Origin of the sequence: Amycolatopsis minnesotensis (assembly GCF_039529815.1) — a bacterium.
In the GTDB taxonomy this organism is placed as follows: Bacteria; Actinomycetota; Actinomycetes; order Mycobacteriales; family Pseudonocardiaceae; genus Amycolatopsis; species Amycolatopsis minnesotensis.
The window spans coordinates 170389-228059 of sequence record NZ_BAAANN010000011.1; the positions used below are offsets into that span (position 1 = coordinate 170389).

Genomic DNA, 57671 nt, shown 5'->3' on the forward strand with positions numbered 1-57671 from the left:
TCGTGCACCCGGCCTCGCACGACTCGGGTGCGGGCGAGGGCGCGGCACTCGCCGCCGGGCACCGGCTCGGCGGCACACCACTGGCCGGAACCCGGTTGCGCGGCGCGGATCTCGGCCCCGGTCTCGGTGACGACCGGCAGATCGCGGCCAAGCTCAAAGCGTGGAAGGCACTGGTCGAGGTCGTGCCCGCGACCGGGTCCGGTGGCGACGATGCGATCGACACGGCCGCCCGGCTGCTCGCCGACGGCGCGGTGCTGGGCTGGGCTCGTGGCCGGTCGGAATTCGGCCCGCGGGCGCTGGGAAACCGCAGCATCGTCGCCGACCCGAGACCGAAGGAAAACCAGGCCAGGATCAACGCGATGGTCAAGAAGCGGGAGAGCTTCCGGCCGTTCGCGCCGGTGGTCACCCCCACCGCGGCCGGGACCTACTTCGAGATCCCGGACACCGGGGCCAACTACGACTTCATGTCCTTCGTGCTCCGGGTGCGGGAGGAACGCCGGGCGGAACTCGGTGCGGTCACCCATGTCGACGGGACCGCGCGGGTGCAGGTCGTCGATCCCGAGGTGAACGAGCCGTTCCACCGGCTGGTGACCAGGTTCGGCGAGCTGACCGGAACGCCGGTGCTGCTCAACACCTCCTTCAACAACCATGCCGAGCCCATCGTGCAGTCCACTGAGGACGTGCTCACCGCGTTCCTGACCACCGAGCTGGACTACCTGGTGCTCGAGAACGTGGTGCTCCGGCGGCGGCCGGACTTCCTGGCCGCGCTGGACACCTTGATCCCGCGGTTCCGCGCGGTGACGCGGCTGGAGCGCCGGGTGGGCTTCCGCTCCTCCGGCGAGCGGAGGACCTGGCACGAGATCGCGCTGGACTACTCGACCGGCCCGCGCGCGTCCGTGTCGCCGGAGCTGTACGCCCTGCTGGAGAAGACCGATGGCGCGAGCTCCTTCGCCGAGCTGGGCGGCGCGCTGTCCGATGCGGTGCGGCAGGAGATCTTCGCGTTGTGGGCGGAGCGGTACTTCACGTTGAGCCCGGCCTGACCGGGCCGGACCTGCGACGCGCTGCACCTGCTGTTCCCGGAGGCCGAGGTGCGCTGCGCGGAGGACGGCGATCTGGCGGCGATCACCGAAGCGCGGGCGAGTGGCTTCGCCGATCCGCTGCCCTGGCTGGTAGAGCCGGTGTCGGTGAGCGTGGATCTCCTTGCCCGGCTGGGTAGTCCGCCCCCTGCCGTCCGCCCCGCGCTACCGGCCGCTGAGCCGATCAGTCCCGCACCAGTCCCAGCAGCGCACTGGCGGCCAGCCGGTAGCCCGCCGCGCCGAGACCGGCGATCATCCCGTCGGCCAGCGGGGCCAGCACCGATTCGTGCCGGAACCGTTCCCTGGCCCAGAGATTGGACAGGTGCACCTCGACCCAGGGCCGCGGGTAGCCGGCGAGCGCGTCCCGCAGGCTCCAGCCGGCGATCATCAGCGCGCCCGGGTTGATGATCGCCCCGGCCGTGTCGTAGCTGTCCTGGATGAGCCGCACCAGTTCGCCCTCGCCGTCGTGCTGGTGCGCGCGGACCTTCCAGCCGCGGCCGGCCACCTCGTCCGCGACCGCCCGCTCGATGTCGGCCAGCGTGTCGGTGCCGTACACCTCCGGCTCGCGGCGTCCGAGGATGCCGAGATTGGGGCCGTTCACCAGGAGCAAATCAGGCACTGGGCACCTCACCTCGCGAGAGCGGACCGAACCGATCGGTGTGTTCCGATTATGGCGCTCATTCGCGCACACGGGTCGCCGACGACGGCGGTTGTCGGTGAATGAGGGGAATCGGGGGAAGGCGTAGGGGGTTGGGTCGCGTGCACCGCGTCGGTAGCGTTCCGGGGCGACCGGTTTCCGTCGGTGACACCGGTGCGGCCGGGCGCTGTTCCGGGCCGAATTCACTTCCAAACAACCGAAGTGAGCGTGAAACAGATGAATCTTCCCCGGCGACAGGAACTGGTTTTCCCGGCCTGGCCGCAGTTCGACGCGGCGGAACGGGCCGGTCTGGCCAGGGCGCTGGAACAGGGCCAGTGGTGGCGGATGACCGGCGGCGAGGTGACCGAGTTCGAGCGGGAGTTCGCCGGGCACCACGGCGCCGCGCACGCGCTCGCGGTCACCACCGGCACGCACGCGCTGGAGCTGGTGCTGGAAGTGCTCGGGGTCCGTCCCGGCACGGAGGTCATCGTGCCCGCCTTCACCTTCATCTCCTCCTCGCAGGCGGCGCAGCGCCTCGGCGCGGTCGCGGTACCGGTCGACGTCGATCCGGAAACCTACTGCGTCGACGTGCACGCGGCCGAGGCCGCGATCACCCCGCGTACCAAGGCGATCATGCCGGTGCACATGGGTGGTCAGGTGGCTGACATGGACGCGCTGGCGAAGCTGTCCGCGGACTCGGGGGTGCCGCTGCTGCAGGACGCCGCGCACGCGCACGGCGCGCGGTGGCAGGGCAGGAGCGTCGGCGCACTCGGCTCGATCGCCACGTTCAGCTTCCAGAACGGCAAGCTGATGACCGCGGGTGAAGGCGGCGCGGTGACGTTCCCGGACGACGAGTTCTACGAGGAGGCGTTCATCCGGCACAGCTGCGGCAGGCCACGCACGGACCGCGGTTACTTCCACGCCACCTCGGGTTCCAACTTCCGGATGAACGAGTTCTCCGCCGCCGTCCTGCGCGCCCAGCTCGCCCGGCTGGAGGAACAGATCAGCGTGCGGGAAGAGCGCTGGCCGGTGCTGGCGGCGCTGCTGGGTGAGCTGCCCGGCGTGGTGCCACAGGGCCGTGACGGGCGCTGCGACCGGCATCCGCACTACATGGCGATGTTCCAGATCCCCGGCATCGGCGAGCGGCGCCGTGCCGAGGTGGTCGACGCGCTGATCGCCCGCGGGGTCCCGGCCTTCGTCGGTTTCCGCGCGCTCTACCGGACGGACGCCTTCTGGGAGACCGCCGCGCCGGACACCACGGCCGACGCGCTGGCCCGCGCCTGTCCCCGTGCCGAGGCGCTGAGCCAGGACTGCGTCTGGCTGCACCACCGGCTGCTGCTCGGCACCGAACCCCAGATGCACCAGGTCGCCGAGACGGTGGCCGAGGTGCTGGCCGGCTCATGACCGTCCGGATCGCACTGGCCGGGCTCGGCTGGGCCGCGAGATCGATCTGGCTGCCACGCCTGCGCGCGCACCCGGGGTTCACCCTGGCGGCGGTGGTGGATCCGAGCGGCCCGGCCAGGCGGCAGTTCGCCGCCGGACGCGGTGGCGCGCCCGGGGTTCCTGTTCTGTCCGATGTGGACGAACTGGATCCGGCCGATGTGGACCTGGTCGTCGTCGCCGTGCCGAACCACCTGCACTGCACGGTCGCCTGCGGGCTGCTGGCCCGGGGTTTCACCGTGTTCGTGGAGAAGCCGGTGTGTTTGAGCTCGGCCGAAGCGGACCGCCTCGCCGCCGCGGAGAGCGCCGGCCGCGGACTGCTGCTCGGCGGCAGCGCGGCACGGTACCGGGCCGACGTGCTGGCCTGGCACGACCTGGCCGGGTCGCTCGGCCGGATCCGGCACGTGGCGGTGTCCTGGGTGCGGGCCAGCGGCATACCGGGCGACGGTTGGTTCACCCGGCGGGACCTCGCCGGCGGCGGTGCGCTCGTCGACCTCGGCTGGCACCTGCTGGACGTCGTCCCGCCGCTGCTGGGCACCCCGCCGTTCGACCAGGTCGTCGGTGCGGTCTCCGCGGACTTCCTCGGTGACGGCGGCAGCCGGGCGGCATGGCGCCACGACATGGCGGACGCGCCCGCCCTGCCCGGTGACGTCGAGGACACCGTGCGCGCCTTCCTGCTCACCGGTGACGGGGTGTCCCTCTCGCTCCGGGCGAGCTGGGCATCGCACGAACCCTGTGATGTCACCACGATCGAGGTCGAAGGCAGCACCGGCACGGCGAGCCTGTCGTGCACGTTCGGCTTCAGCCCGCATCGCCGCCCCGGCTCAGCCCTGTTCCTCCACCGCCACGGACGGCGGACCGCGGTGCCGGTGCGCGAAGAGGCGATCGGCGCCGAGTACGACCGGCAGCTCGACCACCTGCCCGCCGCGCTGGCCGACCCGGCGAGCCGCGGCCGGACCGCGGCCGAGGCCCGCTGGACGATCGGTGCTGTCGAACGGGTTTACGCGTCGGCGCATGCCGCGGCGGTACAGGCACGGCCGGTGCTGCCGGCGCACCGGTGAACCTTCGAGTCAGGCTGGGAGCCAGGCCATGGAAAGCGAACTGACCGCCACTTCGGTGTTCCGGCGCGGCCGCAGCGGGCCCGTGCGCGGGGTGATCTTCGACCTCGACGGGGTGCTGGTGGACAGTTTCGAGGTGATGCGCGCGGCCTTCACCCTCGCCTACGCCGAGGTCGTCGGCACCGGGCCCGCGCCGTTCGAGGAGTACAACCGCCACCTCGGCCGGTACTTCCCGGACATCATGCGGATCATGGGGCTGCCGCTAAAGATGGAGGAGCCCTTCGTCCGGGAGAGCTACCGGCTCGCCGACCGGGTGCGGATCTTCGACGGGGTCCCGGAACTGCTTGCCGCGCTACGGAAGCGGGGAATCGGCCTGACCGTCGCCACCGGCAAGAGCGGGCCGCGCGCGCGGTCACTGCTCGACCGGCTCGGCCTGCTGGGGATGTTCGAGCGGGTGATCGGCTCGGACGAGGTCGCGCATCCCAAGCCCGCGCCGGACATCGTGCTGCGCGCGCTGGACGAGCTCGGCCTCGGCGCGGCGGAAGCGGTGATGGTGGGCGACGCCGTGACCGACCTGGCCAGCGCCTCGGCCGCGGGCGTGACCGCGCTTGCCGCACTGTGGGGTGAATCGGACGAGGACGAGCTCTTGCGTGCGGAACCGGACGGCGTCCTGCGACAGCCGCCGGAGCTGCTGGCCTGGTGCCCTGCCGTCGTCTGAGAGAACACCAGGCCGGTTCAGGAAACCGGCATGGCCGGGAGCGCTTCGGCGACAAGGTCTTCGGGCACCGCCGGAACCAGCGCCGCGCCGTCCAGCACGAAGGTCAGTCCGATGGGCAGCCCGTACCCGGCGGCCACTTCCTCGTGCTCGGCCACTCCGGCCTGCCCGGTCCCGCTCAGCCGATGCCGCATCCCGGCGCCGATCTCCACCGGGTGGGGACCGGTCGCCGAGGCGCACGTCCACCCGGCGTGCGCCGGTTCAGGCCGTGCCGATGTCCTCGTTCGCCTTTCCGGCCATGGCCGGGACTTTCGGGTCGGTTCCGCAGGCGACGACCGGCTCGGGCGCCGCCAGGATGGCGCTCCGCAGCACCCGCGCCGCGCCCGCGGTGACCGGCGGCGGGACGCCGATCCGGTTGTGGGTCAGCCAGGAATGCTGGAACAGCAGGTAGTTGGCCGGGGCGTTGTCCGCCGGGCGGCGGTCCACCGCGGTGTGCCGCAGCACGCCGGCGTAGTGCTCCCACGGCCCGGCCGCCGGGCCGAGGTGCAGCGCCGCCGCCGTCCGCATGCTCGCCTCGGCCCGCGCGTCGGTGCGCGCCGCCAGTTCGACCCGCCCGCGCGGGGACAGCCCCGTGATGCCGTGCCGCCAGCACAGGAAGAGGAAGTCCGGCCTGCTGAGCGGGTCCACGAGATCCAGCAACCGCCCCAGGAGCAGCAACGCGAGCGGGAGCTGTTCGTCCCCGGTGCCCCGGCCCGTGCGACCGGCCAGCGCCAGCGCGAAATCGCTGGACGCGGTGCCCACCTGCTCGGCCAGCGCGGCTCCCCGGATTCCCGGCCAGCTCACCGGAACGGGCTCGTCACCGGACACGCGGAGTCCGTGGTGACCGGCCCGCGTCCGGAGAATGCCGTCCAGTTCGGCGTGGACCCCCGCCGTGGTGCGGAACCAGATGCCGACCGCCGGGTTTCCGCGCTCGGCAAGGTGGCGGAAGGACCAGGTGCCTGCCGGATCGGCGCGCCGCAGCAGCCAGCGGAATTCCCTGACCACGCCGAGCGCCGCGCCGGGCGAGGCGGGCCCGGCCAGGCGGCGGAAGGACCTGGATCGGGGCGTCACCGGATACCCGCTGCGGTCCAAATTGTCCTTCCTTTGTACCGGGATTTGCGAAATTGCGGACGGGTGAATTCTAATCGGCGCCGGATTTCGCCGCGGCGTCACTTTCACCGATACGGCCATCGCCGGGTAACTCCGAGCGGGAATGCCCGGCCGATGCCTGTTCGCGAACGGGGATAGGGGGATTTGAGGGGGGTCCGGCCGGTTCCCGGTGCGTGACGCTGTGGTTCCCGGGCTGCTGCCGGACGGCCGCGGCCGCGGTTCCGGTGTGCCAGTGCCGTGGGCCGGGAACCGCTGCCAGAGAAATGTGGTGACATGCTTCGCACTGACCTGATCCGGCCGATATCCGAGCTGCTGATCGCCCATGCCGGCTCGCGTGGCGACCAGGTCGCGTATCGCGATGGCAGGCGAAGCGTGACCTACGCCGGGCTGGCGCGGCGGACCCGGCGGCTGGCCGGGCATCTGGGCGGTTTGCGGCTCCAGCCGGGTGACCGCGCGGTGATCCTGCTCGGCAACCGGGTGGAAACGGTCGAGAGCTACCTCGCCCTGGTCAGGGCCGGTGCGATCGGGGTGCCGGTCAATCCCTTGGCCACCGACGCGGAACTGGCCTTCTTCCTCGACGACAGCGGGGCCAGGGTGGTGCTCACCGACCAGGCGCACGCTGAGCGGCTGCGGCGGCTCCGGCCACGGCTCGACATCGTGTGCACCGACGACGGCGCCGGCGAACTCGCGGGCTTCGAGTCGTACGAGGCCTTCGCCGGCACCGAACCCGCCACACCCGCGTACGACGGGCTGGAGCTGGACGATCTCGCCTGGATGCTCTACACCTCCGGCACGACCGGCACCCCGAAGGGCGTGCTCTCCACGCAGCGAAACTGCCTGTGGTCGGTGGCGGCCTGTTACGTGCCCGTCCCCGGGCTGTCGGCCGCGGACCGGGTGCTGTGGCCGCTGCCGCTGTTCCACAGCCTGTCGCATATCGCGTGCGTGCTGGCCGTGACCGCGGTCGGTGCGAGTGCCCGGATAGTCGACGGGTACTCACCGCAGGACGTGCTGGCCGCGTTGCGCGAGGACCGTTCGACCTTCCTGGCCGGGGTTCCGACGATGTACCACCATTTGGTGCGCGCCGCACGGGAGAAGGGGTTCCGGGCACCGGACCTGCGGATGGGCCTGGTCGGCGGCGCCAGCACCACCGCCGCGCTGCGGTCCGCCTTCGAAGACCTCTTCGCCGTGCCGCTGCTCGACGCGTACGGCAGTACCGAAACCTGCGGCTCCATCACGGTCAACTGGCCGACGGGCGGGCGGGTCGAGGGGTCGTGCGGACTGCCGGTTCCCGGACTCGGCCTGCGGCTGGTGGACCCCGTCAGCGGCCGTGACACCGGCCCCGGCGACGAGGGCGAGGTGTGGGTGAGCGGGCCGAGCGTGATGGCCGGCTACCACAACCAGCCCGAGGCGACCGCCGAAGCGGTGCGGGACGGCTGGTACCGCACCGGCGACCTGGCCCGGCGTGACGAGGCGGGGTATCTGACCATCACCGGCCGGATCAAGGACCTGATCATCCGGGGTGGCGAGAACATCCACCCGATCGAGGTCGAGGACGCCATGCGGGGCGTGCCGGGCGTCGTCGACGTCGCCGTGGCCGGTCGGCCGCACGAGACCCTGGGGGAGGTGCCGGTCGCCTTCGTGGTGGCGGGGGAGCACGGCGTCGATCCGGGGCAGGTGCTCGCCGCCTGCCGCGAGCGCCTGTCGTACTTCAAGGTGCCCGAGGAGATCTACCAGATCGACCGGGTACCGCGGACCGCCTCCGGCAAGGTCACCCGGCACGTGCTGCTGGAGCTGCCGGCGAGGTTGCGGGCGTGCGGTGGCGCGCACTACGACTCGCTGTTCCGCACCGACTGGGTGCCCGCGGCCAGCGCCGGCGGGCATCCGATGCCGGTGGCGGCGCCGGGGAACTGGGCGGTGGTGGGCCCGGACGCCTTCGGGCTGGCGGAGGGACTGCGGGCGATCGGTGCGGAGCCGCGCGGCTACCCCGATCTCGCCACCCTCGGCGAGGCGGTCGCGGCGGGCGCGCCGGTCCCGGAGGTGACGCTGCTCGCCGCCCCGGACGGCGCCGGTGCCGTGCCGCGAGGGGAGGACATCGCCCGCGAGGTGGCCGGACTGTCCGCCGCACTGGCCGCATGGGCCGGTGATCCACTGCTGGTGGCTGGCCGCCTCGTCGTGCTGACCGCGGGCGCGGTGGAAACCGGCGCGGAGCACGACGGCCCGAACCAGGCGCAGGCACCGTGGTGGGGCGTGGTGCGGTGCGCCCAGGACGGTCATCCGGGCCGGTTCGTGGTGCTGGACCTCGAAAACGGCACTCCGGCGGCGATGCTGCCCCCGATCTTGGCGACCGGGGAGCCCCAGCTCGCGGTGCGGTCCGGGGTGGCGCTGCTGCCGAGGCTGAACCAGGTGCCGGTGCCCGCGCCGGGCGGCCCCGCCCCGGTCGACCCCCGCCGGACGGTCGTGGTCACCGGCGCGGACGGTGCCGCGGGTGCCGAGCTCGCCCGGCACCTGGTCGCCGCGCACGGGGTCCGGACCCTGCTGCTGATCGGCCGGTCGCCTGCCACGGAGCTGCGGTCCGAGCTGGCCGGGCGAGCCGCCAAGGTGGTGTCGGCCGTCGGCGACCCCGCCGACCGTGACGCGCTGTCCGCCGCGCTGGACAAGGCTCCGGGGCCGCTCGGTTCGGTGGTGCACGTCGCCGATCCGGCGCACGGGCTGGGCCCCTCGGTCGACGCGGCGTGGAACCTGCACGAGCTGACCCTGAAGTCCGGGCTGGCGGAGTTCGTGTTGTGCGCCAACGCTTTCGGTGTGCTGGGCGGGCGAGGCCGCACCGCCGAGGCAGTCGTGGCGACCTGTTTCGACGCGCTCGCCCGGCATCGCAGGGCCGCCGGGCTGCCCGGGCGCTCGCTGGCCTGGGGACCACGGGAGACGGACTCCGGCGCCGTGGTGCCACCCGGTGTCGGCAGGCTTTCCGCGCGGCACCGCCTGGCCATGTTCGACGCCGCGCTCGGCACGGCGGAATCCGCGCTGCTCGCCGTCCGGCTGGACCCGGCGGCCACCCCGGACACCGGGCACGTCCCGGCGCCGTTGCGCGGCCTGATCGATCTGGTGGGACCGGCCGGGGTACCCGACGGCGCCGACACCCGCGCCTTGCGGCGGCGGCTGCTCGCACTGACCGAGCGGGAGCAGGAGCGGGTACTGCTCGACCTGGTGCGGACCGAGGCGGCGGCGGTGCGGCGGTTCCTGGCGGTGCGGGCCGACGGGCGGGAGCACACCTTCCACGAGCTGGGCTTCACCTCGCGCACCGCGGTCGAGCTGAGGAACCGGCTCACCGCGGCCACCGGCCTCGCCCTGCCCGCGACGATGGCCTTCGACCATCCGACCCCGACCGCCGTGGCGCGCCGGCTCCGCGCGGACCTGCTCGGCACCCGGGCCACCCCGGCCGCGGTCGCGTCCGGGGAGCGCGACGAGCCGGTGGCGATCGTGGCCATGTCCTGCCGGCTGCCCGGCGGAGTCTCGTCCCCGGAAGAGCTGTGGCGGCTGGTGGACGAGGAGGTGGACGCGGTCTCGGGCTTCCCGGCCGATCGAGGCTGGGACCTCGATCGCCTCTTCGACCCCGATCCCGGGCATCCCGGCACCTGTTACGTGCGGGAGGGCGGATTCCTGGCGGACGCGGCGGGATTCGACGCGGCGCTCTTCGGGATCAGCCCCCGCGAGGCACTGGCGATGGACCCTCAGCAACGGGTGCTGCTCGAGGTGGCGTGGGAGCTGTTCGAGCGCGCGGGCATCGATCCGAGAGCGCTGTCCGGTAGCGACACCGGCGTGTTCACCGGGCTGATGAGCCACGACTACGGGGTCAGCCCGGAACTCGCGCCGAGCGGGACCGAGGGGTACCTCGGCACCGGCAGCGCGGGAGGCGTGGCGTCCGGCCGGGTGGCCTACACCTTCGGCCTGGAGGGACCGGCGATCACCGTGGACACCGCGTGCTCGTCGTCACTGGTGGCGATTCACCTGGCTGCCCGGTCACTGCGGCAGGGCGAGTGCTCGCTCGCGCTGGCGGGCGGCGTCACCGTGATGGCCACACCGGAGAGCTTCCTCGAGTTCTCGCGGCAGCGCGCGCTGGCGCCGGACGGCCGGTGCAAGTCGTTCGCGGCGGCGGCCGACGGCACGGCCTGGTCCGAAGGAGCCGGGCTGGTCCTGCTGGAACGGCTCTCCGACGCGAAGCGCAACGAGCACCGGGTGCTGGCCGTGGTGCGGGGCTCCGCGATCAACTCCGACGGCGCGTCGAACGGCCTGACCGCGCCGAGCGGTTCGGCGCAGCAGCGCGTGATCCGGCAGGCGCTGGCGAACGCCGGTCTGTCCACCGCGGACGTGGACGCGGTGGAGGCGCACGGTACCGGCACCCGGCTGGGGGATCCGATCGAGGCGCGGGCACTGCTGGCCACCTACGGGCAGGATCGTCCCGCGGACCGGCCGCTGCGGCTGGGCTCGCTGAAGTCGAACATCGGGCACGCCCAGGGCGCGGCGGGCGTGGCCGGGGTGCTCAAGATGGTGCAGGCCATCCGGCACGGGGTGCTGCCCAGCACACTGCACGTGGACGCGCCGACGTCCGAAGTGGACTGGACGGAGGGCGCGGTCGAGCTGGTGACCGAGCGGGCAGACTGGCCTGCCGCCGGACGGCCGCGGCGGGCGGGCGTGTCTTCCTTCGGGGTCAGCGGCACCAACGCCCACCTCGTTCTCGAACAGGCACCGGACCAGGACCCGGATGCGCCCGGTGACCCCGCTCCGGCCGCGGTGCCGTTGCTCGTCTCCGCGCACGGCGGCACCGCGCTCGGGGCACAGGCGCGGCGCCTCGCCGGATTCCTGGACAGCTCGCCGGAGACCGGGCTGGGCGACCTTGCCTGGTCCTTGCTGGCGGACCGGGCGGAACTCGGCCACCGCGCGGTGGTGGTGGCCGCGGACGAGAACCGGGCGCTGTCCGGCCTGCGCGCACTGGGTTCCGGCGGGCCTGCCGTCGGCCTCGTCACCGGTGTGTCCGATGTGGACGGCAGGACGGTGTTCGTCTTTCCGGGACAGGGTGCGCAGTGGGCGGGGATGGGGGCGCGGCTGCTCGGCGAGTCCGCGGTGTTCGCGGAGTCGATGAACCGGTGCGCCGCCGCGTTGGAGTCCTTTGTGGACTTCTCGGTGCTTGATGTGCTGCGGGACGCCGAAGGTGATCTGCCGGACCGGGTGGACGTGGTGCAGCCGGTGTCCTTCGCGGTGCTGGTGTCGCTGGCCGAGCTGTGGCGGTCCTTCGGGGTGGTGCCGGACGCGGTGGTGGGGCATTCGCAGGGCGAGATCGCGGCGGCCTGCGTTTCCGGTGCGTTGTCCTTGGCCGGCGCCGCACGGGTGGTGGCGTTGCGCAGCAAGGCGATCGCACGGTCGCTGGCCGGTGGCGGGGGGATGCTGTCGATCCCGCTCCCGGTGGCGGAAGTGGAGCGGCGCGTCTCCGGGACCGGGCTGGCGGTGGCGGCGGTGAACGGACCGGAAGCCGTGGTGGTTTCCGGTGCTTCCGGCTCGGTGGGCGCCTTGCACGACAGGCTGGTCGCCGAAGGTGTCCAGGCGAAGAAGATCGCGGTCGACTACGCGTCGCATTCGGCGCAGGTGGAGGCCGTCCGGGAAGAACTGCTGGCCGAGCTGGCCGATGTTCGCCCGGGGCAGGCGGAGGTGCCGTTCCTGTCCACGGTGACCGGGGAGTGGCTGGCGGGTACCGAACTCGGCGCCGAGTACTGGTACCGCAACCTACGCCATCGGGTGCGCTTCGAAGGGGCCATCGCACGGCTGTCCGCGGAAGGTCACCGGGTTTTCGTCGAGGTGAGCCCGCACCCGGTACTGGCCACCGCGATCCAGGACGCCGGTCACCGCGAACCGGCGGTGGTCACCGGTAGCCTGCGGCGCGGCGACGGCGGGCTCGACCGGTTCCTGCTTTCCCTGGCCGAACTGCACGTGCGTGGCGTGCCGGTGGACTGGCGGCCCGCACTCGGCACCCGGACGACCAGGGTGGACCTGCCGACGTATCCGTTCCAGCGGCAGCGTTTCTGGCTTGAACCGCGCAGGAAGACGGGTGAGGTGGCCGCGGCAGGGCTGACCGCGGCGGACCATCCGCTGCTGGGCGCCGTGCTCGGGCTGGCCGAAGCGGACGACGTGGTGTTCACCGCACAGGTCTCGTTGGCGGAGCACCCGTGGCTGGCCGATCACGCGGTGTCGGGCGCGGTGGTCTTTCCCGGTACCGGCTGGGTGGAGCTGGCGATCCGGGCCGGTGACGAGGTCGGCTGCCCGGTACTGGACGAGCTGATCATCGAAACCCCGCTGGTGCTTCCCGCGCGCGGCTCGGTGCGGCTCCAGGTGCGCACCGGCCCCCCGGACGCGAACGGGAACCGTCCGATCCGGATGTACGCCCGCACCGGCTCGGCCGCCTCCTGGACCCGGCACGTGTCCGGGCTGCTCACCGCGACCGTGCCCGACGCGGGCGGCTTCCCGGACTGGCCGCCGCCGGGGGCACGGCCGATCGAGGTGGCCGGGTTCTACGACCGGCAGGCGGAGGCGGGATACGAGTACGGCCCGGTCTTCCGCGGCCTGCGCCGGGGGTGGGCCCGCGGCCGCGAGATCTTCGCCGAGGTTGCCTTGCCGGGGGAGCACGAGCAGGTCACCGGGTACGGCATCCATCCCGCGCTGCTCGACGCCGCGCTCCACGCGACCACGCTCGGCCAGGGGCGGACCGCGGTGGCGGGCGAGGTGCTGCTGCCGTTCGCCTGGTACCGGGTTTCCCTGCACGCGACCGGCGCTTCGGCGCTGCGGGTGCACGTCCTGCCCGACGGCGCGGACGGCACCACCGTCCGCGTCACCGACCACAATGGACACCCGGTGGCGGCCATCGGTTCGCTGCGGCTGCGCCCGTCGGCGACCGCTCAGCTGGCCGGAGCCGGTGACGTGGTGCGGGATTCGCTGTTCCGGGTCGGCTGGGCCGGGTCGCCGGTGCGCGGCGTCCAGCCCGCCGCGGACGTGCTGACCGTGGACGTGCCGAGGGACTCCGGTGATGTCAGGGCGGTCACCGGGCGGGTGCTGGCGGCCTTGCAGGCGGCCGGCGACGGCACCCGGATCGCGGTGGTTACGCACGGCGCGGCCGGACCCGGCCGGGTGGACCTGCCCGGTGCCGCGGTCTGGGGGCTGGTCCGGTCCGCCCAGTCGGAGGACCCCGGCCGGATCTTCCTGGTCGACGTGGACGAGGAGCCCGGGTCGCTGGCGGCGGTACCCGCGGTGGTGGCTTCCGGCGAACCGCAGGCGATGGTGCGGGTGGGCACGGTGGCGGTGCCCCGGCTCGTCCGCGAAACCGGCGGGGAACGGTTGCGGCCGCCCGCCGGAATCCCGGCCTGGCACCTGGTGACCACCGGCGAGCACACCACGTCCGGACTCGCCTTGGCGCCTTGCCCCGACGTCCTCGACCCGGTGCCCGCCGGGCAGGTGCGAATCGGGATCCGGGCGGCCGGGGTCAGCTTCCGGGACGTGATGGTGGCCCTCGGCATGGCGCCCGGCCAGTCCGGGCTCGGTGGCGAAGCCGCCGGCGTGGTGCTGGAGACCGGGCCCGGGGTGACCGGCCTGGCCGCGGGCGACCGGGTGCTGGGCACCTTCGACCGGTCGTTCGGCGCGTTCGGCCCGGTCGCGGTCACCGACCGGCGGCTGCTGACCGCGATCCCGGCAGGCTGGTCCTTCGAGCGGGCCGCGGCCGTGCCGGTCGCCTTCCTCACCGCCTGGTACGGCCTGCGCGACCTGGCCGGGCTGGCCGACGGGGAAACGGTGCTGGTGCACGCCGCGACCGGCGGGGTCGGCATGGCCGCGGTCCGGCTGGCCGGGCTGCTCGGTGCCGAGGTGTTCGCCACCGCCTCCCCCGCCAAGTGGGATGCGCTGCGTGCTCTCGGTCTGGACGACGACCACATCGCCTCGTCCCGGACGCTGGAGTTCGCGGACCGCTTCCCGCGCCGGGTGGACGTCGTGCTGAATTCGCTGACGGGCGAGTTCGTGGACGCGTCGTTGCGGCTGCTGTCCGCCGGTGGCCGGTTTCTCGAGCTGGGCAAGACCGATGTCCGCGAGCCGGGCGAGGTGCTCGAACGGTTTCCCGGGGTCTCCTACCGGGTTTACGACCTCCGGGACGCGGGCCCGGACCGCACCCAGGTGATGCTGACCGAATTGGCGGGACTGTTCGCGCGCGGTGAGCTGGAGCCGCTGCCGGTGACCGGCTGGGACGTCCGCCGGGCGCCGGAGGCGTTCGCTCAGCTCGCGAAGGCGGGGCACGTCGGCAAGGTCGTGCTGACCATGCCGCCGGTGCTCGATCCCGGCGGCACTGTGCTGATCAACGGCGGGGGCCTGCTGGGCGGCCTGGTCGCCCGGCACCTGGTCGCCCGGCACGGCATCCGCCGTCTCGTCGTCACCAGCCGCCGTGGACCGGACGGTGCCGGTGCGGCCGAGCTGGTGACGGAACTGGCCGAGGCGGGTGCCCTGGTCGAGTTCGCCCGCTGCGACGTGGCCGATCGAGCGGCGCTCGCCGCCGTGCTGGCCGCCGTCCCCCCGGAGCATCCGCTCACCGCCGTCGTGCACACGGCGGGCGCGCTCGACGACGCGATGGTCCCGGCGCTCGGGCCTGACCGGCTGGACACCGTCTTCCGGCCGAAGGTCGACGGCGCCTGGCACCTGCACGAGCTGACCCGGCACCTCGACCTGGCCGCGTTCGTGCTGTTCTCCTCCGCGGCCGGAGTCCTCGGAAACCCGGGGCAGGGCAACTACTCGGCGGCGAACGCCTTCCTGGACGCGCTGGCCCGCCACCGCCGCGACGAAGGGCTGCCCGCGGTTTCCCTGGCGTGGGGCCTGTGGGCGGATGCCAGCGGCCTGACCGCTCATCTCGGCCCGGCCGATCACGAGCGGGGCAAGCGCGACGGGATGACCGGGTTGTCCGCCGAAGAGGGCATGCGGTTGTTCGACGAGGGTCTTCGCGGGCTGGAGCCCGTACTCGTGCCCGCCAAGCTCGACGTGGCCGCGCTGCGGGCGTCGACCGGTGAGGTACCGCCGCTGCTGCGGACCCTGGCCGGTGCCACCCGCCCGGTGGTGCCGAGCGGGCCCGGTTCGCCGGATGCCCTGTCCGGCCTCGCCCCGGCGGAACAGCAGCGGCTGCTGCTGGAACTGGTCCGCGCCAACGCGGCCACCGTGCTCGGCCACGACGACGCGGGGCAGGTCGGCGAGGAACAGGTGTTCAAGGACGCGGGCTTCGACTCGTTGACCGCCGTCGAACTGCGGAACCGGCTGGTCACCGCGACCGGCGTCCGGCTACCCGCGACCGCGGTGTTCGAGCATCCGACACCGCGTGCGCTGGCCCGGCACCTGTGCGCCGAACTCACCGGCGCGCCGGTCACCGCGGAGCCCGGCATCCCGGCCGCCGGCGGCCGGCCGGACGAGCCGATCGCGATCGTGGGCATGGGCTGCCGGTTCCCGGGCGGCGTGACCTCACCCGAGGAGCTGTGGGAGCTGGTCGCCGGGGGAGTCGACGCCCTCACCGGCTTTCCGGCCGACCGCGGCTGGGACCTGGCGAACCTGTTCGACCCTGACCCCGACCGGGCGGGCCGGTGCTACGTCCGGCACGGCGGGTTCCTGGACGACGTCGCGGGGTTCGACGCCGAGTTCTTCGGGATCAGCCCGCGCGAGGCGCTGGGCATGGATCCTCAGCAGCGGCTGCTGCTGGAGGTCGCCTGGGAGGTGTTCGAGCGGGCCGGGATCGCCCCCGATTCCTTGCGGGGCAGCGACACCGGCGTGTTCACCGGGGTGATCAGCCACGGCTACGCGGCACTTCCCCGGCAGGCCGGCGCGGATGTCGAAGGCTACCGGGTCACCGGTGCCTCCGGCAGCGTGATCTCCGGGCGGGTGGCCTACGTGTTCGGCCTGGAGGGGCCGGCGATGACGGTGGACACGGCCTGTTCCTCTTCACTGGTCGGCGTGCACCTCGGCGTGCAATCGCTGCGCCGGGGGGAATGCTCGCTGGCACTGGCCGGTGGCGTGACGGTCCTGAGCACACCCGGCCTCTTCGTCGACTTCAGCCGTCAGCGCGGGCTGGCCGCGGACGGCCGGTGCAAGGCGTTCGCCGAGGGCGCGGACGGTACCGGTTTCGGCGAGGGGCTGGGAATGGTCCTGCTGGAACGGTTGTCCGACGCCGAACGCCACGGCCACCGGATCTGGGGCCTGGTAAGGGGTTCGGCGGTCAACTCCGACGGTGCTTCCAACGGGCTGACGGCGCCGAACGGCCTTTCACAGCAGCGGGTGATCCAGCGCGCGCTCGCCGACGCCGGTCTGTCCACAGTGGAGGTGGACGCGGTGGAGGCGCACGGCACCGGTACGCGGCTGGGTGATCCGATCGAGGCGCGGGCCCTGCTGGCCACCTACGGTCAGGGCCGTCCGGCGGATCGGCCGCTGTGGCTGGGCTCGGTGAAGTCGAACATCGGGCACACCCAGGCCGCCGCGGGGATCGCCGGGCTGATCAAGATGGTGCTGGCGATGCGGAACGGGAGCCTGCCGCGGACCCTGCACGTCGGCGAGCCGACCGCAGAGGTGGACTGGTCGCCCGGCACGGTCCGGCTCCTGACCGCCGAGCAGCCGTGGCCCGAGACGCGGCGCCCCCGGCGTGCCGGGGTGTCGTCGTTCGGGGTGAGCGGCACCAACGCCCACGTGGTGCTCGAACAGGCCCCGGCCGTCGAGATGACCGAGGCGCCAGGCGAAGAAGCGGATGGGGTACTGCCGTTGCCCCTCTCGGCGCGGACCCGTGCGGCCCTGCGGGCGCAGGCGGGCCGGTTGCTGTCCCTTGTGGACGGTGCGTCGGTGGCGGAGGTGGCCGGCGCACTCGTGCGCGACCGGATGGCGCTGGAGCACCGGGCGGTGCTGCTGCCCGCCTGCCACCGGGACATGGTGGACGGCCTGGCTTCGCTGAGCCGGGGCGAACCCGGCGCGGTGATCGCCGAGGGCACGCCGGTGGCGGGCCGGAGGGCGTTCCTGTTCACCGGCCAGGGCAGCCAGCGGCCCGGGATGGGCCGTCGGCTCTACGACCGGTTCCCGGTCTTCCGGCACGCCTTCGACGAGGTATGCGAGTTCCTGGACCGGGAACTGGACGGGCGGGCCGGAGCCGGGGTGCGGGACGTGGTGTTCGCGGAGCAGCCGACGAGCTTGCTCGACGACACGGTTTTCGCGCAGGCCGGGTTGTTCGCGCTGCAGACCGCGCTGTGCCGGTTGCTCGCCGCCGCCGGAGTGGCGCCCGAACTGGTCGCCGGGCATTCCGTCGGCGAGGTGGCGGCCGCGCACGTCGCGGGCGCGCTGTCGCTGGAGGACGCGGCCGCGCTGGTGGCCGCGCGCGGCAGGCTGATGCAGGCGCTGCCACGGGCGGGGGCGATGGTGGCGATCCAGGCCACCGAGGAGGAACTGCTCGACGGCCTGCCGGGCGAGGTGGGCATCGCGGCGGTGAACGGCCCGGAAGCGGTGGTGATCTCCGGTGCGGCGGAGGCCGTCGAAGCCATCGCGGGCCGGTTCGCTGAGCGTGGCCGCCGGACCAAACGGCTCCGCGCCAGCCACGCCTTCCACTCGCCGGTGATGGACGGCATGCTCGCCGAGTTCCGCACCGTGCTGAGCGGGCTGCGCTTCCAGCCGCCGTCGGTGCCGATGGTGTCCACCCTGACCGGGGCGCCGGTGCCACCGGAACGACTGTGCACCCCGGAGTACTGGCTGGATCAGGCGCGGCGCGGCGTCCGGTTCCGCGACGCCGTGGACGCGCTGTCCGGCCAGGGGGTGACCACGTTCGTCGAGGTGGGCCCGGACGGGACGCTCACCGCGATGGCCGAGGAGTGCTTGACCGCCGATCCCGGCGCGATCGCCTGCGTGCCGTCGCTGCGCCGTGGCCAGGACGAGGTCACCGCCTTCGTCACCGCGCTGGCGGCGGTGCACGTCCGCGGCACCGGTGTGGACTGGGCACCCCTGCTCGACGGCATCGGTTCCCGGCACTTCGAGCTGCCCACCTACGCGTTCCAGCACCGGCGCTACTGGCTCGACGCGGAGCCGGACGAGCCGTCGGCGCTGCTGTCCCTTGACCATCCGCTGCTCGCGGCCGAGGTGGACCTGGCAGGCACCGAGTACGCCGTGTTCACGGGCCGGATCTCGGTGCGGGCCCAGCCCTGGCTGGCGGGGCACCGGCTGCTGGGCACCGTGGTCGTGCCCGGTACCGCGTTGCTGGAGCTGGTGCTCCAAGCCGGCCGGGCGACCGGATACGACCAGGTCGAGGAACTGGTCAACGAGATCCCGCTGGTCCTGCCGGACGAGTCGGCGGTCCGGCTCCAGGTGACCGTCGACCGGCCCGACGAGCACGACCGGCGGGCGGTGACCGTGCACTCCCGAAGCGAGCGAGCGAGCCGGGACGCGGCCTGGACACGGCACGTGACCGGCAGGCTGGCCGCCGGGACCCGGCCTGCCCGCTTCGGCTTCGAGGACTGGCCGCCGATCGGCGCGGAGGCGCTGCCGGTGGACGGCTACTACGCCGAGCTGGCCGAAGCCGGGTACGAATACGGCCCGGCTTTCCAAGGATTGCGAGCGGCCTGGCGGCGGGACGGTGAGCTGTTCGTCGAAGTGGTTCTGCCGGAAGAAGAGCAGCGCGGGGCACGCGACTACGCCGTGCACCCCGCGCTGTTGGACTCCGTCCTCCAGGCGATCACGCTCGGGGAGCTGGAAGACCGCCCGGACACCGGGATCGGGCTGCCGTTCGCCTGGCACGGCGTCCGGAAGTGGCGCTCCGGCGCCACTTCCCTGCGTGGACGGCTGGTGGCGGGCGAGCACGGCGGGGTGTCGGTCCGGCTCGCCGACGCCACCGGCGCGCCGGTGGCCGAGATCGAATCGCTGGTGTCCCGCCCGGTTTCGGCGGCACAGCTGGCCGGCGGTGATGCGGACGCCGGAGCCCTGTTCGACGTGCAATGGCAGGAGGTACCGGTCCCGGAAGGCGGCGAAACCGGTGCGGTGACCGGTTATGACCCGTCCGCCCCGGCGCCTGCCGAGGACGTCCCCGCCGCGGTGGTGCTGGAAGCCGGTACCGGCGGCCCGCGTGCGGTGGTGTCGCGGGTGTTGGCGGCGGTGCGGTCGTTCGTCGGTGATCCGGTGTGGGATTCCGCTCGTCTGGTGGTGGTGACCAGGGGTGGGGTCGGTCCGGGTGGTGGTTCGGCGGTGGGGTCGGCGGTGTGGGGTTTGGTGCGTTCGGCGCAGGTGGAGGAGCCGGGCCGGATCGTGCTGGTGGACACCGACGACGACGAGCGGTCCTCGGCCGCGCTGCCGGGTGTGGTGGCCGGGGCCGGGCCGCAGATCGCGATGCGCGCTGGGACGGCTCTGGTGCCGCGGTTGGACTACGCCGCCGAGCCGGGACCGCCGCCCGCGCTGGATCCGGCGGGCACGGTGCTGATCACCGGTGGTACCGGCGTGTTGGGTGGGATCGTGGCGCGGCACGTGGTGGCGGTGCACGGGGTGCGGCGGTTGGTGCTGGTGAGCAGGCGGGGGCCTGCCGCCGAGGGGGTATCCGAATTGGTGGGGGCGTTGACCGCGGCGGGGGCGTCGGTGGAGGTCGTGGCCGCGGATGTGGCCGATCGGGTCGCGCTGGCGGAGGTGCTGGCGGGGATTCCGGTGGCGCATCCGCTGACCGGGGTGGTGCACCTGGCGGGGGTGCTGGATGACGGGGTGCTGTCCGCGTTGACCCCGGAGCGGCTCGACGAGGTGTTCCGGCCGAAGGTGGACGGCGCGGTCAACCTGCACGAGCTGACCCACGACCTGGCGAAGTTCGTGACCTTTTCGTCGCTGGCCGGGGTGCTGGGCAGTGCGGGGCAGGCCAATTACGCGGCGGCGAACGGGTTCCTGGACGGTCTCGCGCGGGAACGCCACGCGCAGGGGCTGCCCGCGACCTCCCTCGCCTGGGGGCCCTGGGCGGCCGGAATGGCCGCCGTGCCAGGACGGGACGCCGATGCCCCCGACGCCCTGACCCCGGCCGCGGCGATGGCCTTGTTCGACGCCGCCCTTGCCGGTGACCTGCCGGTGGCGGTGCCGATGCGACCTTCGGCAGGCGGTGCGGTACCGGCGCTGCTCCGGCCGCGGCAGGCCGCGCGGGGCCCGGCCGTCGAGGGAAGGCCGCTGGTTGAACGGCTTCGCGCGCTGCCAGGGCACGAACGGCGGCGAGCGCTGCTCGATCTGGTCCGTGCCGAGGCCGGTGCGGTACTCGGTCACTCCACAGTGGACTCGATCGGTCCGGCACAGGCCTTCCGCGACTCGGGGTTCGATTCGCTCACCGCGGTGGAGCTGCGCAACCGCCTGGTCAGGTCGGCGGGTGTGCGGTTGCCCGCGACGGTGGCCTTCGACCACCCGACCCCGGAGATCCTGGCCGGACGGCTGCACGACGAGCTGTTCCCCAGTGCGCGGGCCGAGTCCGAAGTGGACGAGGACGAGGTCCGCAGGGCACTGGCGACCGTTTCGCTGGACCGGCTCAGGAACGCGGGCGTACTGGACGTGCTGCTCGGGTTGTCCCGGTCCGGCGACGAGGTGCCGGAGCCGCGTCAGGACGGCGAAGCGGACTCCCTCGACCAGATGGCGGCCGACGCTCTGGTCCGGCGGGCGCTGACCGGTACCGAGCACTGAACCCGACCGGCCGCCACCGGATCCCCGAGCGCGAAGGAACGAACGTGACGACCTCCCGCGAACAACTCGTCGAAGCCCTTCGGGCGTCGTTGAAGGAGAACGACCGGTTGCGCCGGGCCGGCGGCAGGGCCGAGCCGATCGCGATCGTCGGGATGGCCTGCCGCTTTCCGGGCGGGGTGCGGTCACCGGAGGACCTCTGGGCGCTGGTCGACGGCGAGGTGGACGCGATCGGCGGGTTCCCGGCCGACCGCGGCTGGGACCTGGCGAACCTGTTCGACCCCGACCCGGACCGCACGGGCAGGTCCTACGTGCGCGACGGCGCGTTCCTGCACGACATGGCGGACTTCGACGCGGACTTCTTCGGCATCAGCCCGCGCGAAGCGCTGGCCATGGACCCGCAGCAGCGGTTGCTCCTGGAGGTGTGCTGGGAGCTGTTCGAACGCGCCGGAATCGACCCCGCCTCGATGAAGGGCAGTGACACCGGTGTCTTCGGCGGTGTGATCAACCACGATCACGGCACCCGGCTCCGGCCCATCCCGGTGGAGCTCGAAGGCTACCTGGGCACCGGGAACTCGGGCAGCGCGGCGATCGGCAGGGTGGCCTACACCTTCGGCCTGGAAGGGCCCGCGATCACCGTCGACACCGCGTGCTCGTCTTCGCTGGTGGCGGTTCACCTCGCGGTACAGGCACTCCGGCGCGGTGAGTGCTCGATGGCGGTGGCGGGCGGGGTGACGGTGATGGCCACGCCGGACACCTTCATCGAGTTCTCCCGGCAGCGCGCGCTGGCCCCGGACGGCCGGTGCAAGGCGTTCTCGGCGGACGCGGACGGCACGGCTTGGGGCGAGGGCATCGGCTTGGTGCTGCTGGAGCCGGTGACGGCCGCCCGTCGTCACGGGCATCGGGTGCTCGCGCTGGTGCGCGGTTCGGCGGTCAACCAGGACGGCGCCTCGAACGGGCTGACCGCGCCGAACGGCCCGGCCCAGCAGCGGGTGATCCGCCGGGCGCTCGCCGACGCCGGTCTGTCCACATCGGACGTGGACGCGGTGGAGGCGCACGGAACCGGGACCAGGCTGGGCGACCCGATCGAGGCGCAGGCCCTGCTGGCCACCTACGGCCGGGACCGTCCGCACGGGCGGCCGCTGTGGCTGGGCTCGGTCAAGTCGAACATCGGGCACACCCAGGGCGCGGCCGGGGTCGCCGGGGTGCTCAAGATGGTGCTGGCCATGCGGCACGGGCTGTTGCCCAGGTCCTTGCACACCGAGCGGCCGACCCCGGAGGTGGACTGGGGCACCGGCGCGGTGGAGCTGCTGACCGAGCGGCGTGCGTGGCCGGAGACCGGGCGTCCGCGGCGGGTGGGGTTGTCGGCGTTCGGGGCCAGTGGCACCAACGCTCATGTGCTCCTCGAACAGGCGCCGGCGGACGCGACCGCGGGCGCCGAAACGGTTCCCGCGGTGCTGCCACTGCTGGTGTCCGGCCGTGGCGCCGCGGGACTTCGCGCGCAGGCTTGCCGGATCCGGGCTTTCGCCGAGTCGCGAGTGGACCTGGAGCCCGGCGCCCTTGCCCGGTCGCTGCTGACCGGACGTGCCCAGCTGGACCACCGCGGCGTGGTGGTCGGCCGCCCGGCGGAGCTGGTACCCGGGCTCGCGGCGCTGGGCGCCGGTGAACCGGCGCGCGGCGTGGTGTCGGGAGCGGCTGACGTCGAAGGCCGCCTGGTTTTCGTTTTCCCCGGCCAGGGCTCGCACTGGCCAGGCATGGCGCGGGAGCTGTGGGAGACCTCCCCGGTGTTCGGCCGCCGCATCGCCGAATGCGCCGAGGTGCTGCGGGAGCTGGCGGGCTGGTCGCTGTGGGACGCCCTCGGCGACCCCGCCGCGCTGGAGCGGGTCGATGTGGTGCAGCCGGTGTCCTTCGCCGTGATGGTGTCGCTGGCCGAGCTGTGGCGTTCGGCGGGGGTGCTGCCGGAGGCGGTCGTCGGGCATTCCCAAGGCGAGCTCGCGGCGGCGTGCGTGGTGGAGGCGCTGCCGCTGGCCGAGGCGGCGCGGATCGTCGTGCTGCGGTCACGGGTGATCGCCGGGGAACTGTCCGGGAAGGGCGCCATGCTCTCCGTGGTGGCCGGGCGGGAACAGGTCGGGGAGATGCTCTCGGAATACGAAGGGGAACTGTGCGTCGCGGCGGTCAACGGGCCGGCGTCGGTGACCGTTTCCGGTGGCACGGCCTCGATGAGTGCGTTCGAGCGACGGCTTTCCGCCGCGGGAATGCTGCGCTGGCGGCTGCCGGGGGTGGATTTCGCGGGCCATTCGCCCCAGGTCGAAGGCATTCGCGAAGAACTGCGCACCGCGCTGGCCTCGGTCCGGCCGAAGCGCTCGGAGGTGCCGTTCTTCTCCACGGTGACCGGTGGCTGGGTGGACACCACCGAACTGGACGGCGGGTACTGGTACCGCAACCTGCGTGCGCCGGTGCGGTTCGAGACCGCGGTGGAGGGGCTGCTCGCGAGCGGTCACCGCGCGTTCGTGGAGGTGAGTCCCCATCCGGTGCTGACCACCAGCGTGCAGGAGATCGCCGGGCACCGTGACCCGGCGCCCGCCACGGTGGTCACCGGTACCTTGCGTCGCGACGACGGCGGCCTCGACCGCTTTCTGCTTTCCGCCGCCGAACTGCACGTCCGGGGCGCACCGGTGGACTGGACGCCGCTGACCGGCGGCGGAAGGCACCTCGATCTGCCCACCTACGCCTTCCAGCGGGAGCGCTACTGGCTCGAGGCGCGGGCGACGCCCGGCGGCGTGGAGTCGGCTGGGCTGACCGCGGTCGGGCATCCGCTGCTCGGCGCGGCCGCCGCCTTGCCCGGCGGTGTGGTGCTCAGCGGCAGGCTGTCCCTGGCCGCCCAACCCTGGCTGGCCGATCACCTCGTGTTCGGCACGGTGGTGTTCCCCGGTGTCGCGCTGGTGGAGCTGGTGGTGCGCGCCGGTGACGAGGTGGGCTGCCCGGTCCTGGAGGAACTGGTGATCGAGGCGCCGCTGGTGGTGGGGGAGCGGGATGCGGTGCGGCTCCGCCTGCAGGTGGGCGATCCGGAACACGGTGGGCGCCGTCAGGTGCGTGTCTTCTCCCGCGCGGATGCGGGCGAGTGGATCCGCCACGCCAGCGGCTTTCTGGGCCCGGCCGTCGAGGAGCTTCCCTTCGAACTGGCGGACTGGCCCCCGCCGGGCGCCACGCCGGTCGACCTCAGTGGTGTGTATGACGATTTCGCTTCGGCGGGATTGGCCTACGGCCCGGAGTTCCGGCGGTTGCGGAGGTTGTGGCGGCGCGGCGACGAGGTGTTCGGCGAAGTCGTGCTGACCGGCGAGCAGCGGCGACGGGGTGAGGGGTTCACCGTGCATCCGGCGTTGCTGGAGTGTGCCTTGCACGCCAGCAGTTTCGCCGGGCAGAGCGTGATGGAAAGGGACGGCGCGGTCGGGCTCCCGTTCTCCTGGAACAACGTGACCTTCCACGCCTCGGGTCCCTCGATGGTCCGGGTTCGCGCCGTGTCGGCCGGGACCTCGGTGGTGTCCCTTCAGCTGGCGGATCAGGACGGACGGCCCGTCGCCACGGTCGGCGAGCTGGTGTTCCGGCCGATCTCGGCCGAGCGCCTGGCCGGTCCCGGCCGCCACGGTGGCGCCCTGTTCGGCGTGCGGTGGCGCGAGTCGCCCGTCCGCGCGGAACCGGATCCCCGGACCTGGGCGGTGGTCGGCCCCGGGGTACCCGACCTGCAAGGGGTGCCGGTTCGCCGGGCGACCGATCTCCCCGCACTGTCTACATCGGACGGACCGGGGACGCTGGTGCTGTCCGTCGAGGACGGTGATGTGCGTGCGGTCCTGTCGCGGGTGCTGGCGGCGGTGCGGTCGTTCGTCGGTGATCCGGTGTGGGATTCCGCTCGTCTGGTGGTGGTGACCAGGGGTGGGGTCGGTCCGGGTGGTGGTTCGGCGGTGGGGTCGGCGGTGTGGGGTTTGGTGCGTTCGGCGCAGGTGGAGGAGCCGGGCCGGATCGTGCTGGTGGACACCGACGACGACGAGCGGTCCTGGGCCGCGCTGCCGGGTGTGGTGGCCGGGGCCGGGCCGCAGATCGCGATGCGCGCTGGGACGGCTCTGGTGCCGCGGTTGGACTACGCCGCCGAGCCGGGACCGCCGCCCGCGCTGGATCCGGCGGGCACGGTGCTGATCACCGGTGGTACCGGCGTGTTGGGTGGGATCGTGGCGCGGCACGTGGTGGCGGTGCACGGGGTGCGGCGGTTGGTGCTGGTGAGCAGGCGGGGGCCTGCCGCCGAGGGGGTATCCGAATTGGTGGGGGCGTTGACCGCGGCGGGGGCGTCGGTGGAGGTCGTGGCCGCGGATGTGGCCGATCGGGTCGCGCTGGCGGAGGTGCTGGCGGGGATTCCGGTGGCGCATCCGCTGACCGGGGTGGTGCACCTGGCGGGGGTGCTGGATGACGGGGTGCTGTCCGCGTTGACCCCGGAGCGGCTCGACGAGGTGTTCCGGCCGAAGGTGGACGGCGCGGTCAACCTGCACGAGCTCACCAGGGACAGCGAACTGGCCGCGTTCGTCCTGTTCTCGTCGGCGGCCGGCGTGCTGGGCAGCGCGGGGCAGGCCAACTACGCGGCGGCGAACGGGTTCCTGGACGGTCTCGCGCGGGAACGCCACGCGCAGGGGCTGCCCGCGACCTCCCTCGCCTGGGGGCTGTGGGCACCGGCCACCGGGCTGACCCGGACCCTGTCCGAGACCGATCGCGGCCGGATGGCCGGTGCCGGCATCCGGCCACTCCCGGCGGAGGCCGGCCTGGCCCTGTTCGACGCCGCGCTCGGGTCCGGCGATCCCGCGCTGGTCCCGCTCGACCTCGACCTGGCGGCGGTGCCGGGCGCCACCGTGTCCGCGCTGCTGCGGGACCTGGTCGAACCACGCCGGCGGATCGTGCCGGACAACTCGGCGGACGGGGACACGTTCGCCGGGCGGCTGGCCGCGCTGCCCGCCGCGGATCGGGAGCAGGCCGTGCTCGACCTGGTCCGGCGGACGGCCGCGGTCGTGCTCGCCCACCCCGCGCTCGATCCGGGAGAGGACACCAGGGCCTTCAAGGACCTCGGGCTCGACTCGCTCACCGGCGTCGAGCTGCGCAACCGGCTGGCCGCGGCCACCGGGCTGCGGCTGCCCGCGACCCTGGTCTTCGACCAGCCGACCCCCGCCGCGCTCGCCGCGCACCTCGGGCAGCGGCTGGCCGGTGCGGCACCGGTGCCGTCCGTGGCGGCGGCCCCGGTCGCACCGCCGGACGAGCCGATCGCCATCGTGGCCATGTCCTGCCGCATGCCGGGCGGCGTCTGCTCGCCGGAGGAACTGTGGGACCTCGTGGTCGGCGAGGTCGATGCCGTGTCGGAGTTCCCCGAAGACCGGGGCTGGGAGCTGGACCGGCTCTTCGACCCGGACCCCGACCACGCAGGCACGTCCTACGTCCGCCAGGGCGCGTTCCTGGCGGACGCGGCGGGATTCGACGCCGGCCTCTTCGGGATCAGCCCGCGTGAAGCGCTGGCGATGGATCCGCAGCAGCGCTTGCTGCTGGAGGTGGCCTGGGAGGCGTTCGAGCGGGCAGGAATCGACCCGACCTCGTTGAAGGGCACCGACACCGGTGTCTTCACCGGCGTGACCAACCATGATTACGACCAGCGCTTGCACCAGGGCGACGGGGAGCTGGAGGGCTACCGGATCACCGGCATCTCCGGCAGCGTGGTGTCCGGCCGGGTGGCCTACACCTTCGGCCTGGAGGGGCCCGCGATCACCGTGGACACGGCCTGCTCGTCTTCGCTGGTCACGATTCACCTGGCCGCACAGGCCCTGCGGCAGGGCGAGTGTTCGATGGCACTGGCCGGTGGCTCGACCGTGATGGCCACGCCACGGGGATTCGTGGAGTTCTCCCGCCAGCGCGGCCTCGCCCCGGACGGCCGGTGCAAGTCGTTCGCGGCGGCGGCGGACGGCACGGCCTGGTCCGAGGGCGTGGGCCTGGTGCTGCTGGAACGGATGTCCGATGCCGAACGCAGGGGACACCCGGTGCTGGCGGTGGTGCGCGGCTCGGCGGTGAACTCCGACGGCGCTTCGAACGGATTGACCGCGCCGAACGGGCCTTCGCAGCAGCGGGTGATCCGGCAGGCGCTGTCGAGCGCTGGTCTGTCCACTATGGACGTAGACGCGGTGGAGGCGCACGGTACCGGCACCCGGCTCGGTGATCCGATCGAGGCGCAGGCGTTGCTGGCGACCTATGGGCAGAGCCGTCCCGAAGGGCTGCCGCTCCTGCTCGGCTCGCTGAAGTCGAACCTCGGGCACATGCAGGGCGCCGCGGGGGTGGCCGGGGTGATCAAGATGGTGCAGGCGATCCGGCACGGGGTGCTGCCGAAGACGCTGCACGTGGACTCCGCGACGTCCGAAGTGGACTGGGCGGCGGGCGCGGTGGAACTGCTGACCCAGCGGCGGGACTGGCCCGAGACCGGACGGCCTCGGCGGGCCGGGGTGTCCTCCTTCGGCGTCAGCGGCACCAACGCCCACGTCCTGCTCGAACAGCCGGACCAGAAGCACGCCGGGCCGCCCGCCGCGCCGGAACTTCCCGTGGTGTTCCCGTTCGTGGTGTCCGCGTGTGACGAGGCGGCACTTCGCGCACAGGCCAGGCGGCTGGAACCCGTCGTGGACGGCCAGGCGGAGCTCGCGGACATCAGCCGCTCGTTGCTGGAAACCAGGGCACTGCTGGGGTGGCGGGCGGTGGTGCTGGCGAAGGACCGGGACGAACTGCGGTCCGGACTCGGCGCGCTCGGCAGCGGTGTTCCGGCACCGGGCGTCGTCAGCGGTGCGCGCGCCGGAAGGACCGGTCTCGGCATGGTGTTCTCGGGCCAGGGCAGCCAGTTCGCCGGAATGGGCAAGGAGTTGCACGACGCCTTCCCAGTTTTCGCGGCGAGTTTCGACGAAACCTGCTCCCTGCTCGACGGGCACCTCGGGAGCGAGGTCCGCTGCACGGTTCGCGACGTGGTGTTCGCGGCACCGGGCTCCGCGAAGGCGAACCTGCTCGATCAGACGATTTTCGCGCAGCCCGCGCTGTTCGCGGTCGAAACGGCCTGCTTCCGGCTGCTGGAATCGTGGGGGGTCAGACCGGATGTGGTGCTGGGCCACTCGATCGGAGAGATCGCGGCGGCGCAGGCGGCAGGCGTGCTGTCTCTGGCCGACGCCTGCGCGCTGGTGGCCACCCGGGGCAAGCTGATGCAGAGCCTGCCGTCGGGAGGCACGATGGTGTCCGTGGCCGCCGCGGAAAGCGACGTGACACCCCTGCTGCCGCCGCAGGTCGCGATCGCGGCGGTGAACGCGCCGGGATCGGTGGTGGTCTCCGGCGACGGGGATGCCGTGACGACGGTGGAGGAAGAATGCAAGCGGCGGGGCTGGCGTACCCGCAGGCTACGGGTGAGCCATGCCTTCCACTCTCCGCAAGTCGACGCGGTCACCGGTGAACTGGCGGACGCGGTCCGGGCCCTTGCCTTCCACGCCCCGAGAATCCCGCTCGTCTCGAACCTGACCGGCGGTCCTGCCACCGCGGACCTGCTCGGCGATCCCGGTTACTGGAGCAGGCACGCGCGCGAGGCGGTGCGGTTCGCCGACGGCGTGGAGTGCCTGCTGGAAAAGGGCGTGGGGCGGGTGATCGAGGTCGGGCCGGGCGGTGCGCTGGCCGCTCTGGTCCGCGAGTGCGCGGACTCCAGCGGCAGGGGTGAAGGCGTCCTCGTGGTCCGGGGCCTGGCCAAGCACAGCGAAGTCACCGGCGTGCTCTCCGGCGTCGGCGAGCTGTTCGTGCACGGCGGTCCGGCCGACTGGTCCGCCGTGCTGGGCACCGGGGGCCGCCGCATACCGTTGCCGACCTACGCCTTCCAGCACCGGCGTTACTGGCCCGCTCCCGCCGAGCCGTCCGGTGCTGCCGCGGCCGTGGGACTGGCCGCGATCCGGCACCCGATCCTCGGGGCGGCGCTGCCCCTGCCGAACGGGGACGGCACGGTGTTCACCGGCAGGCTGTCGCCGCGCATCCAGCCGTGGCTCACCGAATGCGGGCCGATGCTGCCGAACCCGGCGCTGCTGGACCTGGCGTTCCGCGCCGGGGACGGCGTCGGGTGCGCGGCGTTGGCGGAGTTCGAGGTCGACTGGCCGGTGCTGGTTCCCGCCGAGGATGGGCTGAACATCCAAGTCACGGTCGGCCGCCAGGACGGCGACGGGCACCGGCCGGTCGAGGTGTACTCGTCGGCACCGGACGAGGGCCAGGCCGCGGGCTGGACCCGGCACGCGCACGGCACGCTGGTCCCGTCGCTGCCGCAGGTGGAACGGCCGGCGGAGCCGGCGGGCGAAGTCACGCTGGCCGAACATCGGCACGAGGAGGTCGGGGAATTCGGGCTGCATCCACTGCTGTGCGAACAGGCACTGGCCCTCGTCGCGGCCGCGCACAGCGCCCGCGACGACAGGCTCGTGACGGCCGTGCGCTGGCGGCAGGTGGAGCTGCACGCTTCGGGAGCGTCCGCGCTGCGGGTACTGGCCTGCCGGGCGGGGACGGACGCGGTGTCGCTGTTCGCCACCGACCGGTCCGGGCGGCCGGTGCTGACCGCCGGATCGGTCGAGTTCCGCCCGGTGCCGGCGCGGGTGTTCGAAGGCGTTCCTCCTTCGCTGTACGAGATGTGCTGGCGCGCGGCCCCGCTGCCCGAGCCGCCGGGCGACCGGCTGGTGACGGTCACCGAGGCCGGGGCGCCCGCCGAGTTCGCGGCCGGTGCCGGGCAGTCCGCGGTGTTCGCCGCCGAGGTGGGTACCGGTCCGGTGCGCGTGCTGCTTTCCCGCGTGCTGGCGCTGGTACGGGCCTTCGAAGCAGGGACGCCGGACTCCGCACGCCTGCTGCTGGTCGTTCGCGGTATGGCGGGTCCCGAGGGCGGGACTGCTGCCGGTGGTGCGGTGGCCGGCCTGGTGCGTGCGTTGCAAGCGGAGTCACCGAGCCGGATCGTCCTGGTGGACGTGGACGAGGTGTCGTCGCCGCTGCTGCCGCGGCTGGCGGTGGCGGACGAGCCGCAGGCGGCGCTGCGGGACGGTCTGCTGTGGGTTCCGCGCCTGCGCCGGGTGCCCGACGGCGCGACCAGCGACCGCGAGCTGGCCGCCGGGGGGACCGTGCTGCTCACCGGTTGCCAGGCGGAACCGGATGGTGTGGTGGCCGTCGTCGCACGGCATCTCGTGACCAGGCACGGCGTACGGCGGCTGCTGGTGGCCACCCCGGCCGGTACGGCGAGCGGTCTGGCCGGGGAACTGGCCGGGGCCGGGGCACGAGTGGACCTGGCCGCTTGTGATCCCGCCGACCGGAGTGCGCTGGCGGAGGTACTGGCTTCGATCCCGGAGGCGCACCCGCTGACCGGCGTCGTGCACGCGATGGGGAGCCGGACCGGTGAGGTGGCAGGGGAGTTGCCGGGCATCGAGGCCGCGGTGAACCTGCACGAGCTGACCGGCGAATCGGAGCTGGCGATGTTCGCGTTGTTCTCCTCCTCCGCTGGGCTCCTCGGCGGCCAAGCGACCTACGCGCATGCCGTGACCAGTTCGTTCCTCAACGGGCTGGCCGGCGAACGTCACGCCGAGGGGCTGCCTGCCACGGCACTCGCCTGGAGCCCGGATGAACGCGGTGGCGCGCAGCCGGATGGTGGCCGGTTGCGCCCGCTGTCCGCCGTCGAGGGCATGGGCCTGCTGGATGCCGCCTGGCACTCGGGGAGAGCGTGCCTGCTGCCGGCGCGACCCGGCCCCGGCACGACGACGCCGGCCGTAGCGCGCGAGTTGTTCCCGGCCGGGCGGCCGCTCGCCCACGACGGGCCCGAATCCCTCGCGGGGCGGCTGGCCGGGTTGACGCCGGCCGAGCGGGAGCGCGCGCTGCTGGATCTGGTGCGGGCCCACACCGCCGTGGTGCTGGGCTATTCGGAGCGTGGCGGCCCCGACGTGCGGATGGCCTTCAAGGACCTGGGATTCGACTCGCTGACCGCGGTGCAACTGCGCAACCGGCTCGCTGAGGTCACCGGCCTCGAACTACCCGCCACCCTGTTGTTCGACCATCCGACCCCGGAGCTGGCGGCTCGGCGGCTGGGGGAGGAGATGTTCGCCCGCGAGGAGCCGGTACCGGTCGAGCGCGAGCTGGACCGGCTCGAAGCCGCGTTGCCGGGCGAGGACCAGCGAAGCCGAGCCGCGGTGGCCGCCCGGCTCCAGCAGATCTTGGCGAGGCTGTCGGATCCGGCGGCGGAGAACGGGAAAGCGGAGGAGGCGGCCGACGTCGCGACCAGGATCCGATCCGCGACCGCGGCGGAGGTCCTCGACTTCATCGACAACGAACTGGGCCGGGCCGCGACCTGACCCGGGCCACGGCCCCGCTGATCCCGCACTCGGCGCGCCGAGCGGAAGGAGATGACCCTTCGATGTCGAGCCGCACGGTCTTCCCCTTGCCGTTGAAGAACTGGCGCGGGTTCCACGGTCCACATTGGCCGGCAGGTGCGTGACGGAGGAAGTGTCCGGAAAGTGGTTCGCGTGGCGGTGCGGGTAGCCGAACCTGACGCGTCCCACCCGCCCGGACCGTGGAGCCCTCCGACTCCAGCGCTCCCCACGCGACCGCGACCAGGGGCGCACCCCGCTCGGACTCTCAGCCAGCGAGATTGCTGAGCCGCGCGGTCGGTCACCTCTCGGATCGGTGCCGCCGTTCCTGCGGTGAGCACGCGGCGCGTTTGGGGGTTGCGGATTCGGGCTATCCCGGCCCTAGCCCCTTCGTGGCGCCCTGGACCCCGGCGACCTCGCTTGCCAGGGAAGGACGCGTATGCCGCTGCCGAGTGTGCCGGCCCGATGTCCTCGCCCGCGACTTGCCGGGAAACCCTCGTCGCGGTCCGCGCGGATCGCGCCTGTTCGTGTCCAGCGCAGTGAACTGAGTTTCGGGTCGGCTTCCGGCAGCCGGCCACCCTACATTCTGCTCGGCTACCCGGGAGATTTCACTGATGACACGTTCGAGCACCGCTGTCGTCCGCCACGATCCGTCGCGGCCCCTGCCTGTCGCCGTTGCCGCGTGCCACCTTCCGCGTCCCGTCCACGACCGCGCCGCCCGCCGGGTCTCCCGCGAAGTCGACCCGGGCTCGCCCGCGACACCTCCGCGACCATCGCGTGGGCCGCGGTGGGCGAACCGAACCCGCTCGTCAAGATCCCCGCCACCGCGGAGGGGCTCGCCGCCATCAGGGCGGTCGTCGGCTCGACGATTCGCGAGCCAGTGCCGTCATCTGCACCACCGAACCGCGAACAAGCGCCAAGACAGGAGTCTGTCGATGTTCTTCAACGTGCAGCGCATGATCAACGAGATCGTCCCCGACGAACCCGATCCCGCCGCCGCCAACGCGCTTCAGGAGGGGCTGGGCGGTCAATTCGGCGAGATGCGCACCATGATGCAGTACCTGTTCCAGAGCTTCAACTTCCGGGATCCCAAGGCCAAGCCGTACCGTGATCTGCTGTACGGCATCGGCACCGAGGAGATCAGCCACGTCGAGCTGATCGCGACCACGATCGCCACTCTCACCGACGGTTCTCCCCGGTACACCGGCCGGTCGAGCGCAGTCGACGGTCCCGGCGCCAAGGGCGCGACGCCGTTGGCGAACGCGTTGTCCGAGGGCAACATCCAGCACTTCCTGGTGGGCGCGCAGGGAGCCCTTCCCGTCGATTCCGCCGGGAACCCGTGGTCGGGGTCCTACGTCTCGAACAGCGGCAATCTCGTTCTCGACCTGTTGAACAACCTGATGCTGGAATCCACCGGCCGGTTGCAGAAGTGCCGGATATACGAGATGAGTTCGAACAAGACGCTTCGGACCACGGTGGCGTATCTGATCGTGCGTGACCAGGCGCACGAGAACGCGTACGCGAAAGCGCTGGAGACGCTCGGTGTCGACTGGGGCAGGCTGTTGCCCATTCCGAAGACCAGCGGCGAGCGGTTTCCCGAGGTGGCGAAACTGCTGGAACAGGGGCTGGAGAACAAGAACTACACGTTCGGCCTCGACCACCTCTCCGAAGCCGGGCGCATTCTGCGGGGTTCCTCGCCTTCGAACCCCGAGCACGTGCTGACCACGGCCCAGGCTCCCGAGGGCGCCGCGCTGAAGATCGCCAAGCCCCGCCCGGAAGAGTTCTCGCCGGGACTCGACCCGGAGCTGCTGGAACTCCTGCAGGCGACCGCGGAGGCGGAGATCGCCGCGGCCGACGAGCCGGACAAGTTCGGCGCACTGGCCTGACCGGGTTCGTGGTGTCCGCGAAGGCATTGCGCGACGACCCGCCTTTGTGGACATCACGAGCAGGCAGAGGGCTTGTCTTGGAGCGCCATGACATCGAGAAGGACGCAGGGCGGGCCAAGGGGAGAAGGGTCGCTCAGTGGGTCATGAGTGCGCCGACTCGGCGCAGACCGGTCTCCAGGCCGCGGAGCCGCGACACCCGCTTCGACGGGAGTGGGGTGTCGCGCCAGCCTGGTCCAGCGAGGAAGAGCCGGGGTGGGGTCACTGTGGCGAGGAGTTCGGTGACGAGTTCGGTGTCGGCGGTCCCGGCGGTCATCGAGTGCAGGACGACGACCGGGGCGGAGAGTTTGCCGGTGGAACCGAGGATGGTCCGCCGGGGGACCATGCCGCCGAGGTAAACCGACGGTATCCGGTTTTCGCGCAGGGCGGCGAACAGAGCCGCGAGGGGCAGGGAGTGCCGTTCGGTACGGCAACAACCGAGCACCACGGGTGGACCGGCCGGGGTGGGCAGCACGCGGACGTGGCGATCGATCGCGGCGTCGATGGCCCGCGCGAGTGTCCATTCGGATTCGACGCAGTCGTCTGCCTTGCGGGAGTCCGCGGCGACCGAGCGCAGGACGGGCGCGAGAACGGTGCGCCAGGCGGGCACGATGCCGTGCGCGGCGATGGTGGCGTCGATCAGTTCGGAGAGCCGGCCCAGGTGCAGCTCTTCCGCGGCGCGGCGCAGCTCGTGGCGTCGGTGCCGCGGTGTGGTGCCCACCGGTTCGGGGAGCAGCGCCATCTTCGCTTGTGCGGCGGCTTCGCGGGGCCTCGCGCCGTCGCGGACGAGGTTCTGCATGGTTTGCAGCCGTTGGATGTCGAGATCGGAGTAGCGGCGTTGGGCACCGGGGCGGCGGACGGCCGGGCCGAGGCCGTAGCGGGCGTCCCAGGACCGCAAGGTGACGGGCGAGACGTCGAGCAAGCGCGCTACGGCGCCGGGTGTCCACAACGCCGCGCCGCGCCGGTGCTCGCCGGTGTCCGCTCGCTCGCTCACGCGTTCACCATGTCACACGAGTCCGGGCCGAACGGTCTGGCGTTACCGCAGCCCGGTCCGGCACCGGGTGCGGACCGCACCCGGTACCGGACCGGTTCTCCGCGAATGCCGACGTGTTCAGCCGCCAGGGCGTTGGACGTCGCCGCGCCAGGACCCGGTTTCCCGGCCTTCCCGGTGTTCGATGAAGTCCTTGAACCGCTGCATGTCGCCCTTGATCCGGCGGTCGAGGATGCCGGTCTTGTCCGCGACGTTCTCCACGAAGCCCTCGGGGTCGATGTCCAGCTGCGCGGTCACCCTGGTGGTCGCGTTGTCGAGGCGGTGGAACGTGATCACACCCGCGTGCGTGGGCCCGGAGTCCGAGCGCCAGGCCACGCGCTCGTCCGGGTGCTGCTCGGTGATGGTGGCGTCGAACTCGCGCGTGGCCCCGGCGACGCTGATCGTCCAGTGCGTGCGGGTCTCGTCGAGCTGGCGTATTTCGTCCACGCCGTCCATGAACTCCGGGAAGGTCTCGAACTGCGTCCACTGGTTGTAGGCGGTGCTGACGTCGACCGTGACGTCGACGGATTCGGTGATCGTGCTCATGAACAGGGGTCCTTCCAGTTGGGTGTGCGCCTGCTGGGCATACCCCGGCGAACCGATGCCGAAACGATGCAACTCCGGCTCCGCACGCGACGCGGATGAAGCCGACGACGATGGGTTGGCCGGACGGTTCCCGGGTATCCGGGCCTTGTGAAGGAACACGGATCGCGGGACACGGACGAGGCGGTGACCATCACGCCGTGCGAAAACGGGCCGCTGCTGGTGCGGGGTGCGGTGGAGCTGAGGTCGCAGGGCGGGCAGGTGATCGAGGCTGGGCGGGAGACGATCGCGTTGTGCCGGTGCGGGCGTTCGGCGATCAAGCCGTTTTGCGACGGAACCCACAAGATCGCGAAGTTCCGCGCCGCGAGCGCGCCGGTGGACGACCCGCTTCGCCCGGAAGGGACCGCGCTCGATCCGGGGAGCTGACCGCCGCCGCGGTTTTCAGGCAGCGATCGCGACCGTCCGGTCTCGCAGGGCACTGAGGCCGTCGCGCCAGCGGTCGAGGAGGTGCTGGGCCATCAGGTTGTCGACCGCGAGCGCGCTGGCGGCGCCGAAGAGGATGTCGCCGACCGCGCCGGGGTGGTCGTGGGCGTAGCCGCCACACAGGTCGTGCGCGGCGAGCTGTTCGTGCACGGCGTCGGCTTCGACGTGCTCGTCGTAGAACCGCGTCGCCTCGGGCTGATGACCGAGACGGCGCAAGCCGTTGCCGTAGCGGCGGTTCGGCAGCGATGAGGTCATTTCGAGCGCGGCGAGGTGTCCCAGCAGCGCGGGTGTCCAGCGCCGATGCATGCCGAACAACGACATCGTGTTGCTGACCGCCAGGGTGACCGCGGGCACCTGGTCGAGGAACGCGCCATAGGTGTCGTCGAGCCCCAGAGCGCGCATCGTGGCGCGGAACAGTTCCGAGTGCATGCGTTCGAACCGGCCACCGCCGTATTCGTCGGCTTGGATCTCCACGAGCGCGGCTTTCGCCCGGCCGCCGATGCGCGGGATCGCCCAGCTGTGCGGATCGGCCTCTTTGAGGTGGTAGATCGACCGGTGCGCGACGAACTCGCCGAACTGCCCGGCGGTGGCTTCCCGTTGCAGGTACAGCGCCAGCGGCGGCCCGTCGCCGGATTCCAGCACCGCGGCCAGCCGTGCCGGTACCTCTTCGGGTGCGGCTGTGCCGTCGCCGGTGCGGGTGGCGGCGGTGAGATGCCGCAACGCGGGCAGCAGCCGTGCTTCGAGCGCGGTTCGGGTGGCGAGCAGGGAGGGTTCGGTTTCCCAGGCGTCGTCGATTCCGGTGAACCCGCGGTAGCTCAGCTCGTAGCACATCCACAGGCTCAGTTGCAGGTCCTCGTCGATCAGCGCACCACGCGGTCCGGTGGGCGCCGCGGCCATGACTGGAAGGGCGTGGGGTGGCTGGGGGAGGTGGGTGGCCAGCGTGGCGCTGATCGGCCCACGGGGCTGGGGCAGGTGCATCGGGACGGGCCTTTCTCCAACGGGATCGTCCACCTGGGATACCCGCGTACCGGACTTTCACGCGCCGGAGCCGTCCACGTCACTGCGACCCGTGTGACCGCTGCATCGGTTTCTCATCGTTTCGAACCGGGCCGCGCGGGTATGCCTTGGCGGCGGGCACCGCGTCCGCGCCACGGCCGGTACCGGGCCGTCAGCCACGAACGGAGCCAGGGATGCCATCAGCCAGCAAGGTGCTCGGGGTGCTCACCGCCGCTTACGGCGCCGCGGTTCTCGTCCGTCCCGCTACCTTGACCACCCCGCTGGACCTCGACCGTGGCCGCGGTGTGGCGAGTTCGCTGGCGATGCTGGCGAGGGCGATGGGGGCGCGGGATCTGGCCATCGGCGTGGCGATGGCGGTGGCCCCGGCGGGAAAACCGGCCACCGTCGCGGTCGGGGCGAGGGTCGCCTCGGATGTCGGTGACGCCGTCATCTTCGGTACCGGACTGGCGAAGCGGAACCTGAAAGTCAAAGCCGTCACGGCCGCTTCGGCGTGGGGAGCCCTGTGCGCGATCTCGCTGCTGGGCAATCGCCGCCGATGAGCGCCACGGCCGCCCGGCGACCCGCCGGGAACCGTGACCGCCTCCGGGGTTTCGGGAAACGAACGTCCGGCATGCACCACAGTCGCGGCGGTCCCGAGCCGAGGGAGTGGACGCTGCGTCCCATGACGAGCGGATAGCCTGAAGTGGCCCAATCATGGCCATGAGAATTGTTCTCGCAATTCTTTCTGGCGCGGGCTTTCATGGTCAAATAAGTCCGGAACGGCCCCGGTGGGCCCGAAACATTGAGGAGCGGACATGGTCGGCGCCAGCACGCTGGAATCCGTGATCCGGGATCGTGGCCCGGCTGTGCTCGGAAGGGGCCGGCGATGACCGCGGTCGAGCGGGTGGTTCCGGCCGGCGCGGCCGAGGTGTTCGCGGTCTTGGCCGACGGCTGGTCGTACGGCGCGTGGGTGGTGGGCAATTCCCACGTGCGCGACGTGGATCCGCGGTGGCCGGAGGTGGGGACCCGGCTGCACCACCGTTCGGGGGCGTGGCCGGTCCAGGTCAACGACATCACGGTGGTGCGCGCGGTCGAGAAGGACCGCTTCCTTCGGTTGGCGGCCCGGCTGTGGCCGCTGGGCCAAGCGGAGATCGCACTCGAACTGCATCCCGCGGCCGGCGGGACGCGGGTCGTGCTGACCGAGGTCGTGACCGATGGCCCGCTGAAGATCGTGCCGGACCCGGTCCAGGCGGTGTTGTTCAAGCCCCGCAACACCGAAGCGCTGGCCAGGTTGTCGGATCTGGTGCAGGGACGCGGCGCGGCCCGATCGCACTAGCCCGATCGGGCTAGTGCGACCCGTGATCCATCGCGTGGTGCGTTGATGGTGGTCTCGCCGCGTCGGACCTCTTTCGAATAGCGCTTTGCTTCCCGCGCGGAAGTCAACGAGGAAATTGATCCCCTTGCTGGCGCCTCGGTGCCAGCAGTGACCCGGTGAACTGCGTCTTTCAGTTCCCGGTGAATCGCCTGCCGGTGAAACCCCCTGACTGGCAGAGTGGTCGAGTACAGGAGTGGGGGAATGCAGCATGCAACTGTCCTTGACGGCTGCGCAACACAGCATGTGGCTCGCTCAGCAGTTGGATCCGGTGAACCCGCGCTACAACCTGGCCCAGTACTTCGAATTCACCGTGGGGCTGGATCCGGCTACGCTGGAGCGGGCCTGGCGGCACACGGTGGCGGAAACCGGGACGCTGACCGCCACCATCGCCGACGGTCCCGTGCAGGTGCCGGGGCCGGTGCCGGAAAGCTCGTTCGCCCGGATCGACTTTCGCGCGCACGGCGACGCGATCGCCGCCGCTCACGAATTCATGCGGGACGAGCTCGCGAAACCGTTCGCGTTGCCCGGCGGGCCACTGTTCACCACGGTTCTCCTGCAGGTCGGGGACGAGCGCTTCCTCTGGTACCACCGATATCACCACGTCGTCATCGACGGCCGGGGCCTGAGCATGGTCGTCAAGCGAACGGCCGAGGTTTACCACTCGCTCATCGAAGGCGTCGGCCCCGGGCCATCCGCGTTCGGATCTCTGGAGTCCCTGCTGCGGCAGGAAGCCGGTTACCGTGCCGGTGCGGACTTCGTCGCCGACCGGGCGTTCTGGATCCGCCGGATGGCCGATCTTCCTTTCGTGCCAAGTCTTTCGCGTCGATCGGACACGCGATTGCTCCCCGCCGTGCGAAAAAGCGCGGCGCTGGAGCGCGCCCGTCCTGCCCGCTGGCGCCGAGCCGCGCGGGCCGCGGGGGCGAGCCTTCCCGCGATGCTGCTCGCCGCCGCCGCGGTGCTCCTGCGGCGGATGACCGGCGCGACCGACGTCGTCGTGGGGTTCGCGGTCGGAGCGCAGCACGACGCGGACGCGAACGTGCCCGCGTTCGTCGCGCACGTGCTTCCCATCCGGGTCGCGGTGCACGACGACATGCCGATCACGGCACTGATCGCCGACGCCGAACGGGAACTGCGCCTCGCGCTGGAGCACCGGCGCTACCGGGCGGAGGACCTCCGCCGTGATCTCGGCCGGACCGGGCCGGGTGAGCTGATCCCCGGGCTGACGATCAACATCCTGCCGTTCGACTACGCCCAGCGGTTCGGCCCGGCCCAAGCGGTGACGCACCAGTTCAGCCCCGGTCCCGTTGACGATCTGTCGGTCGGATTCCTGCTCCGGCCGGGCGGAGACCGGGTGCAGGCGTTCACCGACGGCAACTCGGCCCGGTACGACACCGGCGAAGTCGCCGCTCACCACGACCGGTTCCTCCGGGTGCTCGACATCATCGCCGGCACGGAAGGGGCCACCGCGGTGGGCGCGCTGGACATTCTCACCCCCGCCGAACGGGACCGCGTCGTCACCGAGTGGAACGACACCGCCACCGAGCCGTTGCCGGACAGGTGCGTCCACGAGGTCTTCGCCGGCCGCGCCGAACGTCACCCCGGCGCCCCCGCCGTCGTCTCCGCCGGAGAAACGCTCAGCTACGCGGACCTGCACCGGCGGTCGAACCGGCTGGCACACCGGCTCATCGCCGCCGGAGTGACGAGGGAGTCCCGGGTGGCGCTGCTGATGGACCGGTCGGTGGATCTGGTCGTAGCCATGCTCGCGGTGCTGAAGGCGGGTGGCTGCTACGTCCCGCTGCACCCCGGCTCGCCTCCCGGGCGGCTGCGCCGGGTGGCGGCGGATGCCGATGTCGTGGCGGTACTCACCGATCAGGGCAATCGAGCGGTGGCCGTCGCGACAGGCGTTCCGATCGTCGATGAGGACGACTCCGCCCCGGACACCCCGCCCGCGGTCGGGATGGACGCACGGCAGACGGCCTGCCTCATGTACACCTCGGGTTCCACCGGTACGCCGAAAGGCGTCGCGATACCGCACCAGGCCGTGGTCAGCCTTGCCCGCGACCACCGCTGGGACGCGCACCGGCGGATACCGCTGCACTCTTCCGTCGCCTTCGACGCCGTCACCTACGAAATCTGGGTCCCCCTGCTCACCGGGGGACAGGTCGTCGTCAGCACCGCGGAGCTGACGGCGTCGTCGCTCCGGCGACTGGTCGCCGGATCCGGCATCACCGCGGCCTTTGTGACCACCGCGCTCTTCAACCACTTCGCGGACGAAGCCCCGGACTCCTTCACCGGACTGCGCGAGATCTGGACCGGTGGGGAGCAGGCATCGCCGTCGGCGATCCGGCGCGTCCTGGAGCAGTGCCCGGACACGGCGGTCGTCCACGTCTACGGGCCGACCGAGTTCACCACCTTCGCGGTCAGCCAGGAACTTGCCGGGACCGACGCCGCACTGGTCCCGATAGGGCGGCCGATGGACAACAGCCGTGCGTACGTGCTGGACGATCGGCTGCGCCCGGTGCCACCCGGTGTCCCAGGGGAGCTGTACCTCGCGGGCGGCGGTGAGGCGCGGGGGTACCACGGAAGACCGGGGCCGACGGCCACCGCGTTCGTGGCCGATCCCTTCGCCCGCGGTACGGGCCGGATGTACCGCACCGGCGATCTGGTGGCCTGGACCAGTGCCGGGAGCCTGGAGTTCGTCGGCCGCGCTGACGACCAGGTCAAGATCCGCGGCCACCGGATCGAGCCCGGTGAGGTCGAGGCCGCCCTCGCCGCCCATCCCGCGGTACGCCGGGCCGCGGTGGTCGTCCGCACCGACCGGCCGGGGGAGAAGCGGCTCGTCGGGTACGTCGTGCTCGCCGGCGATAGCGCTGATAGCGCTGACAGCGCTGATAGCGCTGACGCGGTCCAGCTCCGCGAACACGTTCGGGCCGCGTTGCCGGACTACCTGGTTCCCTCGGCCGTCGTGGCGCTGCCCGAACTGCCGGTCACCGCCAACGGCAAACTGGACCGGGCGGCGCTGCCCGCCCCCGACTTCGCTGGGATGTCCGGTGCGGGGTCGCCGCGAAACCCGGTCGAGCAACGGTTCTGCGAACTGTTCGCCGAGGTGCTGGCCGTGCCGCGGGTCGGGGTCGACGACGGCTTCTTCGACCTCGGTGGCGACAGCATCATGTCGTTGCGGCTCATCGGGCGTGCCCGTGCCGCCGGGCTGGTGATCGAGCCGAGGGACGTGGCGCTGTGCCGGACTCCCGCCGGGCTCGCCAGGGTGGCCGGTGACGAACGGCCGCACCGCGGTGGCGAAGCGGGCGACGGTGTCGGCGCCTGCCCGCGAACGCCCATCATGGAGTGGTTCGCCGAGACCGGCGGGTCGCTGCGAGAATTCCACCAGTCGGTGCTGATCGACCTGCCGGAGGGCGTCGGCGAAGCCGAACTCGCCGCCGCGCTGCGCGTGCTGCTGGACCTGCACGACGCGTTGCGTATCCGTGCGGTCGACGGTGGCCTGGTCATCGAGCCGCGAGAGGCCGGGGCGGAACTGGCCTGCCTGCGCCGGGTCGAGCTGGCCGGACCGGACCCGCAGGCCGTGCTCGACCGGGAAAGCGCCGCCGCGCAAGCGGAACTCGACCCTGACGCCGGCGCGATCGTCCGGCTGGTGTGGTTCGACGCGGGCCCGGCTCGGCCAGGCCGGGTGCTGCTGGCGATCCACCACCTCGCGGTGGACGGGGTGTCCTGGCGCATCCTGATCCCCCAGTTCCTCGCCGCGGTGCGGGGAGTCCGGGTCCCCGAACCGGCCGGAAGCTCGTTCCGGTGGTGGGCGATCGCGCTGACCGAGCGAGCGCGGCAGCCCGAAGTCGTCGCGGAACTGCCCTACTGGCGCTCGGTACTGGACAGCACGGAGCCGGTGACGGGAAACCGCAGGCTGGACCCGTCGAGGGACCTGACCGCAACCGGTCGGGAGCTCACCTTGTCGCTGCCGCCGGAGGTCTCCGAACGCGTCCTGATCGACCTGCCCGCCGCGTTCCACTGCGGCGTCAACGACGTGCTGCTCACCGGCCTCGCGCTCGCGGTGACCGGGTGGCGCCGTCGTCGCGGGCAGGACGGTGCCGGTGTGCTCGTGGACTTGGAAGGGCACGGCCGCCAGGAGGCGGCGGCTCCGGGTGCCGACCTGTCCGCCACGGTCGGGTGGTTCACCAGCATGCACCCGGTGCGGCTCGATCCTGGCCGTGCCACGGGGGCGGACGCGCTGGAGCGGGTCAAGGAACAGCTCAGTACGGTTCCGGGCAACGGGATCGGCTTCGGCTTGCTGCGCTACCTCAACCCGGCCACCCGCGACGTGCTCGCCGCGCTGCCCGGTCCGCAGCTCGGGTTCAACTACCTCGGCCGGGTCGACGCGGGCCACACCTTCGACGGTGGCCGCCATCCCGACCTCCCGATGCGGCACGCGCTGGAGGTCAACGCGCTGGCGCAGCAGGGCGACGGCGGCCGGTGCCTGGTCGCGCACTGGTCGTGGCCGTCCGGAGTGCTGTCCGAAAAGGACGTCCGGGAACTGGCCGAGTCGTGGTTCCACGCCTTGCGCGACCTCAGCGGGCACCGCGCGGCACCCGCGCACTTCCCGTCCGACTTCCCGCTGGTGCGCGTCTCGCGGCAGGAGATCGAACGGTACGGCCCCGGGATCGCGGACATCCTGCCGATGACACCCCTGCAACAGGGACTGCTGTTCCACGCGCACGATCGCGTCGACGACGCGTACCTCGTCCAACTGCGGCTCGACGTCGAAGGCGACCTGGACCCGGTGGCGCTCCGCGCGGCGGGCGAGGCGCTCCTGGCCCGGCACCCGAACCTGCGGGCGGGCTTCCACGCCCGCGAGTTCGGCGACCCGGTGCAGATCGTGCCCGCCGCGGTCACCCTGCCGTTGACCGCCACGGATCTGTCCGATGTGGACGACGGTGATCGGGTGGCCGAACTGCTCGCCGCCGACCGCGCGGCCGGGTTCGACACCGGCTCGCCGCCACTGTTCCGCCTGACGCTGGTCAAGCTGGCGCACCGGCGGCACCTGGTCGTGCTGACCCACCACCACCTGCTGCTCGACGGCTGGTCGATGCCGTTGTTGCTGCGGGAGCTGTTCACCCTGTACGGCAAGGAAACCGAGCTGCCCGCGGCGCCGTCCTATCGCGACTACCTGGCGTGGCTCGGTGGTCAGGACCGGGTCTCGGCGAGCAGGGCCTGGCGGACCGCGCTCGATGAGCTTCCCGGTCCGGCGCTCGTGTCGCCGCCTCGAACGGCGAATGCGGCGGCCGGCACCCTGACGGTCGCCCTGTCGGAGGAGCAGACGGCACGCCTCGCCGACGCCGCCCGTGCGCACGGCGTCACCCTGAACACGGTGCTGCAGGCGGCACTGGCCGTGCTGATCGGCAGGCTCACCGGGCGCGAGGACGTCGTTTTCGGTGCCACCGTTGCCATCCGCCCGCCGCAGGTCCCCGGGATCGAGGACATGATCGGCCTGTCCATCAACACCGTGCCGGTGCGAGTCCGGACGGGCCGCGCCGAGCCGTGGTCCGGGTTGCTCGGGCGGCTGCGCGATGACCAGGCCGAGCTGATCCCGCACCAGCACCTCGACCTGCCCTCGATCCAGCGGCTGGCCGGGTGCGCGGACCTGTTCGACACCCTGCTCGTGTTCGAGAACTACCCGTTCGACGAGGACCGGCTGGCCGAGTTCGCGGACCTCCGGCTGCGGGACCTGCACGTCTCCGACGACACGCACTACGCGCTGACCCTCGCCGTCGTGCCGGGCAGGCGGTTGCGGCTGCGGCTCGGCCACCGCACCACCGAGCAGTTCGCGACCCAGTTCCTCGCCCGGCTCACCGGCCTGCTCGACACCGTCGGCGTCACTCCGGGGGAACCGGCCGCGCGCGCGAACGTCCTGCTGCCCGGTGAATACGACCGGGTGGTCCGCGACTGGAACGACACCGCGGCCGGGTACCCGGCCGAGCGGCCGGTGCCCGAGCTGTTCGCCGATCAGGTGGTGGCACGACCCGGCGCGCTCGCCGTGCTCTTCGACGGGGAAACGCTGTCGTACCGGGAACTCGACGAGTGGTCGAACCGGTTGGCGCACCGGCTGCGGGAACTCGGTGCCGGGGTCGAAGTCCCGGTGGCCGTCCGGCTGCCGAGATCGGCCGAACTCGCCGTCGCCGTGCTGGGCACGCTCAAGGCGGGTGGTGTCTACCTGCCTGTCGATCCCGAGTATCCGGCGGCAAGGGCCGCCTTCATGCTCGCCGACAGCTCCGCGCGCGTGGTGATCACCCTGCCGGGCGCCGCGGACCCGGTGCCCGATGGTGTCGTACCGGTCGTCCTGGACTCGCTGTCCGACTACCCGAGCACTCCACCCGAGGTGGTCGTTCCCCCGCCGGCGAGCGCCTACCTGATCTACACCTCCGGTTCCACCGGGCAGCCCAAGGCTGTCGCGGTGTCGCACCGGGCGATCGTCGGGCACCTGTGCTGGATGCGGACCGCGTTCGGGCTTCGCGCGGACGACCGGGTTCTGCAGAAGACGTCCATCGGGTTCGACGTCTCGGTCTGGGAACTGCTGTTGCCCCTGCTGACCGGCGCCGGACTCGTGCTCGCCAGGCCGGGCGGGCACCGTGACCCGGACTACCTGGCCCAGCTCATCCGCGGCCACGGGGTCACCACTGCCCACTTCGTACCCTCGATGCTCGGCGCGTTCCTCGATGCTCCCGCCGCCTCGGCGTGCACCGGGCTGCGGAACGTACTGAGCAGCGGCGAAGCCCTGTCCGCCGAGCTCGTCGAGCGCTGGTACCGCAGGCTCGACGTGCCGCTGCACAACCTCTACGGACCGACCGAAGCCGCCATCGACGTGACGTGGTGGCCGTGCCGCTCCGGTGTGCCCGCCGTGCCGATCGGCCGCGCGGTCGCCAACACGCGGTCGTACGTGCTCGACCAGGACCTGAGCCCGGTTCCGGTCGGGGTGCCAGGGGAGCTCTACCTGGCAGGGGACCAGCTCGCGACCGCCTACCGGGGGCGGCCCGGCCTGACCGCGTCGCGGTTCGTGGCGAATCCGTTCGAGGTGGACGCCCGGATGTACCGCACCGGCGACCTGGCGCGGTGGTCCGCCGAGGGGGAACTGGAATTCCTGGGCAGGGTGGACGATCAGGTCAAGATCCGCGGCAACCGGGTCGAGCCGGGCGAGGCCGAAGCAGTGCTGGCGGCGCATCCGGGGATCGCCGAGGTCGCCGTGCTCGCCGTCGGCGACCCGCCACAGCTGGTGGCATTCACCGTGCCCCGCGGGAAGGCGCCGGGGGAGGCGCGGTTGCGCGAGTTCGCGGCGGCGAGGCTGCCCGGGTACCTGGTGCCGTCGGCGTTCGTCACCGTGGACGCCTTTCCGGTGACCACCAACGGGAAACTCGACCGCACGGCCCTTGCCGCGCTGCGGCCCGCGATCGAGCGGGAGTACGCGGCACCTCGTGACGACGTGGAGCGGCTGCTGTGCGCCGTGTGGTCGGAGGTGCTCGGCATCGAGCGGGCCGGTGTCCACGACGACTTCTTCGCACTGGGCGGGGATTCGATCCGCAGCATGCGGGTGGTGTCGCGAGTCCGATCCGGCCTCGGCGTCGAACTGTCCCCGCGCGCGGTGTTCGACCATCCGACCCCCGCCGGTATCGCCGAGGTGGTCGCCGGGCTGCGCGCGGAGCGCGAGACGCTCGTGCCGCGTGCCCACCGGTCCGACGTGCCGCTGTCCTTCGCACAGGAACGGCTCTGGTTCCTCGACCAGCTCGCACCGGGCGGCGTGGAGTACAACCTCAGCATCGGCTGGCGGCTGACCGGCACGCTGGACCCCGCCGCACTCCGGGTGGCGGTGGACGGCCTCGTGTCGCGGCACGGCTCGCTGCGCACGACGTTCGGGCAAGTCGACGGCCGTGGTGTCCAGGTGGTGCACGACGCGGTCACCGTGCCGATCCGCGCGATCGATCTGTCCAATGTGGACGAACCGCGCCGCGCGGGCGAACTCGACCGGATACTGGACGCGGAGTCGGCGACGCCGTTCGACCTGCGGACCGGGCCGCTGCTGCGCCTGCTGACGGTGTGCACGGCCGAGGACGAGCACGTGCTGGTGATGTCGGCGCACCACATCATCACGGACGGCTGGTCGATGGAGATCATGACCGGTGAACTGGGCACACGCTACGACGCGGCGGTTGCCGGGGAACCGGCACGGTTGCCGGAACTGCCGTTGCGGTACACCGATTACACGCTGTGGCAACGGGATCGGTGGCGCACCGACCCCGAGGGCGGGCTGGCGTACTGGCGTTCCCAGCTGGCCGGGGTCGTCCCGGTCGAGCTGCCGACGGACCGGCCGCGGCCGCCGGTCCGGAGTGCGGCCGGGGCGCTGCACCCGTTCAGCGTCGGCGAGGAGCTGACCTCGGCGCTGCTGGCGCTGGGCAGGGCCAACGGCACCACGTTGTTCATGACCGTGGCGGCGGTGACCCAGGTGCTGCTGGCGCGCTACAGCGGCGAGCGGGACATCTCGATCGGGACGGCGACCGCGGGCAGGGACCGGGTGGGGCTGGAAGATCTGGTCGGCTTCTTCGTCAACACCCTCGTGCTGCGGTCGGACATCGACGAGTCGCGTACTTTCGCCGAGCTGCTCACCGGTGTCGGCGAGACCGTGCGGGCCGCCTACGCGCACCAGGACGTGCCGTTCGGCAAGCTGGTCGAGGAGCTCAATCCCGAGCGGGACACCAGCGGGACTCCGCTGGCGCGGGTCATGCTGGGGATGCGGGACGCCCCGTCCGCCGGGTTCGCCCCGGCCGGTCTGCGGGCGCGGGAGTTCCGCCTGCCGCGGCGAGCCACGCAGTTCGAGCTGGGCTTCCACTTCGAACGGCGGCCGGACGGCACGCTCGACGCGGTGGTGCAGTACAGCACCGAACTGTTCGATGTGGACACCATCCGCCGGATGACCGGACACCTGGTGCTGCTGGCCGAACACGTGACCGCGAACCCGGACCGGTCACTTCGCGAGATTCCGCTGCTCACCGGCGAAGAACGCCACCGGATGCTCGTGGAGTGGAACGACGCCTGCCCGTGGGTGCGTCCCGCGACGATGCCCGCGTTGTTCGAAAGCAGGGCGGCGTCGGCACCCGACGCGCCGGCGGTCGTCGACGATCGGGTCCGGCTGACCTACCGCGAACTCGACGATCGCGCCAACCGAGTGGCTCGCTGGCTGATCAGCCTCGGTGTGGGGCCCGAGGACGTGGTCGCGGTGGCGATGCCTGCCTCGGCGGACCTGGTGACCGCGCAGCTCGCCGTCTGGAAGGCCGGTGCGGTGTACCTGCCGATCGACTCCGGCTACCCCGACGAGCGGATCGCCTTCATGGTGTCCGATTCGGCCGCACGGATGCTGCTGGCGGACCCCGCCGTCGCGGACCGCCTGCCGGGACCCGTTACCCCGTACCCGTCGCCGGGCGATCTCGGCGACTCCGCGGCGCCCGTCACCGACGAGGACAGGGTGTCCCCGTTGCGCGTGGACAACACGGCCTACGTCATCTACACCTCGGGCTCCACCGGGCGGCCCAAGGGCGTCGTGGTCCAGCACACCGGGCTCGCCGCGTTGGCCGCGGGCTTCGGCGGGCACATCGGGGCCGGGCCGGGGACCCGCGTCCTGCAGTTCGCCTCGCCGAGCTTCGACACCTCGATCGACGATCTCTGCCGCGCACTGGTGTCCGGCGCGTGCCTGGTGCTGGCCGACCGCGAGCACCTGGCTCCTGGCGCGCCGCTGGCCGAGACGATCACCCGGTACGCCATCACCCAGGTGACCTTGCCACCCGCGGTGCTCCGGGCACTGCCTGCCGGATCACTGCCGTCCGATGTCACGCTGGTGAGCGCGGGCGAGGCGTTGCCGGCCGAGCTGGCGACGGTGTGGTCGGGCGGGCACCGGGTGGTGAACGCCTACGGCCCGACGGAGACCACGGTCTGCGTCCTCGCGAGTGCGCCGCTGACCGGGGACGACCCCGTCCCGCCCATTGGCAGGCCGGTCACCGGCAACCGGGTGTACGTGCTGGACGACCACCTCCGCCCGGTGCCGCCGGGGGTGCGCGGTGAGCTTTACGTCGCCGGTCCCGGGCTGGCGCGCGGATACCTCGACCGCCCCGGCCTGAGCGCCCAGCGCTTCGTGCCGTGCCCGTTCGGCCCGGCCCCTGGCGCGCGAATGTACCGGACCGGGGACGTCGTGGCCTGGCTGCCCACTGGCGAGCTGATCTTCCACGGGCGCGTCGACACGCAGGTGAAGGTGCGCGGCTACCGGATCGAACCGGGCGAGATCGAGGCGGCACTGCGGACGCACCCGGACATCGCCGATGCGGCGGTGATCGCGGCCGCCGGCCCCTCCGGCAGGCGGCGGCTGGTCGGCTACCTCGTCGCGGGCGGGGACGGGCCGTCGCCGGAGGAGGTACGGCTCCACCTGGCGAGCTCGCTGCCGGGCCACATGGTGCCCCCGGTGTTCGTCGTGCTCGACCGGCTTCCCCTGACGACATCGGGAAAACTCGACCGCGCCGCCCTGCCGTACCCCGGCGAGGCCGCCGCCAGAACCGACCGCGCCCCGCGCGACGACCGCGAGCGAATCCTTTGCGGACTGTTCGCCGAAGTGATCGGCATCCCGGGGGCGGGGCCGGAGTCGAGCTTCTTCGCGCTCGGCGGCGACAGCATCCTGCTGATCGACCTGATCGGCAGAGCACGGGCGGCCGGGCTGGTCGTCACCGTCGCCGATGTGCTGCGGCACAAGACCGTTGCCGCCCTCGCCGCCGTCGCGACCACGGCGGCTCCAGCCGTGGAGCGGACGGAAGCGGACGAACCGCTGATCAGCGTGAGCCAGGCCGAACTCGACGAGTTCGCCGTCAGGCTGGCAGCACCGGAGGAGCGAAGGTGACCCAGGGGATCGAGGACGTGCTACCGCTGTCGCCGTTGCAGGAGGGACTGCTGTTCCACTCCCGCTACGACGAGGACGGTGTCGACGTCTATGTCGTCCAGATCGGCGTCGACCTCGACGGCGAGGTGGACGCGGACCGCCTGCGGCTCGCGGCCGAGGCGCTGCTGCGCAGGCACCCGAACCTGCGCACCGCCTTCCTGGAGCGGAAGTCGGGGGAACCGGTGGCGGTGATCCCGCGCTCGGTGGAACTGCCGTGGCAGGTGGTCGACCTGACCGGGCTCGGTGCCGCGGAACAGGCCGGAGCGCTGGACGAGGTGATGGCGGCCGACGGCGCGCGCGGGTTCGACGTGACCCGGCCGCCACTGATCAGGTACACGCTGGTCAGCCTGGCGCCGAACCGCTGCCGCCTGGTGCAGACCAGCCATCACCTGCTGCTGGACGGCTGGTCGGGGCAGTTGCTGTTCCGCGAGCTCTTCGCGTTGTACGGCAACGGCGGCGACGAGACCCGGTTGGCGCCCGCGACCCCGTACCGGTCCTATCTCGGCTGGCTGGCCGGGCAGGACAAGGCCACGGCAAGGGAGGCCTGGCGCGCTGCTCTGTCCGATGTGGACGAGCCGACCCTGGTGGCGCCACCGGAACAGGGCAGGGCGGGGCAGCTCACCGGAACGGTTTGGCTGCCGCTGTCGCGTGCACTCACCACGGCCATCGGCGACGTGTGCCGTCGGCACGACCTGCGGCTCAACACGCTCGTACAGGCGGCGTGGGGTGTCCTGATCGGCTCACTGACCGGGCGGACCGATGTCACGATCGGCATGACGGCCTCCGGGCGGCCACCCGAGATCGAGGGTGTCGGCAGCATCGTGGGGCTGCTGGCCAACACCGTGCCCGCGCGGATCCGGTTCGACCCGCGGGAACCGCTGCGCGCCATGCTCACCCGGCTGCAGCACGAGCTGTCCGAGCTGCTCGTGCACCAGTACCTCGGCCTGACCGAGATCCAGCAGGTGGCGGGGACGCGTGAGCTGTTCGACACGGCGGCGGTGCTGGAAAACTATCCGACGGACCCGGCCGCACTGGCCGGTCCGGCGCCGGGGATCACGGTGTCCGGGGTGACCGGACGCGACGGCGCGCACTACCCGCTGGCGCTGATGGTGATGCCGGGTGAGGAGCTGCTGCTGCGGGTCGACCACAAGCCCGAGCTGTTCGATCGCGCGGCGGCCGAGGCGATCACCCGTCGGCTGAAGAACTTCTTCGAAGCCGTCGTGTCCGATGTGGACAGCCCGGTCGGTGTGGTCGACCTGTTGCCGGACGCCGACCGCGAAACCGTTCTCGTCGCGTGGAACGACACCGGCCGCGACCTCCCCGCGCGGTCCATCGTGGAGTTGTTCGAGGCGACCGCCGATCGCGGGCCCGACGCGACGGCGCTCGTGGGTGACGGGTTTTCGCTGACCTTCGGCGAACTGGACGAGCGCGCCAATCGCCTGGCGCACCGGCTGATCGGTCTGGGCGTGCGGCGCGACGAGCCGGTCTGCCTGTGCGCCGAACGGGGTGTGGGGTTCGTCGTGTCCGCGCTGGCGGTGCTGAAGGCGGGCGGCGCCTACGTGCCGCTCGATCCGTCCTATCCGCGCGAGCGCCTCGCGTTCATGGTGTCCGACACCCGGAGCAGGCTGGTGCTCGCCGAGCGGCACCTGCTCGAGCGCCTGCCGGACCGGTCGGGCCGGATCGTCGTACCGGAAGACGGAGAAACCGAGGCCTTTCCGTCGACCAGGCCCGGTATCCGGCCTGCCGCGAACAACGCCGCGTGCGTGCTGTACACCTCCGGTTCGACCGGGACTCCCAAGGGTGCCGTGCTCGGGCACGAGGCCATCGTGCGGCTCGCCTGGGCACCGGTCTTCGTCGACGTCGAGCACACGGATGTGGTGCTGCACATGGCATCCCTGTCCTTCGACATCTCGGTGACCGAGCTGTGGACCGGTTTGCTCAACGGCGCCGGCGTCGCGGTCTTCCCGCCGGGGATTCCGTCGGTGGCCGAGCTGGGTGCCTTCTGCCGCGCGCACGGCGTCACCACTTCGTACCTGCCGAGCGGCCTGTTCCACGAGATCGTCGACGCCGACCCCGGCGCGCTGGCCGGGCTGCGCCAGGTGGTCCCCGGCGGGGACGTGCTTTCCCCGGCACACTGCGCCACACTGGCCGAGCGGTGCCCGGATCTTCGTGTCGTCAACGGATACGGGCCGACCGAGGTGAGCGGCCTTTCCTGCTGCCACACCTACGATCCGGCCACCGCGACGGGCGGCCCGATCCCGGTCGGCGGGCCGATTCAGAACACCAGGGCCTACCTGCTCGACGCCGAGCTGCGGCCGGTCGCGATCGGGGCGACCGGCGAGGTGTACCTCGCCGGCGAGGCGCTGGGCCGCGGGTACGTGCACCGGCCCGGCCTCACCGCGGCGACCTGGGTGGCCGGCCCGTTCGGCCCCGCCCCCGGTGGGCGGATGTACCGGACCGGCGATCTGGCCAGGTGGGACGAGCACGGCCGGTTGTGCTTCGTCGCGCGGACCGGCGACCAGGTCAAGATCCGCGGCTTCCGGATCGAGCCGAGCGAGATCGAGGCCGCCTTGGACGCCCATCCTGGTGTGGCGCATTCCGCCGTCGTCGTCCGCGAGGACACGCCGGGCGACAAGCGCCTGGTCGGCTACGTCGTCCCGGCCGGTGCGCCGGACGTCGACGCCGAACTGGCGCGGGCGCAGATCGAGGAGTGGCGCGGCGTCTACGACGCGGTGACGAATCCCGATCCGTTCGCCCACGAACTGGGGGAGAACTTCTCCGGCTGGGAGTCCAGCTACGATGGCAGGCCGATCCCGCTGGAGGAGATGCGGGAATGGCGGGCGGCGCGCATCGACCGGATCCGGGAGCTGCGGCCGCGGCGGGTGCTGGAACTCGGCGTCGGCACGGGACTGCTGCTGGCCGAACTCGCGCCGGACTGCTCGGCCTACTGGGGCGTGGACTTCTCCGCTCCGCTGATCGAGACGCTCCGCGCGCAGGTGGCCAGGCGCCCCGATCTCGCGGACCGCGTGGAGTTGCGCACCCAGGCGGCCGACGAGGTCGACGGCCTGCCGACGGGGTTCTTCGACACGGTCGTGCTGAACTCCGTGGCGCAGTACTTCTCCGACCACGAATACCTCGCCGAGGTGATCGAGCGCGCGGTGGGGCTGCTCGTGCCCGGTGGCGCCATGTTCATCGGCGACCTGCGCAATCCGCGCACCCGCCGGTACTTCCACACCGCCGTCCGGCTCGGCAGGGCCAAGGACTCCGGCGAGGCGGGCGCGCTGCGCCGGGTGATCGAACAGGATGTGCTGCTGGACAAGGAACTCCTCGTCGCCCCGGAGTTCTTCACCGCGCTCCGCCGCCGGGTCGCCGCGATCGGCGGCGTCGACATCCGGCTGCAACGCGGCACCCACCACAACGAGCTGACCCGCCACCGCTACGACGTCGTCCTGCACCGGAAGCCCACCGGGGCCCTGGTGTCCCTGAGCGACCTGCCACGGGTCCGCTGGGGCCGCGACCTCACCGATCTCGACCGGCTGGCCCGGATGCTGGCCGAGGCGGACGGCGGGCTGCGGGTCACCGGCGTGCCCAACCGGCGACTGGCCGTCGAAGTGGCCGCCACCAAGGAACTCCAGGCAGGGACCGGTCTCGGCAAGGTACTGGACGTGGCCCGCGGGCTGACCGCCGCCGATGCCGGGGCGGTGGACCCGGAGTCCCTGCACGCGCTCGGAGACCGGCTCGGCCACTGGGCCGGGACGACGTGGTCGGCGGCCGAGGCGGAGCTGGACGCCGTGTTCGTGCCCACCTCGCGGATCGGATCGCGCGCGCCGGTGGACGTGTACCGCGCGGCCGATTCCGGTGACCACCCGCTGTCGCACTACACCACCCGCCCCGCCGCTTCCCTGGAAACCGCCGGCCTCACCGAGTCGCTGGCGGGGCACCTGCGCGAGCGGCTGCCGGACCACATGCTGCCGGAGGCGATACTGCTCCTTGACGAGTTTCCGTTGAACCCCAACGGAAAACTCGATCGACGGGCGTTGCCAACCCCGGAGTTCGGCCTCACCGAGAGCACCAGGGGGCCGCGCACCCCGCGCGAAGAAATCCTGTGCGGACTGTTCGCCGAGGTGCTCGGCGTTCCCTCGGTCGGCGTCGACGACGGCTTCTTCGATCTGGGCGGGCACTCGCTGCTGGCCACCAGGTTCGTCAGCAGGGCGCGGACGGTGCTCGACGCCGAGTTGAAGGTCCGCGACGTGTTTCAGTCGCCGACCGTGGCCGAGCTGAGCAGGCTGCTCGACGATGTCGAGGTCGCGCGCATGCCGTTGCGCCGTCGTCCGCGACCGGAACACCTGCCGCTCTCGTCCGCGCAACGCCGGCTCTGGTACCTGCAGCAGCTCGACGGGATCGGCCCGGCGTACAACATGTTCTGGAGCCTGCGGCTGACCGGCTCGCTCGACCGGTCCGCGCTCGGCGCGGCGCTGGGCGACGTGGTGGACCGGCACGAGGTGCTGCGGACGATCTTCCCGCAGACCGGCGGCATCCCGGCACAGGTGGTCGGAGAACCGTCCGTGGAACTGCACGTGGCGGCCGCGACCGAGGAGGATCTGCCCGGCAGGCTCGCCGACGCCGCGCGGCACGAGTTCGACCTCGGCCGCGAAACGCCGCTGCGGGTGCACCTGTTCGTCCTCGGCGCGGACACCACCGTGCTCTTCGGCGTCTGGCACCACATCGCGGGCGACGGGTGGTCGCTGGTGCCGTTCTTCCGCGACCTGTCCGAGGCCTACGCCGCGCGGTGCGCGGGCGAAGCCCCGGCGTGGTCGCCGTTGCCCGTCCAGTACGTGGACTACACCCTGTGGCAACGTGACCGGCTCGGCACCGAGGACGACCCCGGCAGCCTGCTCTCGCGGCAGCTGGCGTTCTGGCGTACCGCGCTGGCCGGGCTGCCGGACGAGATCACCCTGCCCGCCGACCGGGACCGCCCGCCGGTCGCCGATCACCGGGGTGCCGTCGAGACCTTCGAGTGGCCGTCACGGGTCAAGCGGGGCGTCGCCGAACTCGCGCGGCAGACCGGGACGACGCCGTTCATGGTCCTGCAGGCCGGGTTGGCCGCGCTGCTCAGCCGGATGGGGGCGGGGACCGACATCCCGATCGGCAGCCCGATCGCGGGGCGCACCGACGACGCGCTGACGGATCTGGTCGGCTGCTTCCTCAACACACTGGTGCTGCGCACGAACACCGCGGGCGACCCGACCTTCCGGGAGCTGGTCGGCCGCGTGCGCCGGACCGTGCTCGCCGCGTACGACAACCAGGACGTGCCGTTCGAGCAGCTGGTGGAAGCGCTCAACCCGCGCCGTTCCCAGACGCGCCACCCGCTGTTCCAGGTCATGCTCACGGTGCAGAACAACCCCCGGCCCGAGTTCGAGCTGCCCGGCCTGCGCTGGGAACCGCAGCCGGTCGAGCTGAACACGGCGAAGCTCGATCTGTCCATCGAGGTCACCGAACAGGCAGACGCGCTGGCCTGCGTCGTGTCCTACCGCACCGACGTGTTCACCGGCGCGGGAGTGCGGATGCTCATGGACCGGCTGCACCGCGCACTGCTCGACTGGACCGGCGACCCCGAGCAGCGCATCGGGAAACTGGACCTGCTGGAGGACGGGGAACGGCGCCGGCTGCTCGGCGGGACGCTGGAGGGCATGCCGCCGGCGCACACCCTGACGGAGCTGTTCGAAGCGCGCGTGGCCGCCGCGCCGACGGCCGTCGCCGTGGTGTGTGACGGAAACCGCCTGACCTACGCCGAGCTCGACGATCGCGCGAACCGGCTGGCCCGCCTGCTCGCCGATCGCGGTGTGGGCCCCGAGCGCAGGGTGGGCCTGCTGCTGCCGAGATCGCCCGACCTGGTGGTCGCGATCCTCGCCGTGCTCAAGGCGGGCGGGGCCTACGCGCCGATCGACCCGGACTACCCCGAGGAGCGGATCTCGTTCCTGCTCGGCGACATTCGTCCCGAGGTCGTGGTCGCGACCCGCCCGGTGTCCGGTGTGGACACTGTCGTGCTGACCGACGCCGCCTTGGATCGCCTGCCCGACGAAGGCTTCGCCTCTCGCTGCACACCGGACAACGCCGCGTACGTCATCTACACCTCGGGTTCGACGGGCACCCCGAAGGGTGTCGTGGTGACCCATCGCAATGTGGTGCGCCTGTTCGACTCGGCAAGGCGGCACTTCGACTTCGGCGCCGACGACACGTGGACGCTGTTCCATTCCTACGCCTTCGACTTCTCCGTGTGGGAACTGTGGGGACCGCTGCTGCACGGTGGCAGGCTCGTGGTCGTGCCACGGGAAACCAGCCGGTCGCCCGCGGACTTCGTCGAACTGGTGCGCGCGGAGCGGGTGACCGTGCTGAACCAGACGCCGTCCGCGTTCTACCAGTTCGCCACCGCGGAGAAGGAGTCCCCGCTCGGCGAGCACGCGCTGCGGTACGTGATCTTCGGCGGGGAAGCGCTGGGGCTCAACCGGTTGCGGGAGTGGTTCGAGCGTCACGGGGAGGGTGCACCGGAACTGGTGAACATGTACGGCATCACCGAGACCACCGTGCACGTCACCCGGCTCCGGCTGGACGATCGGACCTGCGCGGACGAGAGCGGGAGCCTGCTCGGCGAGGCGCTCGGCGACCTGCGGGTGTACCTGCTGGACCAGCGGCTCCGCCTGGTTCCGCCAGGGGCGCAAGGGGAGGTCTACGTGGCGGGGGCGGGACTCGCGAGGGGCTACCACGGCAGGCCCGCGCTGACCGGCTCCCGATTCGTGGCCGATCCGTTCGCGGCAGGCGGAACCCGCATGTACCGCAGCGGAGACCTCGCGCGCAGGCGCGCCGACGGGGCACTGGAGTACCGCGGCCGGTCGGACGACCAGGTCAAGGTGCGGGGTTTCCGGATCGAACCCGGCGAGATCGAGTCCGTGCTCGGCGGGCACCCGGCGGTGTCACAGGTGGTGGTGCTGCTGCGAGAGGACGAGCCCGGCACGCGCCGCCTGGTCGGATACGTGGTGCCGTCCGGGCAGCCGCCCGCGCCGCCGGAGTTGCGTGAGCACGCCGCGCGGAGCCTGCCGGGTCACATGGTGCCTGCCGGTTTCGTGGTACTGGACCGGCTTCCGTTGACGTCAAACGGAAAGCTCGACCGGGACGCGCTGCCTGCCCCGGATTTCGGCGCACTCGACTCCGGCGGGCGGGCCCGCGACGAGACCGAGGCGATCCTGTGCGGGTTGTTCGCGGAAGTGCTCGGGCTGCCCGAGGTCGGTGTCGACGGCGGCTTCTTCGATCTCGGTGGCGACAGCATCCTGTCGATCCAGCTGGTCAGCAGGGCGTGGGAGGCCGGCCTGACGATCTCGCCCCGCGATGTGCTCGTCCGGCAGAGCGTCGCCGGTCTCGCCGAGGTCGCCCGATCACACGACGGAGCGGGTTCGGCGACCGCGGACGATCCGGTGGGGACGGTGCCCGCGACACCGATCATCGCGCGCCTCGCCGAGCTGGGTGGCCCGATCGAGCAGTACAACCTCGCCATGCTCGTCCGCGTCCCGGCCGGGCTTTCGCGAACCGGGCTGCTGACCGCGCTGGGCACACTGCTGGACCGGCACGACGCGCTGCGGTCGCGGCTCGACCGCACCGGCGGCTGGACGCTGGAGATCGGGGCTCGGGGGACGGTGTCCGCGGCGGACCTGCTGCACCGGGTCGACATGTCCACTTCGGACAGATCTGACCCGGCAACCGGGGCGGTGGATCCCGCGCTGATGTCGGCCGAGTTCGCCGCGGCGCAGCGGCGGCTCGCGCCGGACTCGGGCGTGATGGTCCAGGCGGTCTGGTTCGACGCCGGGGACGAACGGCCCGGCAGGCTGCTGATGATGGCCCACCACCTGGTGATCGACGCGGTGTCCTTGCGGGTGCTGATCGGCGAGCTGGGTGTGGCCGGTGACGCGGTGGTCTCGGGCGTGCCCGGGCGGCTGCCGCCCCCGGCCACCTCGGTACGGCGATGGGCGCGGGAGCTGGAAGCGCAGGCGAGCAGCCAGGCCAGGATCGCCGAACTGCCGTTGTGGACCGAGATCCTCCGACGGCCCGGCCCGCCGCTTGGCGGCAGGGAACTGGATCCGGCGCGCGACGTGATGACGGCGGGCCGCGGTTTCGTCCTCCGGCTGCCCGCCGACCGCACCCGTGCCCTGCTGACCGCGGTGCCCGCGGCCTTCGGCGCGGGCGCGCACGACGCGCTGCACACCGCGCTGGCACTCGCGGTCGCGCGGTGGCGCACCGGGACCACCACCGGACTGCTGGTCGACCTGCAGGGGCACGGCCGCGACGCGATCTCGCCCGGCCTTGACTGCTCACGCACCGTCGGCTGGCTGGTGAACGTCTTCCCAGCCTGGTTCGATCCCGGGGACATCGGATGGGACGAGGTGCTCGCGGCCGGACCGGCGCTGGGTACCGCGGTGCGGCGGGTACGGGACCAGCTCCGTGCCCTGCCGGACAACGGGCTGGGGTACGGGATGCTGCGCTACCTGAACCCGCGTACCCGGCCCCAGCTCGCCGCCTTGCCCCAGCCGAGGCTCAAGTTCAACTACCTCGGCCGGTTCACGGTCGCCGATGACGCGCAGAACTGGGCGCCGACGGCCGAACTGGCCGGCGTCCTGGGTGGCGGGCAGGACGAGGGCATGCGGGTGTCGCACGCTCTCGAGTCCACTGTGTACATCGCAGGACAAGCGGGGCGCGCCGAACTGACCGCCTTCTGGGGCTGGCTGGACGGGGTGCTCGCCGAAGACGCGGTGCGGAAGCTGGCCGAGTACTGGATGGCCGCACTGGAAGCCATCGTCACCCTTGCCGAAACGGAAGAATGACATGTTGATCCTTTCTTTCAAAGAAGGGCATGACAGCGCGGTCGCCGCACTCGAGGACGGCAACCTGCTGTTCCTGCTGGAGTCCGAAAAGGACTCCTTCCCGCGGTACAACTCGCTCACCGCCGAGATACTGATGACCGCGCTGGAACGGCTCGACCGGCTCCCCGACGTGGTCTGCATCGGCGGCTGGGTGAAGGGCAACTGCTCGGTGGAGCGGCAGTCCCAGACCGGCTACTTTGGCGTCGGCCCCGGCTCGGTCACCGACGTGCCCGGCACCA

Annotated in this window: 19 protein-coding genes (2 of these 19 only partly in view); 13 read left to right on the forward strand and 6 right to left on the reverse strand. The window is 72.3% G+C overall.

Annotation, left to right across the window (positions count from 1 at the left end; genetic code table 11):
- Positions 1 to 1040: the 3' portion of a carbamoyltransferase family protein gene (locus tag ABD256_RS16010; protein WP_344418427.1), read on the forward strand. It extends 976 nt beyond the left edge of the window; 1040 of the gene's 2016 nt are visible here — the last part of the coding sequence; its start codon lies off the left edge, out of view; the stop codon is at positions 1038 to 1040.
- Between the two features lie 220 nt (positions 1041 to 1260).
- On the opposite strand, the gene ABD256_RS16015 is transcribed toward ABD256_RS16010, so the two are convergent.
- On the reverse strand, positions 1261 to 1695 hold the full coding sequence (locus ABD256_RS16015) for a type II 3-dehydroquinate dehydratase (protein ID WP_344418429.1): 435 nt from the start codon (positions 1693 to 1695) through the stop codon (positions 1261 to 1263).
- A 255-nt stretch (positions 1696 to 1950) separates the two neighbouring features.
- Between ABD256_RS16015 and ABD256_RS16020 the strand changes: the two genes are divergently transcribed.
- The 3 genes from ABD256_RS16020 to ABD256_RS16030 are packed head-to-tail and all read left to right on the forward strand — an operon-like array spanning position 1951 to position 4929.
- Positions 1951 to 3117: a DegT/DnrJ/EryC1/StrS family aminotransferase gene (locus ABD256_RS16020; protein ID WP_344418431.1), complete on the forward strand. Its 1167-nt coding sequence runs from the start codon at positions 1951 to 1953 to the stop codon at positions 3115 to 3117.
- Positions 3114 to 4214 (forward strand): Gfo/Idh/MocA family protein, encoded by a 1101-nt coding sequence (locus ABD256_RS16025; RefSeq protein WP_344418433.1) that lies wholly within the window; start codon positions 3114 to 3116, stop codon positions 4212 to 4214. The genes ABD256_RS16020 and ABD256_RS16025 overlap by 4 nt, the downstream gene beginning before the upstream one ends.
- 28 nt (positions 4215 to 4242) lie before the next feature.
- Complete coding sequence (locus ABD256_RS16030; RefSeq protein WP_344418435.1) at positions 4243 to 4929, forward strand: HAD-IA family hydrolase; 687 nt, start codon at positions 4243 to 4245, stop codon at positions 4927 to 4929.
- Between the two features lie 17 nt (positions 4930 to 4946).
- Here the strand turns inward: ABD256_RS16030 and ABD256_RS16035 are convergent, their stop codons facing one another.
- Positions 4947 to 5120, reverse strand: a complete 174-nt coding sequence (locus ABD256_RS16035) for a hypothetical protein (protein WP_344418437.1) — start codon at positions 5118 to 5120, stop codon at positions 4947 to 4949.
- Positions 5121 to 5187: 67 nt separating this feature from the next.
- Entirely contained in the window at positions 5188 to 6057 is an 870-nt protein-coding gene (locus ABD256_RS16040; protein ID WP_344418439.1) for a hypothetical protein, read from the reverse strand.
- Positions 6058 to 6348: 291 nt separating this feature from the next.
- On the opposite strand from ABD256_RS16040, the gene ABD256_RS16045 reads away from it, so the two are divergent.
- From ABD256_RS16045 to ABD256_RS16060, 3 genes are all read left to right on the forward strand, one after another.
- Positions 6349 to 20790 carry an SDR family NAD(P)-dependent oxidoreductase gene (locus ABD256_RS16045; RefSeq protein ID WP_344418441.1) on the forward strand — a complete coding sequence of 4814 codons (14442 nt, stop codon included), beginning with the start codon at positions 6349 to 6351 and terminating at the stop codon, positions 20788 to 20790.
- A 44-nt stretch (positions 20791 to 20834) separates the two neighbouring features.
- A complete protein-coding gene (locus ABD256_RS16050) occupies positions 20835 to 31187 on the forward strand; it encodes an SDR family NAD(P)-dependent oxidoreductase (protein ID WP_344418443.1) in 10353 nt (3450 codons plus the stop codon).
- A 950-nt stretch (positions 31188 to 32137) separates the two neighbouring features.
- On the forward strand, positions 32138 to 33088 hold the full coding sequence (locus ABD256_RS16060; RefSeq protein WP_344418445.1) for a manganese catalase family protein: 951 nt from the start codon (positions 32138 to 32140) through the stop codon (positions 33086 to 33088).
- Positions 33089 to 33221: 133 nt separating this feature from the next.
- Here ABD256_RS16060 and ABD256_RS16065 read toward each other — a convergent pair whose 3' ends face one another.
- Both ABD256_RS16065 and ABD256_RS16070 read right to left on the reverse strand, forming a co-directional pair.
- Positions 33222 to 34118: a MerR family transcriptional regulator gene (locus ABD256_RS16065; RefSeq protein ID WP_344418447.1), complete on the reverse strand. Its 897-nt coding sequence runs from the start codon at positions 34116 to 34118 to the stop codon at positions 33222 to 33224.
- A gap of 117 nt (positions 34119 to 34235) precedes the next feature.
- Complete coding sequence (locus tag ABD256_RS16070) at positions 34236 to 34700, reverse strand: SRPBCC family protein (protein WP_344418449.1); 465 nt, start codon at positions 34698 to 34700, stop codon at positions 34236 to 34238.
- A gap of 183 nt (positions 34701 to 34883) precedes the next feature.
- Between ABD256_RS16070 and ABD256_RS16075 the strand changes: the two genes are divergently transcribed.
- Entirely contained in the window at positions 34884 to 35123 is a 240-nt protein-coding gene (locus ABD256_RS16075; protein WP_344418451.1) for a CDGSH iron-sulfur domain-containing protein, read from the forward strand.
- Between the two features lie 15 nt (positions 35124 to 35138).
- Here ABD256_RS16075 and ABD256_RS16080 read toward each other — a convergent pair whose 3' ends face one another.
- Positions 35139 to 36077: an iron-containing redox enzyme family protein gene (locus tag ABD256_RS16080; protein WP_344418452.1), complete on the reverse strand. Its 939-nt coding sequence runs from the start codon at positions 36075 to 36077 to the stop codon at positions 35139 to 35141.
- 293 nt (positions 36078 to 36370) lie between these two features.
- Between ABD256_RS16080 and ABD256_RS16085 the strand changes: the two genes are divergently transcribed.
- From ABD256_RS16085 to ABD256_RS16105, 5 genes are all read left to right on the forward strand, one after another.
- Positions 36371 to 36736 (forward strand): hypothetical protein, encoded by a 366-nt coding sequence (locus tag ABD256_RS16085; protein WP_344418454.1) that lies wholly within the window; start codon positions 36371 to 36373, stop codon positions 36734 to 36736.
- 326 nt (positions 36737 to 37062) lie between these two features.
- On the forward strand, positions 37063 to 37512 hold the full coding sequence (locus ABD256_RS16090; RefSeq protein WP_344418456.1) for an SRPBCC family protein: 450 nt from the start codon (positions 37063 to 37065) through the stop codon (positions 37510 to 37512).
- Positions 37513 to 37759: 247 nt separating this feature from the next.
- Positions 37760 to 48484 carry an amino acid adenylation domain-containing protein gene (locus ABD256_RS16095; RefSeq protein WP_344418458.1) on the forward strand — a complete coding sequence of 3575 codons (10725 nt, stop codon included), beginning with the start codon at positions 37760 to 37762 and terminating at the stop codon, positions 48482 to 48484.
- Positions 48481 to 57393: an amino acid adenylation domain-containing protein gene (locus tag ABD256_RS16100; protein WP_344418460.1), complete on the forward strand. Its 8913-nt coding sequence runs from the start codon at positions 48481 to 48483 to the stop codon at positions 57391 to 57393. Before ABD256_RS16095 ends, ABD256_RS16100 begins: the two co-directional genes overlap by 4 nt.
- A gap of 1 nt (position 57394) precedes the next feature.
- Positions 57395 to 57671: the 5' portion of a carbamoyltransferase C-terminal domain-containing protein gene (locus tag ABD256_RS16105; RefSeq protein ID WP_344418462.1), read on the forward strand. Its footprint extends 1292 nt past the window's final position; the window shows 277 of its 1569 coding nt (coding positions 1-277); the start codon lies at positions 57395 to 57397; the stop codon falls past the right edge of the window.

What these genes read in the sequence shown, in the direction of transcription:
- ABD256_RS16090 (WP_344418456.1), top strand. Translation starts at nt 37,063, where the DNA reads ATGACCGCGGTCGAGCGGGTGGTTCCGGCCGGCGCGGCCGAGGTGTTC.
- ABD256_RS16035 (WP_344418437.1), bottom strand. Translation starts at nt 5,120, where the DNA reads ATGCGGCATCGGCTGAGCGGGACCGGGCAGGCCGGAGTGGCCGAGCAC.
- ABD256_RS16060 (WP_344418445.1), top strand. Translation starts at nt 32,138, where the DNA reads ATGTTCTTCAACGTGCAGCGCATGATCAACGAGATCGTCCCCGACGAA.
- ABD256_RS16095 (WP_344418458.1), top strand. Translation starts at nt 37,760, where the DNA reads ATGCAACTGTCCTTGACGGCTGCGCAACACAGCATGTGGCTCGCTCAG.
- ABD256_RS16030 (WP_344418435.1), top strand. Translation starts at nt 4,243, where the DNA reads ATGGAAAGCGAACTGACCGCCACTTCGGTGTTCCGGCGCGGCCGCAGC.
- ABD256_RS16025 (WP_344418433.1), top strand. Translation starts at nt 3,114, where the DNA reads ATGACCGTCCGGATCGCACTGGCCGGGCTCGGCTGGGCCGCGAGATCG.
- ABD256_RS16070 (WP_344418449.1), bottom strand. Translation starts at nt 34,700, where the DNA reads ATGAGCACGATCACCGAATCCGTCGACGTCACGGTCGACGTCAGCACC.
- ABD256_RS16080 (WP_344418452.1), bottom strand. Translation starts at nt 36,077, where the DNA reads ATGGCCGCGGCGCCCACCGGACCGCGTGGTGCGCTGATCGACGAGGAC.
- ABD256_RS16085 (WP_344418454.1), top strand. Translation starts at nt 36,371, where the DNA reads ATGCCATCAGCCAGCAAGGTGCTCGGGGTGCTCACCGCCGCTTACGGC.
- ABD256_RS16045 (WP_344418441.1), top strand. Translation starts at nt 6,349, where the DNA reads ATGCTTCGCACTGACCTGATCCGGCCGATATCCGAGCTGCTGATCGCC.
- ABD256_RS16020 (WP_344418431.1), top strand. Translation starts at nt 1,951, where the DNA reads ATGAATCTTCCCCGGCGACAGGAACTGGTTTTCCCGGCCTGGCCGCAG.